Source organism: Nocardioides sp. Bht2, from assembly GCF_047308515.1.
Classification (GTDB): domain Bacteria; phylum Actinomycetota; class Actinomycetes; order Propionibacteriales; family Nocardioidaceae; genus Nocardioides.
This window is the reverse complement of record NZ_JBLBWI010000001.1, coordinates 338,910-393,653: the sequence shown is the minus strand read 5'-3', so window position 1 is coordinate 393,653 and position 54,744 is coordinate 338,910. Positions and strand designations below refer to the sequence as shown.

Below are 54,744 nucleotides of genomic sequence, written 5' to 3'. Positions count from 1 at the left end.
CTGAACAACCTGGCGCTGACCTACAACCCGCAGTCGGCGACCCTGGACACCTCGGCGAACCTGGAGAACCTGGCCCACATGGTGGTCAGCAACCCGTCGCTGATCCTCTGCTCGATCGTCGGCACCGCCGACCCGACCGGGGTCACCTGTGGCCTGATCGAGACCCTGCTCGGGGGCCTCAAGCGAGCCGGTACGCCGGAGCGCCTGGCTGACCCCTCACTCGACTCTCTGCTGGGGGTGGCCCGATGAGCACGGTGCGACGTTTCACCCCGACCGTCAGCGGTCTGCGGATGGCTCTGCTGGCCGGTCTGGTGCTGACCCTGACCTCCTGTGGTTTCAGCGTCTACAAGATGCCGCTGCCCGGTGGGGCCGACGTCGGCAGCGACCCGATCAAGGTCACCGTCACCTTCCCCGACGTGCTCGACCTGGTGCCGCAGTCGACCGTCAAGGTCAACGACATCACGGTCGGCAAGGTCAGCGACGTCAAGTTGGTGGGCTACCAGGCAGAGGTCGAGCTGACCCTGCGCAAGGACGTCGACCTGCCCGACAACGCCGAGGCGGAGATCCGCCAGACCTCGCTGCTGGGCGAGAAGTTCGTCTCGCTCAACGCGCCTGCCGACCCGACGTCGGACCGGCTCGGCAACGGCGACCGGATCGGCGTGAAGCGGACCAACCGCAACCCCGAGGTGGAGGAGGTGCTGAGCGCGCTCAGCCTGGTCCTCAACGGTGGTGGCGTCGCCCAACTCAAGGTGATCAGCAGCGAGCTCAACAAGGCACTCGAAGGCCGGGAAGGCAGCGCTCGTTCGGTGCTGACCCAGCTGGAGACCTTCATGGGCGAGCTAAACAAGAACAAGCACAACATCGTCACCGCGATCGAACGGCTCAACGATCTTTCGGTCAGCGCCAACAAGCAACGCGACACGATCAACGCCGCTCTCGACGAGCTGCCGGCCGCGGTCGAGTCGTTGGACGCGCAGCGTGGTGACCTGGTCAAGATGCTCCAGGCGTTGAGCAAGCTCGGCAACACCGGTACCCGGGTGATCAAGGTGTCGAAGGCCGGCACCATCGATGCCCTGACCCAGCTCCAGCCTGTGCTCAGCCAGTTGGCGGCCAGCGGCGACAGCTTCGCCGAGGCGTTCCACGTCTTCCTGACCTATCCCTTCGTGGACGAGGCCGTCGGCCGCGACCCGGAGATGGCGAAGAGCCTGCACATGGGCGACTTCGTGAACCTCTCGATCAAGCTGGACGTCCGGCTGCTCGACACCACGGGCAACGGCATCCTGCCCACCCTGTTGCCGACCGAGATCGACCCCGGGCACGTGGTCAACGACGTGCTCAGCTGCCTGAGCGCGGGCAACCTGAGCGCCCCGGCCTGTAAGCGGGTGCTCGCGGTGCCGACCAATCTGCTGCAGCTGCTCTCGCTCTGTGCCCAGGAGAAGAACCAGGACAAGGCGGTCTGTGGGCTACTCGCTCCGATCCTCCGTCCCGGTCAGGCCGGTGGCCTGCTGCCGATGCCGAAGCAGGCACCTGGCCAGGGTTCGGGCGACGCCGGCTCCGAGGACGCCGTCAAGAGCCTGCTCGGCTCGCTCGGTCTGGGCCGTGCCGGCCGGCCCGAGCTCGAGGTGAAGGTCGGTGACCTCGGGGCTGAGTACGACCCGACGCTGGCCGGACTGATGCTGCGAGGAGTGGCCCAATGATCACCCGACGCACCCGCATCCAGCTGACCATCTTCGCGTTGATCACGGTGATCGGCGTCGCCTTCGTCGGCGCGCGCTATGCACGTCTCGACAGGCTCTTCCTGGACACCTCGTACACCGTGGTGGCGCACTTCCCGGACTCGGGCGGCATCTTCGAAGGTGCTGGCGTCACCTACCGGGGCACCACGATCGGTCGGGTGGGTGAGATGGAGCTGACCGACGACGGCGTCGATGTCCACCTGGAGATCGACAACAAGTGGGACAAGATCCCCGCCGACACCATCGCCGAGGTGGCGAACCGGTCCGCGGTCGGCGAGCAGTACGTCGACCTGCAGCCGAACGTCAGCAAGGGCCCCTACCTGCGCAACAACGCGGAGATCGACGAGCCGAACACTCGGATCCCGATCCCGGCCGCGAAGCTGATCGCGGATGTGGCGACGACGGCGGGCTCGGTCGACCGCGACGCGCTACGGACCGTTGTCGAGGAGCTCGGCCTCGCCTTCGACGGCACCGGGGAGGACCTCGGCCAGATCATCGACACCTCGAACGCGTTCATCGAGACGGCGGACGCCAACTTCGACCTGACCACGTCGCTGATCCGTGACTCCAACAAGGTGTTGGGCACCCAGCTGGACCTGGCGCAGTCGATCAAGAGCTTCGCCACCAACCTGGATCTGTTCACCACAACCTTGGCCGGCTCCGACAAGGACCTGCGGACGATCATCGACACGGGTTCGGAGACCGCGAACACGCTGCGGCGGTTCATCGAGGAGAACGACATCGATCTGACCTCGCTGCTCAACAACCTGCGCACCACCAGCGAGGTGGTGGTCAAGCGGTTGGACGGCGTCGAGCACCTGTTGGCGATCTACCCGTACGTGGTCGAGGCCGGGATGACGGTGGTCTCCAAGGACCCGGAGACCGGTCTGCGCGACGCCCACTTCGGCCTGATCCTGACCCCGCACCAGCTCTGCCACAAGGGCTACGAGGGCACCGATCAACGTAACCCGGCCAACGGCGAATGGCGCGATCTCAACACCGACGCTCGATGCAGCGACCCGAACGCCACCCCGCGTGGCGCGGCCGCAGCTCCGAAGCGGGCACCGGCGAACTACCGGGCTCCCGTCGTGGCGACGCTCGACGACGACCAACTGGTCTGGGCCCCCGGCGTGGACGGCAAGCGTGCGGCGAACTCTGCCGGTAGCGTGAGCACCTCGCGGGGCGCAGCGACGTGGGAGTGGTTGCTGCTCCGGACCAGCGGAGGGGCGAAGGCGGAGAGTGTTGGTTGATGAGGGTTCGGGGACCGGTCTGCGGTCACCGTTGCTGACGCGTGTCCTGGCCGGAGTACTCGGCCTGCTGCTGGTCGCCTCGGTGGTCTGGCTGGTGGTCGCCGCACGCGACGCCTCCGACGACTCCGAGTCGCCGCAGCAGGGCCGCGACGCGGTGATGGTTGCGGCTCGTGCCTACACCCTCGCCGCCTCCAACTACTCGCCCGACGACCTCGACGACAGCAAGCAGCTGACCGGCTACCGTGACCGGGTCGCCCCGCTGATCACCGCGAGCTACAAGCCGGCGCTCGACGCCTGGTTGGCGCGGTACACCGATCTCGTCGTGCAGGGGCTCCGGGTGGAGACCGTGGTCGACCGGGTCGGCGTCGAGGAGATGGACTCCGACTCGGCCAGCGTCCTGGTCGGTGGCTCCTCGGTGAGCAGCCTGGAGAAGCAGGTCCTGGAGGACAGCGGCTTCACCAAGCGGCTCCGCCTGGTCAAGGTGGGTGGTCGCTGGCTCGTCAACGACGACCCGGAGGACCTCGCCGTGGCTGCCGGCCAGCCGGGGACCCCGCAGGGGACGCCGAGCGCTGAGCCCACCGAGACCCCGAACTCGAAGGGGACGCAGGAGTGAGCGCCAGCTGGTACGACGTCCTGGGTGTCTCCCGCGACGCCTCCACCGAACAGATCCGCGACGCCTGGCGTGACGCGATCGCCGACTTCGACCCCACCGATCGCCGGTTCGGGCTCTACAACGACGCTGCCAAGGTCCTCCTGGACGCCGAGGCCCGCGCCGCCTATGACCTGACCCTCCCGGAGCCAGAGCCAGAGCCAGAGCCAGAGCCGGAGCCGGAGCCAGAGCCGGAGCCGGAGTCGGAGTCGGTGGCAGCGTCGGATTCCGCGGTAGTAGCGGACGACGCGCCGGACGACGACGAACTGGCCGATGACGACCTCGACGACGTCGAGGAGGACGACGACGACTTCGACGACGAGCTCGAGGAGATCGACCCGAACGCACCGGACCGACGGGAGCGGGCGAGCGGGGTGCCGCCGGTCGTCGATCCTGCGGGGGCGACGCGGCAGCGTCCGGTGCCGGCCTGGCTGCTGATCGCGTTGGCGTTGGCCACGCTGGTCTGCGCCGGGGTCGCCGGTTACTTCCAGTTCGCCAGCAACGACTCCGACGACGTCGAGGAGTCGATCGCGGAGGCTCGGACCGCCGCGTCCGAGCACTTCGGCGACGTGCTCACCTACCGCTGGGACGACCTGGAGGGGGCCCGCAAGCGGGCCGCCGCGATCCTCACCCCGAGCTACTACGAGAGCAGCTTCGCCAAGACCTGGAGCCTGGTCCAAGCCAGTGCCAAGGAGGTCAAGGCGGTGGTGACCACCACCGTACTGGCGACCGGAGTGGTCCGAGCCTCAGACGACGGGCAGCGGGTCGAACTGGTCGCTGTGTTACGCAATGAAGCCAGCAACGCATCGGGGGACAAGGGCACCGGGTTCATCATGGTCGGGCTGACCATGGTGGAGAAGAGCGGCAGTTGGCTCGTCGACGACATCACCGGCATCGAGAGCAACGACTCCGGCTCCGAAGGCCAGGACGGCGCCTCTGAGCAGGGTGGCGCGACGCCGCCTGCCACGCCGGGCGCGGACCCGCAGAGCTCGCCCGCCGAATGAGCTGATCGCACCGCCCAGCACGGGAAAGTTCTCCCGTGCTGGGGGTGGCGGCTTGACCTCGATGGGCTTCACGGTTCATCATCATCGGGCAGCAGCGCATCGATCTTTCTGTGATCCATGCGCGAGGGGTTGTGGACGTTGCAAGGACCCTGTACGATAGATCCTTGCGCCTGCCCTCAAATGCTTTCCCGCCTGCCCGGTGGCTGGTTAGTGGTGGACCGGCGTCACATAAAGAGCGAATTCCTTGAAGGACACACTCTTGGCCGCGCGCGCTGAAGCAGCAAGCAACAACCCACGTCGCATCTCCTTTGCAAAGATCACCGAGCCGCTTGAGGTCCCGCAGTTGCTGGCCCTCCAGACCGACAGCTTCGACTGGCTGATCGGTAACGAGCGGTGGCAGCAGTCGGTCGCAGACCGCCAGGCTGCCGGTGAAGACGTATCCACCAAGTCGGGTCTGACTGAGATCTTCGAAGAGATCTCGCCGATCGAAGACTTCTCCGAGACGATGTCTCTCTCGTTCGAGAACCCCGTCTTCTACGACCCCAAGTACACCGTCGAGGAGTGCAAGGAGAAGGACTTCACCTACTCCGCACCCCTCTACGTCTCGGCTGAGTTCACCAACAACGACACTGGTGAGATCAAGGGCCAGACGGTCTTCATGGGTGAGTTCCCGCTGATGTCCGACAAGGGCACCTTCGTCATCAACGGCACCGAGCGTGTCGTCGTCTCGCAGCTGGTCCGTTCGCCCGGTGTCTACTTCGAGCGTGCCGCTGACAAGACCTCCGACAAGGACATCTTCACCGCCAAGGTGATCCCGTCGCGTGGTGCGTGGCTCGAGTTCGAGATCGACAAGCGCGACCTGGTCGGCGTCCGTCTCGACCGCAAGCGCAAGCAGAACGTCACGGTCCTGCTCAAGGCGTTCGTCGCCGTCGCCGAGGAGACCGGCGAAGAGTACGACTACGAGGCAGTCATGGCTGACCTCAGCCAGTACGAGTCGATCCAGCTGACCTTGGAGAAGGACAACACCTCCGGTCCGGACGACGCGCTGCTCGACATCTACCGCAAGCTGCGCCCGGGCGAGCCGCCGACGCGTGAAGCCGCGCTCACCCTGTTGAAGAACTACTACTTCAACCCGAAGCGCTACGACCTGGCCAAGGTCGGTCGTTACAAGATCAACAAGAAGCTCGGTCAGGTCGAGGCGTTCGACCAGCAGACCCTGACCATCGCCGACGTCGTCGCCGCGATCCGCTACATCGTCCGCCTGCACAACGGCGACGAGGTTGCCGTGGACGGCCAGGGCACCGTGCTCGTCGACGCCGACGGCAAGGACATCGAGGTCCGCGCCGACGACATCGACCACTTCGGTAACCGTCGTATGCGTACCGTCGGTGAGCTCATCCAGAACCAGCTCCGTACCGGTCTGGCTCGGATGGAGCGCGTAGTCCGCGAGCGGATGACGACTCAGGACGTCGAGGCGATCACGCCCCAGTCCCTGATCAACATCCGCCCCGTGGTCGCTGCGCTCAAGGAGTTCTTCGGAACCTCGCAGCTCTCGCAGTTCATGGACCAGACCAACCCGATCGCCGGTCTGACCCACAAGCGCCGCCTCTCCGCGCTCGGCCCGGGTGGTCTCTCCCGTGACCGCGCCGGCATGGAGGTCCGCGACGTCCACACCTCGCACTACGGCCGGATGTGCCCGATCGAGACCCCTGAAGGTCCCAACATCGGTCTGATCGGTTCGCTCGCGTCGTTCGGTCGGATCAACCCGTTCGGTTTCGTCGAGACGCCCTACCGTCGCGTCGAGAACGGTGCGCTCACCGACCAGATCGACTACCTGACCGCCGACGACGAGGACAAGTTCGTCATCGCCCAGGCCAACGCGGCGCTCGACGAGAACAACCGGTTCGCCGACGAGCGGGTGCTCGTGCGCCAGCGTCTCGGTGAGGTCTCCGAGGTCCTCGCGGCCGAGGTCGACTACATGGACGTCTCCCCGCGCCAGATGGTGTCGGTGGCGACCGCCCTGATCCCGTTCCTCGAGCACGACGACGCCAACCGTGCACTCATGGGTGCCAACATGCAGCGTCAGGCGGTGCCGCTGATCCGTAGCGACGCCCCGTTCGTGGGTACCGGCATGGAGTACCGCGCCGCGGTCGACGCCGGTGACGTCGTCACCGCGACGAAGGCCGGTGTGGTCCAGTCGGTCTCCGCCGACCTGATCGAGACGATGAACGACGACGGCACGTACTCCTCGTACCGCCTCGCCAAGTTCAAGCGCTCGAACCAGGGCACCTGCATCAACCAGCGCCCGCTGGTCGCCGAGGGTGAGCGGCTCGAGATCGGTTCGCCGATCGCCGACGGTCCGTGCACCGACGACGCCGAAATGGCGCTGGGACGCAACCTGCTGGTCGCGTTCATGCCCTGGCAGGGTCACAACTACGAGGACGCGATCATCCTGTCGCAGCGCCTCGTCCAGGAAGACATGCTCACCTCGATCCACATCGAGGAGCACGAGGTCGACGCTCGCGACACCAAGCTGGGCCCTGAGGAGATCACCCGGGACATCCCGAACGTCTCCGACGAGAACCTGGCCGACCTCGACGAGCGCGGCATCATCCGGATCGGCGCGGAGGTCACCACCGGTGACATCCTCGTCGGCAAGGTGACCCCGAAGGGCGAGACCGAGCTGACCCCCGAAGAGCGCCTGCTGCGCGCCATCTTCGGCGAGAAGGCTCGCGAGGTCCGCGACACCTCGATGAAGGTCCCGCACGGTGAGTCCGGAACCGTCATCGGCGTCCGGGTCTTCGACCGTGAGGACGGCGACGAGCTGCCGCCCGGCGTCAACCAGCTGGTCCGTGTCTACGTGGCGCAGAAGCGCAAGATCTCGGTGGGTGACAAGCTCGCCGGTCGTCACGGGAACAAGGGCGTTATCGCCAAGATCCTGCCGATCGAGGACATGCCGTTCATGGAGGACGGCACCCCGGTCGACGTGATCCTGAACCCGCTCGGTGTTCCGCGTCGTATGAACATCGGTCAGATCCTCGAGCTGCACCTCGGTTGGCTCGCCAAGCAGGGTTGGGACCTTGACCTCTCCGAGGACAAGTCCGACGCCGCCTGGAAGCAGCGTCTGATCAGCATCGGTGCGGACAAGGCTGCGCCGGGTACCAAGGTCGCCACTCCGGTGTTCGACGGTGCCCGCGAGGACGAGATCATCGGCCTCCTCGACGCCACCCTGCCGAACCGTGACGGCGACCGCCTGATCGACCACACCGGTAAGGCGCGGTTGTTCGACGGTCGTACCGGTGAGCCGTTCCCGGACCCGGTCGCGGTCGGCTACAAGTACATCCTGAAGCTGCACCACCTCGTGGACGACAAGATCCACGCCCGCAGCACCGGTCCGTACTCGATGATCACCCAGCAGCCGCTCGGCGGTAAGGCCCAGTTCGGTGGCCAGCGCTTCGGTGAGATGGAGGTCTGGGCGATGGAGGCGTACGGCGCCGCCTACGCCCTGCAGGAGCTCCTCACCATCAAGTCCGATGACGTGCCCGGTCGTGTCAAGGTCTACGAGGCGATCGTCAAGGGCGAGAACATCCCCGACTCCGGTATCCCCGAGTCGTTCAAGGTTCTCGTCAAGGAAATGCAGTCGCTGTGCCTCAACGTCGAGGTGCTGAGCCAGGACGGTTCGCGCATCGAGATGCGCGACGCGGAGGAAGACGTCTTCCGCGCCGCCGAGGAACTGGGCATTGACCTGTCCCGGCGCGAGCCCAGCTCGGTCGAAGAAGTCTGATGATCTCGACAGGCTCGATCGCCGGCCTTCTGGCTTCGGTTGTCGAGCTTGTCGAGACACAGTCCACAGTCTTGAACCACCATTTCTAACGAAGGACAACAGCCATCGTGCTTGATGTGAACTTCTTCGACCAGCTTCAGATCGGCCTGGCCACCCCGGACGACATCCGTACCTGGAGCCACGGCGAGGTCAAGAAGCCGGAAACCATCAACTACCGCACGCTCAAGCCCGAGCGTGACGGCCTCTTCTGCGAGAAGATCTTCGGTCCCACCCGGGACTGGGAGTGCTACTGCGGTAAGTACAAGCGGGTCCGCTTCAAGGGCATCATCTGCGAGCGCTGCGGCGTCGAGGTGACCCGTTCCAAGGTGCGTCGTGAGCGCATGGGCCACATCGAGCTGGCCGCGCCGGTCACCCACATCTGGTACTTCAAGGGCGTTCCGTCGCGCTTGGGTTACCTGCTGGACCTGGCGCCGAAGGACCTCGAGAAGGTCATCTACTTCGCTGCCTACATGATCACCGCCGTCGACGAGGACGCGCGTCACCGCGACCTCGCCGCGCTGGAAGGCAAGATCGACCTCGAGCGCACCCGCCTGGAGAACCGTCGCGACTCCGCGATCGACGACCGGGCCAAGAAGCTCGAGGAGGACCTCGCCACCCTGGAGGCCGAGGGCGCCAAGTCCGACGCCAAGCGGAAGGTCAAGGACGGCGCGGAGCGCGAGATGGCGCAGCTGCGCAAGCGCTCCGACAACGAGATCGCCCGCCTCGACGAGGTGTGGAGCACGTTCAAGAGCCTCAAGGTCCAGGACCTGATGGGCGACGAGCTGCTCTACCGCGAGATGAAGTCGTGGTTCGGCAAGTACTTCGAGGGCCACATGGGCGCAACCGCGATCCAGAAGCGCCTGCAGACGTTCGACATCGAGGCTGAGGTCGAGAGCCTGCGCGACACCATTGCCAACGGCAAGGGTCAGCGCAAGGTCCGCGCGCTCAAGCGCCTCAAGGTCGTCGACGCGTTCCGCAAGACCGGGAACAGCCCGCTGGGCATGGTCCTCGACGCCGTCCCGGTGATCCCGCCGGACCTGCGCCCGATGGTGCAGCTCGACGGTGGCCGGTTCGCGACCTCGGACCTCAACGACCTCTACCGTCGCGTGATCAACCGGAACAACCGACTCAAGCGCCTGCTTGACCTCGGTGCTCCCGAGATCATCGTGAACAACGAGAAGCGGATGCTCCAGGAGGCCGTTGACTCGCTGTTCGACAACGGTCGTCGTGGTCGCCCGGTGACCGGTCCGGGCAACCGCCCGCTCAAGTCGCTCTCCGACATGCTCAAGGGTAAGCAGGGTCGTTTCCGTCAGAACCTGCTCGGCAAGCGCGTCGACTACTCGGGTCGTTCGGTGATCGTCTCGGGTCCGACCCTGAAGCTGCACCAGTGTGGTCTGCCCAAGCAGATGGCCCTGGAGCTCTTCAAGCCCTTCGTGATGAAGCGCCTGGTCGACCTGTCGCACGCTCAGAACATCAAGTCCGCCAAGCGGATGGTCGAGCGCGCGGTGCGGGCCGAGGTCTGGGACGTCCTGGAAGAGGTCATCAGCGAGCACCCGGTGCTGCTGAACCGTGCACCTACCCTGCACCGTCTGGGCATCCAGGCCTTCGAGCCGCAGCTCATCGAAGGTAAGGCCATCCAGCTTCACCCGCTCGTGTGTGGCGCGTTCAACGCCGACTTCGACGGTGACCAGATGGCTGTCCACCTGCCGCTGTCGGCAGAGGCGCAGGCCGAGGCTCGCATCCTGATGCTCTCGACCAACAACATCCTCAAGCCGTCGGACGGCCGTCCGGTGACGATGCCGTCGCAGGACATGATCATCGGTCTGTTCTTCCTCACCACCCTGCGTGAGGGCCAGCCGGGCGAGGGCCGTGCCTTCTCCTCGCAGGCCGAGGCGATCATGGCGTTCGACCGTCGCGAGATCAGCCTGCAGAGCCTGATCAAGCTGAAGATCGACGACGAGATCGTTGAGACGACCCTTGGCCGTACCTACTTCAACGACACGCTGCCGGACGACTACCGGTTCGTGAACGAAGAGGTCGGTAAGAAGCAGTTGGGCGCGATCGTCAACGACCTCGCCGAGCGCTACACCAAGGTCGAGGTCGCCGCCGCGCTGGACGCGCTCAAGGACACCGGCTTCCACTGGGCCACCCGGTCCGGCGTCACCGTCTCCATCGACGACGTCACGACCCCGGCCAACAAGCCGGAGATCCTGGCCGGCTACGAGGCGCAGGCCGCCAAGGTGCAGAAGCAGTTCGAGCGTGGTCTGGTCACCGACGAGGAGCGCCGCCAGGAGCTCATCGAGATCTGGACCCAGGCCGCTGCCGAGATCGGTAAGGCCATGGAGGCCAACTTCGACAAGGCCAACCCGATCTACATGATGGTCGACTCCGGTGCATCTGGAAACATGAACCAGATCCGCCAGGTCGCCGCCATGCGTGGTCTGGTGGCCAACCCGAAGGGTGAGATCATCCCGCGGCCGATCAAGTCGAACTTCCGCGAGGGTCTGACCGTTCTCGAGTACTTCATCGCTACCCACGGTGCCCGTAAGGGTCTTGCCGACACCGCGCTGCGTACCGCCGACTCGGGTTACCTGACCCGTCGTCTGGTGGACGTCTCGCAGGACGTCATCATCCGTGAGGACGACTGTGGCACCGAGCGTGGTCTGCCCAAGGTGATCGGCGTCGCCGGTCCCGACGGTGTGGTCCGCAAGGACGAGAACGCCGAGACCGCCGCCTACGCCCGCACCGCGGCCGTCGACACCGCTCACCCGACCTCGGGTGAGGTGCTCGTCTCCGCCGGTGAGGACCTGGGTGACGTCAAGATCGCCGAGCTCATCGAGGCCGGCGTGACCGAGGTCAAGGTCCGTTCCGTCCTCACCTGTGAGGCCGCGACCGGTACCTGCGCCAAGTGCTACGGCCGTTCGTTGGCCACCGGCAAGCTGGTCGACATCGGTGAGGCCGTCGGCATCATCGCCGCCCAGTCCATCGGTGAGCCCGGTACCCAGCTGACCATGCGTACCTTCCACACCGGTGGTGTGGCGTCGGCCGACGACATCACGCAGGGTCTGCCCCGAGTCGTGGAGCTCTTCGAGGCCCGGACCCCCAAGGGTCTGGCCCCGATCTCCGAGGCCGCTGGTCGGGTCCAGATCGAGGATGGCGACAAGACCCGCAAGGTCGTCGTCACCCCCGACGACGGCTCCGAGCCGATCGAGTACCCGGTCAGCCGGCGTTCGCGCCTGCTGGTCCAGGACGGCGACCACGTCGAGGTCGGCGACCGGTTCACCCAGGGAACGGAGGACCCGAAGGAGGTCCTGCGGATCCTCGGTGTGCGCCGTGCGCAGCAGCACCTCGTCGACGAGGTCCAGTCGGTGTACCGCAGCCAGGGTGTGGCGATCCACGACAAGCACATCGAGATCATCGTGCGGCAGATGCTGCGCCGGATCACGGTGATCGAGTCCGGTGACACCAACCTGCTGCCGTCCGACCTGGTCGACCGGGCCCGCTTCGAGTCCGAGAACCGCCGCGTTCTCGCCGAGGGTGGCAAGCCGGCGTCGGGTCGTCCGGAGCTGATGGGTATCACCAAGGCGTCGCTGGCCACCGAGTCGTGGCTCTCGGCCGCCTCGTTCCAGGAGACCACCCGGGTGCTCACGGACGCCGCGATCAACGGTCGCAGCGACTCGCTCCTCGGTCTCAAGGAGAACGTCATCATCGGTAAGCTCATCCCGGCCGGTACCGGCCTCGAGCGCTACCGCAACATCCGGGTCGAGCCGACGGAAGAGGCGCGTTCCGCGGCCTACTCGGTGTCGGGCTACGACAACTACGACTATGGCTTCGCCGGCAACAGCGGCGGCCAGGCCGTGGCTCTGGACGACTTCGACTTCGGGTCGTACCAGAACTGATGTAGCAATCACCGCACCCCGTCAGCACTGCTGGCGGGGTGCGGTGCATTTCGGGCCGCTCCAGCATGAGAAGGTGCCTCATCATGACGGTGCTCAGTGCGTTGACGCGGCGCGGCGTCCACCTCGCCGGCAGCGGACTGCTCCGTGCCCTCGGGCACCGGGTCGAGGTCTGGGAACCTGAGCACCTTCCCAAGGCCGGGCCGGCGTTGATCGCGGCGACCCACGTTTCGTACCCCGACTTCATCATGGTCCAGGCGGCCGCCGGCGCCCGCCAGGTTCGGTTCCTGGCTCGGCACGACGCCTGGGAGCACCGGATCGCCGGACCGATCCTGAAGAGCCTTGGGCACATCCCGGTCGACCGGGCCGCCCCGGCCGGTGCCTATCTGGAGGCCCGGCGCGCGCTGGCCAGTGGCGACGTGGTCGGGCTCTTCCCCGAGGCGGGTATCTCCTACTCGTTCACCGTGCGGGCGCTGATGCAGGGCGCCGTGGCGTTGGCCCGTGACACCGGCGTTCCGGTCATCCCGACGGCGTTGTGGGGGTCGCAGCGGATCTACACGGTCGGCCGACCCGTCGACGGCGTCGAACCGCCGCCGGACTGGGCCCGTGGCCGCCGGATCGACGTCTGGTTCGGGGCGCCGATCACGGTCGCTCCCCACGCCGACCCGCGCGCTGAGACGGTCCGGCTCGGAGAGCGGCTGACCGCGATGCTGGAAGGGCTCCAAGGGTTGCCGCACCACCGGCCGCAGCCGGGCGAGGCGGCGCCCTGGTACCCGGCGCATCTGGGCGGCAGCGCGCCCGACCTCGGTGAGGCGGCGACCCTGGATGTGGTGCCGCGCTCCGCCGTCAGGCCGACGTGGGGGCCGAGCGCTCAGCCGCACGACGGGCTGAGCGGCGGCGCTGTTCGCTGATCGGGTCGATCAGCCAGGCCAGCCGTGAGGCGACCGGGGGAGCGGCAAGCACGATCGCGACGCCGACCGCGCAGAGCACGGCCATGCCGGTGAGCCAGTTTCCCTGACCGTGCGCCCATGTCGCCAGGTCGGTCATGCCGACGGCGCGGATCACGAAACCGTGGAAGAGGTAGACCACCAGCGAAGCGGTGCCCAGTGCGGAGAACCAGTGGCGCCCGCGCGGGACCAGGCAGATCACCGCGAACGAGGCGACCAGACCCAGCGCGATCAGGCGAAGCCGGATCCAGGCCCCTTCCAGATCGGTGACCGGCATCCCCGCCGCCGTGAGATCGGGATAGGGGATCGCGTACCAGAGCCAACGCGTCGCCATCCAGTCGTCGAAACCGCCCGCAAGCCACCAGACGACGGCGAGCGCGGCTACCCCGAACCAGGCGGTCCGCGGGGCGCGGAGTCGGTCCAGGTCGACTGGACGGAGCCAGAGGCCGACCACGAAGAACGGCAGGAAGCCGACCGTGCGGGAGAGGTCGAACCAGTCGGTCCAGGGCGCGTCGATGGTGCCGAACCACAGGCTGGCCAGGACGCTCAACGGCACCGCGACCCAGTGCAGTTGCAGGATCGGGGTGACCAGCCGCCACAGCAACGTCGCCACCAGGTACCACATCGGCCAGCCCGGGTTGATCAGCATCGGACCGGGCGGTGAGTAGTCGGCGGTGTGGGTGATCACCACCCGCATCACCGAGTCGAAGACCAGGTAGGGCAGGAGCAGGCCGGTGGCGAGCGACGTCAGGTGTCGCCGGGACCAGGTGAAGCTGCGCGACAGGTAGCCGGTGACCAGGACGAAGGCTGGGATGTGCCAGACATAGATGAAGTCGTAGAGCTGAGCCCCGAAGTCGGTGCCGGTGGGAACCAGCGGCAGCGTGTGCCCGACCACCACCACGGTGACGAGAACGAACTTGATGTTGTCGAGCCAGGGATCACGCACGAGGTCTCAGTTTAGGTGATCGCCGGTGGCGGCCGACGTCAGGCTGCGACGCCTTCGGCACGCCGACGGCGCCAGCTGCCGACCGGGTCGACGGCCCAGGTGAGTCGCTTGGCTACCGGGGGCGAGGTCAGCAGCACGGTCAACGCCAGCGCCCCCAAGGCGGCGACGGCGAGGGCGCGGCCCGGATCCTGGGGCGCCCAGTCGAACCACTCGGCGGTCTGCGCGTACCTCACGACGAAGCCGTGGAAGAGGTAGGCGACCAACGAAGCGCTGCCCAGTTGGGTGAACCAGGTGGCCCGGCGCGGAATCAGGGAGAGAGCGGCCAACGCTCCGGCCATGCTCGTCGCAAGCAGTCGCAGTCTGATCTCGAAGGAGGCGCTCTCGCTGAAACCGAGCACGTCGTAGGAACGGTCCCACCACAGGAAGGCGACCCGGGCCCATTGGGAGAGGGCCTCCGGCTGTGCGCTGAACCAGATCCAGATCAACACGCCGACGGCGATCGGGCGCACCCACCAGGAGGTGAGCGCGGTCAGCCACGAGCGCTTCGCGTGCAGGCCGACCACGAAGAACGGCAGCATCGCGAACGCCTTGGGAATGTCGAAGAGGGTGAGGTCGAGAGTGCCGGCCCACAGGCTGATCGGGATCGAGAGTGGGATGACCACCCAGTGCAGCTTGAGGATCGGGGTGGCGAGGCGCCAGATCGCCAACACGATCAGGTACCACATGCTCCAGTGCGGCTCCAGCCACAGCGCCCCGGTCTGGGCCTGGCCCAGGTAGTCGCGCCAGGCGTACATGGCGGCGTCGAAGATCAGATAGGGGAGCAGCAGAGTGGTGGCCAACGAGACCAGGTGAGCGCGATCCCAGACGAAGCTACGGGACAGATGTCCGGAGATCATTACGAAGGCCGGCATGTGCCAGAAATAGACGAACGTGTAGACGGCGACGTTGCGTTCGTCGACCAGGGCGAGTCCGATGGTGTGCCCGAAGACAACGAACGCGATCAGGGCGAACTTGACGTTGTCGAACCAGGGATCGCGTGCCATTCGCCCCAGATTAACGGGTTCACCGAGCGGGTGCCCGCCGCTGCGCGGTGGTGAGGCGCGGTGAGCGCGGCGCAGCGACGTCGGAAGCCGAGCCACTAGGATCGCTAGACATGGCACGAGTACCGAAGCGACAGCGAGTGGCGGCGTATGCCGTCATCGTGCGTGACGAGGAGATCCTGCTTTCTCGCCTCGCGCCACGGATCTCGCGGAGCCCGCTGTGGACCTTGCCGGGTGGCGGACTCGGCCATGGCGAGGATCCACGTGCCGCGGTGGTCCGTGAGGTGATGGAGGAGACCGGGCTCGAGGCTCAGGTCTCTGACGAGGCGCGCGTGTTCTCGATGCACAACCCCAAGGCGACGCCACTCAATCCGGGGCAGAGCGGGCGCCAGGACTACCACGCGTTGCGGATCGTCTACGAAGGTTGGGTCTCGCGGGACGCGCCGGCGCCACGGGTGATCGAGGTCGACGGGTCCACCGTCGAGGCGGCCTGGCATCCGTTGAGCGACGTTCTCGACGGGCGGCTCGCGGTGACCTCGCTGGTCAGCGAGGCGTTGGAGAACTACCGCGGCCACCAACTCCAGCGGATCGCCGCCTACGCGGTGATCCGACGCGACGACACCATCCTGCTGACCCGGATCTCCCGCCTCGGCCATCACTCCGGGTGGTGGACGTTGCCCGGCGGCGGGATCGACCACGGCGAACGGCCGGCCAATGCCGTCGCCCGCGAGGTCCGTGAGGAGTGCGGCGTCGACTGCACCGTGGGGGAGTTGCTCGACGTCCACGACGTCCACTTCCATGGAACCGCGCCGAGCGGGCGTCACGAGGACTTCCACGGCGTCCACCTGCTCTTCGCCGCACAGCTCGACAGCGCCGCCAAGCCCCGGGTCGCCGAGGTCGGCGGCACCACCGACGACGTGGCCTGGGTGCCGATCTCCGAGATCGACGCAGGCGTGGTCAAGGTGCTTGACGTCGTCAGGCATGCTCTGGGCAAGATCTGACCCATGCAGGAGCAGATCTTCACCTACGGCGCGCCCGCTCTGAAGTTCGGCTTCGGAGCCTCGATGGAGATCGCGCATGATCTGGCGCAGTTCGAGGCGCGGCGGGTGCTGCTGATCACCGATCCGGGGGTGGCCGCGACCGGGCATCCGGCGCGGATCGCGGACGCAGTACAGGGCGCTGGGATCGAGGTCGAGATCTTCGACCGCGCGCAGGTCGAGCCGACCGACGTCTCCTTGGCGGAGGCGGTGGAGTTCGGGCGCAGTACCGGGCCCTACGACGCCTACCTGGCGGTCGGCGGCGGGTCGGCGATCGACACCGCGAAGGCGGTCAACCTGCTGGGCACCAACGAGGGCGAACTGCTCGACTACATCAACGCCCCGATCGGCCAGGCCCGGGCTCCGCAGCGTCCGCTGAAGCCGCTGATCGCCATCCCGACCACCACCGGCACCGGCTCGGAGTCGACGACGATCTGTGTCCTAGACGTGCTGGCGCTCAAGGTGAAGACGGGGATCAGCCATGCCCGGCTGCGCCCGACGATGGCCGTCGTCGACCCCGAACTCACCCTCACCCAGCCGGCGATGGTCACCGCCGCCAGCGGGATGGACATCCTGTGCCATGCGGTGGAGAGCTACACCGCTCGCTGGTTCGCGGAGTTCCCGGCCAAGCAGGCTGCCGATCGTGTTCCCTACTGCGGGGCCAATCCGATCGCCGACATGTGGGCCGAGCGCGCGATGACGTTGCTCGCCTCCTCGTTCCGGGTGGCGGTGCGCGACGGCGACTCCCGCGAAGCCCGCCATGAGATGGCCCTGGCAGCGACCTTCGCCGGAATGGGGTTCGGCAACGCCGGTGTCCACATCCCCCACGCCTGCGCCTACCCGATCGCGGGGCGGGTCCGTGACTACCGTCCGCCGCAGTACCCGGACGCAGAGCCGATCGTGCCGCATGGCATCGCCGTCTCCCTGACGGCGCCCGAGGCGTTCCGCTACACCTTCGACGCCGCTCCCGAACGTCACCTGCGAGCGGCCCGGCTGCTCGCGCCCGCCTTCGACGGCGCCGACGGGCCGGATCTGCTGCCCACGGTGCTGCGCGAGTTGATGCGCGACATCGGGCTGCCCAACGGCCTGGCCGAGGTCGGCTACCGGGCTGACGACGTCGACGACCTGGTCGCCGGCGCCCTGCAGCAGCAGCGCCTGCTCGCCACCGCGCCCCGCGACGTCGACGCCGAAGCGCTGGTCACCGTCTTCGAGGGATCGTTGGAGCACTGGTGAGGGCTGCCTTCTGGGCCAGCTGCGCGGCGTTGCTCGTGGTCGGTGTGGTGGGTTGGCTGACGCTGCCCGACCGGGTCCCGTTGCACTTCGGTGGCACCGGTGCCCCGGACCGCTGGGGCAGCCGTAACGAAGCCGTGCTGACCACCGCGCTCCTCGGCGGTGGCCTGGTGCTGCTCTTCTGGGCGTTGGCCCGCTGGCTGCCACGCGCTCCCGCCAGCCTGATCAACCTCCCCGAAGCCGATAAGCGCTGGTGGCTGGCGACCGAGGAGCGGACCACCGAGCTGCGTCGCAGGCTCACCGACGACCTCTATCTGATCGGTGCCGCCACCGTGCTGCTGATCGTCGCTGTCGAGGTGATGACGTTGACGATCAGCAACGATCCGGAGCCGCGGACGCCGTTCTGGTTCTGGGTGATCGTCGGCGGCTATCTGGTCGGCGTGATCGGGTGGACGGTCTGGGCGATCGCACGCCGCTACCGCACGCCGCGCGACCTCTGACGAGGCCCGACTGTGACCGGGGCAACTCGAGCTCTGTTGAATCGGGCTGCGAGGTACTCCGCCGGTAGGCTGAGGCCATGAATCCGCGGTACCGACGACTGATCATCCCGTCATTCCTGGTGGTCCTGTTGGTGATCGTCATCGTGGCGGCGATGCGCTGATGGCTGCCGAACCGGCACTCCGCGTCCTCTCCCGGATGCGCAGCCTGATCCTCGACGACGCCGTCCTGGTGCGCGCCGTCGCCTCAGGACGGATCCGCGGCCAGGAGACCACCTTCAAGCGGGTCGAGCTCCGCTACGTCGACCTCAAGGCCGGCCGCCACCTGCAGGTCGTCTCCTACGACGACACCCAGGCCCACACCAGCAACTACGCCGCCGGTGCCGCGGCCCGCGACGCCGTCGACGATCTGCTCGACGCGGCCTTCGCGAACTGGAACGTGGAGACCGTCACCGAGCAGCACCAGGTCAAGATCTCGCGCAAGCAGGAGGCCCTGGTCCACACCACGCCGCGCGAGGAGAGCGCAGAGCCGGAGCGGGGCCACGACAAGCCCAAGGAGCGGCTGCTCCCCGAGAACGACCCGGTGCTGGTGGCGCTCGGGATCTCGGACGCGAGCGGGAAGGTGAAGCCGACCCGGCAGGCCAAGTACCGTCAGGTCGAAGAGTTCGTCCGGCTGCTCGACGCCGCGATCACCGAGGCGGTGACCAAGGGCAACCTGCGCAAGCCGACGGCGGCCGACCCACTGCGGATCGTCGACCTGGGCTGTGGCAACGCCTACCTGACCTTCGCCGCGCAGCGCTACCTGAGCAGTGTCCGTGGTCTGCCGGTGCGGTTGATCGGCGTCGACGTCAAGGAACAGTCGGCCCAGCACAACACGGAGGTCGCCGCGAAGCTCGAGATCTCCGAGCAGACCGAGTTCCGGGTCGGCACCATCGGTGCCGCTCAGCTCGACGAGGCCCCGGAGGTGGTGCTCGCGCTGCACGCCTGCGATACGGCGACCGACGAGGCGCTGGCCCGGGCGGTCGAATGGAACGCCTCCTTGGTGCTGGCCGCGCCCTGCTGCCACCACGACATCTCGGCACAGCTGCGTCGTCACCCGACGCCGTCGCCCTACTCGATGCTGACCCGGCACGGCATCCTTCGGGAACGGTTCGCCGACACCTTGACCGATGCACTGCGCGCCTCGTTGATGCGCCTGCAGGGCTACAAGGTCGAGGTGATGGAGTTCGTGGAGAGCCAGCACACGCCCCGTAACACGCTGCTGCGGGCGGTACGGACCGGCGGCAAGGTGAGTGGCGGCAGCGTCCGCAAGGAGTACGACGCCCTGGTGGAGATGTGGCAGATCCGACCGAAGCTGGCCGAACTGCTTGAGGATTGAGGTGGTCGCCGCAGCGTTGCTCGCCGTGCCGTTCGTGCTCGGCGCGCTGGCTGCGCCCGCCCCGGTGGACGCCGAGGTGGCGTTCACCTTCCAAGATCCGGAGATCCTGGAGTCCTCCGGCCTGGTGATCGGCGAACGCTTCGCGGTCACCGTCAACGACTCGGGTGACGAGGCACGGATCTTCACCGTCGACCTCGCCGACGGTGAGACGGTCGGCGTCACCCGTTGGCAGGGTGAGGCACGCGATGTCGAGGCGCTGGCACCAGCTGGTGCGAACGAGGTCTGGGTCGGCGACATCGGCGACAACCTCGAAGCCCGTTCCTCGATCCGGGTGACCCGGGTGCCGTTCGGGGCCGGCGAACGGACCGTGGCGGGGGAGAGCTATGAGCTCACCTTCCCCGGCGGTGCCCGCGACGCCGAAGCGCTGCTGACACAACCGGACACCGGTCAGCTCTTCGTGGTGAGCAAGCACGTCCTGGGCGGGACGATCTATGCGGCGCCCCGCCGTCTCGATCCGACGAAGCCGAACCGGCTACGGGCTGTCGCCGAGGCCCCGGGTCTGGTCACCGACGCGGCGTTCTACCCGGACGGCCGGCACGCGGTGCTCCGCAACTACGGTCAGGGGGTGCTCTTCGCCGTCGACGCCGACGGGTGGCGTGAGCTGGGCACCTTCCCGCTCCCGCCGCAGCAGCAGGGCGAGGGGATCGCGGTCGGACCGGACCGGCGGATCTACCTCTCCTCGGAGGGGGCCGAGTCCGAGGTGCTGCGGGTCGACCTGCCGGCGGAGCTTGCGGCGCAGGTGAGCAGCGGCGCTCCGGTGGAGTTCACGACCGACCGAGATGCCGAGACCGGCACCGACAAGCGCGACGTCCTCGCCGAGTACGATCCGCCGCTCTGGCCGTGGGCCCTCGGTGGTGGCTTCGCGCTGGTCGCGTTGGTGGTGCTGATCCGTTCGCTACGCCCGCGCTGACCCGGCGCCTACTCCAGGCACTCCACCTGACCGCTGTCGTACCGTTCCCTGGCCTCGGCCACCTGGGGCGCGAGCCGGATGATCACTTCGGCAAGATCGCCGAGTGCCCGGCTGACCTCGTCGCCGAGGGGAGTGAGGACGTACTCGTGTCGGCTGGAGCCGCTGATCGGCTGCTGGGTGACCAGCCCGTTGCGGCCGAACCGGTGCAGGGTCTGCGACAGCATTCGGTCGTTGATGTCGGGCAGGCAGGCCTTGAACTGGCTGTATCGCTTGGGGCCGGAGCGTAGCGCGATCAGGATGGAGATCGCCCAGCTACTGGCGACGGTGTCGAGGGCATCGCGGATGCAGCCCTCCGCGTCGTAGAGGTCCTCGATCGAGATCATGGTTCCAGGGTAGCGAAAGACTCTTGGAACAAGAGTGAACCCGGTGGTGTTGTGCCGGTACTACGCCGTCCTCATTCGACAAGGAGAAACAGATGACTGCCACCTCGCACGGTCCCGCCACCACTGGTCGGGTGGTCCCGCTCGGCGGTCCTTGGCCGGGTGTCGGGCCGTTCCTCTTCACCGCCTACCACCTCGACGCCTACCCGGCGGGCAACGCCGACCTCGGCCCGGCCGAAGGCGTGGCGGGTCACGCGATCGGTCAGGACTTCGGGCACCCCTCGGGCTGGAACATGTACCACGGTGACACCGTGCCCGGCTTCCCCGCGCACCCGCACCGAGGCTTCGAGACGATCACCATCGTCCGCCAGGGGATCGTCGACCACGCCGACTCCACCGGCGCCGCGGCGCGCTACGGCCAGGGCGACGTGCAGTGGGTGACCGCGGGCTCCGGCGTCGTGCACTCGGAGATGTTCCCGCTGCTCAACAGCGAGAGCGACAACCCCTTCGAGCTCTACCAGATCTGGATCAACCTGCCGGCCGTCTCCAAGATGGCCGACCCGGAGTTCACCATGATGTGGAACGAGCAGTTGCCGGTGGTGGAGTCCGACGGCGTTCAGGTGCGGGTCATCGCCGGCAGCTTCGGGGACGCCGAGGCGCTCGGTGCGCCGGTCGCCTCCTGGGCCTCGCGGCCGGAGGCCGACGTCACCATCCTGCTGATCGACCTGGAGCCCAACGCCAGCATCACCCTGCCCGCTACCGGGTCGGACCGGACGGAGCGGATGCTCTACGTCCACGGCGCCGGTGGCGTCGACGCGGGCGGCAACGTGGTCGCGTCGGGGGAGGGGTTCGCTCCGGACGGCACCGGCGAGGTGACGATCACCGCGGGTGAAGCGCCGAGCGTGGTGCTCCTGCTGCAGGGGGTGGCGATCGGTGAGCCGGTGGCTCAGGCCGGACCCTTCGTGATGAACAACCGGGCCGAGCTCGTGCAGGCCTACGAGGACTACCAGCGCACCCAGTTCGGTGGTTGGCCCTGGCCGAGCACGGCTCCCGTCCACCCGGCCGACGCCGACCGGTTCGCGGTCTTCGGTGACGGTCGCCGCGAGGAGCCGGCCGCACGCTGATCCGCTCCCCGCTCCCCGCGCGGACGTCATACGAACCGTGGACCCGCTTCCGCGCAACGTATGACGTCCCGCGAGGGGACTAGGCTCGGAGTGTGGACGAAGATCGGCTTCGGCGGAACTGGGACGACCTGCTCCAGGAGTTGCGGGTCAGCCAGGCCGGCGTGCAGATCCTCACCGGGTTCCTGCTGACCGTCCCTTTCTCCAGCCGGTTCGGTGACCTCAGCAACCTTCAGCAGGCGATCTACGCGGTGGCCGTGATCGGCTCGGTGGTCACCACAGCGTTGGTCGTGGCTCCGGTCGCCTTCCACCGGGTGCTGTTCCGGGAGCATGCTCGCCCCTGGCTGGTGGCGGCGGGGAACCGCTGCGCGCTCGCCGGGCTCTTCACTCTCGCTCTGACCGTGTGCGCGGTGCTCGTCCTGGTCTTCGACGTCGTCTTCGGCGATCTGGCCGCAGTGGTGGTCGGGGCCGGCTGCCTGCTGCTCTTCGCGGTGCTCTGGCTGGGCATCCCGCTGTTGATGGGCCGCCGGCACCCGGCCAACGAGAAGTCGGGCACCGCGTAGCCGTACGACGTCGAGGGGCGGGCGCCCCCGCGGAAGCACAACGCCCCGCGATGCCTGACGGCGTCGCGGGGCGTTGGGTGATGCGTAAGACTGCGATCAGGAGATCGCGGCCACCACGTGGTCGATGCAGGCGGTGAGCGCCTCGACGTCGGCGGGGTCGATCGCCGGGTACATCGCGATCCGGAGCTGGTTGCGGCCCAGCTTGCGGTACGGCTCGGTGTCGACGATGCCGTTGGCGCGCAGGATCTTGGCGATCTGGGCGGCGTCGATCGACTCGTCGAAGTCGATCGTGCCGATCACCAGCGAGCGGTCCGCGGCGTTCGGGACGTACGGCGTGGTGTACGAGGTCTTCTCCGCCCAACCGTAGAGGGCGTCCGAGGAAGCGGTGGTGCGGGCGACCATGCCGGCCAGGCCGCCGTTGGCGTTCATCCAGTCCAACTGCTCGGCCATCAGGAAGAGAGTCGCGACCGACGGGGTGTTGTAGGTCTGGTTCTTCTTCGAGTTGTCGATCGCCGTGGGCAGGCTGAAGAAGGGCGGGATGTAGCGGTCGGTCGCCGCGATCTCCTCGGCGCGGGCCAGCGCCTTGGGGCTCATCGCTGCGATCCACAGGCCGCCGTCGGAGGCGAACGACTTCTGCGGAGCGAAGTAGTAGGCGTCGACCTGGTTCAGGTCGACCGGCAGGCCGCCGGCACCGGAGGTGGCGTCGATCAGCACCAGCGCGTCGTCGTCGATGCCCGCCGGGCGGACGACGGGAGCCATCACCGCGGTCGAGGTCTCGTTGTGCGCCCAGCCGTAGACGTCGACGCCCTCTTCAGCGACCGCCTCGGGACGCGAGCCCGGGTCGGCGTTGATCACGGTGGGTTCGGCGAGCCACGGAGCCTTCTTCACCGAGGAGGCGAACTTCGAGGAGAACTCGCCGAAGGTCAGGTGCTGGCTCTTGTTGCGGATCAGGCCGAAGGCGGCGATGTCCCAGAACGCGGTCGCGCCGCCGTTGCCGAGCACGATCTCGTAGCCCTCGGGCAGGTTGAAGAGCGTGGCCAGCCCGTCGCGCACGCGACCGACGGTGTTCTTCACCGGAGCCTGACGGTGAGAGGTGCCCATCAACTTGTCGCCGGTCGCGGCGAGGGCGTCGAGGTGGGAGACCTGAATCTTCGAAGGTCCGGCGCCGAAGCGGCCGTCGGCGGGCTTGAGGCTCTCAGGGATCTGCACGTCAGTCACGACGATGACCTTTCGGTTCTCAGAAATCGGTTTCCTGACCACAGGGCCAGCACCCCTCTATTGTGGCATTCGCCGTCTGAACTCATCGAGGGAGTCCACGCAGATGGAGAAGGAACACCCGGGCCTTGCCAACCAGCGCCAGTTGGCGACGCCTGCGGCGCCAGCCTGGCTTAGGCGCCTGGCGCGGAGCGCAGAACCGGGCTGTGCCGTTCCCCCCGAAACGACCAGCCCGGATCTGTGAGTCCACTGCTCCGCTGGCACCGGTTGTCGGCCTGTGGCCACCCGGATGCCGTGGCGCAGCACCTGATCGTCATCATGGGGTACCGGACTCTGGTCCGGTACCAACGAAACCGCAGAGTTTGAAGCGGCCGAGGCTGAATGGGTGGTTGAGGTGAGCGAGCCACGCCGGTGGTCGCCAGCGCGGATGCTCGATCCCTCCGCGCTCGGCAGCGTCCGCGCCGGCCTCTGCTGGAACATCGGCCTGCTCGTCGCGGCGCTTCGGGTCGGCACCGTGATCCAGATGCTGCCCTCGTTCCTGGTCGCGGTCCGCAACTCTCCGCATGCGGTGCTGACCGTGGTCAGTTGGCTGCTCGCGTTGGCGATCGCCGTCGTGCTCTGCGTCGGCGTGGTGCGGACCCGGCGCCCACCCGGTGACCGGTTGGCAGTGGCCGAGTTGGTGGGGATGCTGGCGCTCTTCGGCCTGGGGCTCCTGACAGTGGCACCCGACGACCGGGTAGGCACGTGGATCGGTTTCCAGCCCGCCTATGCGCTCTCGGTGCTGATCGCGATCTCGGTGCTCACCAGCCGTTGGGTCTGGCTGGTCGGCGTGATCACGATCCCGGTGGTCGACCTGGTCTTCTGCCTGCCCGCTGCTTCGGCGGGCTGGCCCACCATGATCGGCAACGCCTTGACCCTGGTGCTGCTCCCGACGATCACCCGACTGGGCTTCGGCTACACGGTGCGGATCGCCGAGTTGGCCGACGACTCCGCAGCCCGGGTGGCCGAGTTCGCCCGCCGTGAAGAGGAACGTCGGGCCCAAGCCGCGATGCACAACGGCGCTGCCGTGATGGCGCTGCTGGCCCGTGACGACCTCGACGACCTGGAGGCGCCGGTCCGCAAGGCGCTGCGTGAGCAGGCCCGCGAGGAGACCGAACGGATGCGGCGCTACCTCGCCGGAGAGGACGCGGCGCTGGGGGATCGGCGGGCGCTGGCGGTGATCGTGGCGGACGTCGCAGCGGGCTTCCCGGATCTGCGCATCGACCAGTTGACGGAGCTCGGAGCCCACGTCGTGTTGACCCCGGAAGGAGCCGAGGCCGTCTCCGCTGCGCTCACCTCGGCCTTGCTCAATGTCCGGATCCACGCGCAGGCTCAACGGGTGGTGCTGCATCTCGATGAGAACGACGGAATCTGGGTACTGACCGTCCATGACGACGGTGTCGGCTTCGAGGTGGGGACGGTGACGGAAGGGGTCGGCTTGCGGGAGATCGTGCGTGCGGAGCTGGCGAGGCACGCCATCGACGTCAGGATCGACTCGATGGTCGGCGCCGGCACCACGGTGATGATGACCGGCGACTGGGCCGAAGCATGATCACCGCCGCGTTGGTCGACGACGCCACCGTGATCCGCAGCGCGCTGGCCGGCATGCTGCAGCAGATCGAGGTGGTGGCCGCGGTCTCCAGCGTGGAGGAGTTGATCGCCTCGGGTGTCTCCGCCGACGTTGTGGTCCTGGATCTGCACCTGGTCAACGGCAGGCAGCCCGAGGCCAGGCAGGGCGTCGCCGCCGTCCAGGCGTTGGTCGAGGCGGGTCATCAGGTCTGCGTCTACTCGCAGGAGGAGCGTCGCTGGGTGTTGGCGGCCTGCATCGCAGCCGGCGCACGGGGCGTGGTCTCCAAGGCGGAGCCGATGGCTGCGGCCGAGGCCGCGTTCCTGGAGGTGGCAGGCGGGGAGAGCGTGATCCCGCCGCCGGTCGTCGGCCTGATCGAGGTTCTGGTCCGCAGACGCAGCCTGACGCTGGTCGGCGAGCGGCAGCGGCAGGTGCTCTCCGGCCGGGCGCGCGGCCTCACCTATGCGGAGATGGCGCAGCAGATGCACCTCTCCGAGTCGACCCTGCGTGGTTACTGGCACGAGTTGATCGCCTCGGTCTCCGAACACCTGAAGCAGACCGCTCCGGCCGACATCGAACGGGCTCTCGGCCTGGCGCCGGGCGACCTGTTGGACGCCTGGCCCGGTGGCTGAGGCGGCCCGCCCGGTGCGTTCCGCGCTGTTCTAGAGTGCGTTCGTGAGTGCACAACAGCCGGTCGAAGCCTGGGAGATCCGACGGGTCCCGTTCACCGACGTCGCTGCCCAGCAGCTGATCGCCGACGTCCAGGCCGAGTACACCGAGCGCTACGGGAGCCCCGACGAGTCGCCGGTCGATCCGGGTGACTTCGAACTGCCGGCCGGGTCGTTCTACGTGGGTCGACTGGACGGCGTCCCGGTGGCGACCGGCGCCTGGCGGCGGAGCTCGGTCTCCGCGCTCGGTGCCGGCAACAGCGTGGAGATCAAACGGATGTACGTCGCGCCGGCGGCGCGACGCCGAGGGTTGTCGCGGTTGATGTTGGCGCACCTGGAGGAGTCCGCGGGGGCGGCCGGTGCGGAGGTGATGGTCCTGGAGACCGGAATCCGCCAGCCCGAGGCGATCGCCCTGTACCTCGCCAGCGGCTACACCGAGGTCCCCGGGTTCGGGCACTACTCCGACTCGCCGCTCTCGCGGTGCTTCGCCAAACTCCTGTCGCGAACGTGAAGAGCGGCCGTCCGCTGTCACCAGGACAGCGAACGGCCGCTCTCGGCTCGGGTCAGTTACCCCAGGTCGGGTTCCAGCCCTCGACCTCGTCGGCACCGCGCGAGGCGGGACCCGCGTAGATGGCCGACGGGCGGATCAGGCGCCCGGTCTTCTTCTGCTCCAGGATGTGCGCCGACCAGCCGCCGGTGCGGGCGCAGGTGAACATCGAGGTGAACATGTTGGCCGGTACCTCGGCGAAGTCGAGCACGATCGCGGCCCAGAACTCGACGTTGGTCTCCAGAACGCGGTCCGGACGACGCTCCCGCAGCTCGGCAAGAGCAGCCTTCTCCAACGCCTCGGCCACCTCGTAGCGAGGCGCGTCGAGTTCGCGGGCGGTCCGGCGCAGCACCCGGGCGCGCGGGTCCTCGGCGCGGTAGACCCGGTGGCCGAAGCCCATCAGGCGCTCGCCGGAGTCGAGCAACTCCTTCACGTAGGAGACGGCGTCGCCGCGGTCCTCGACGTCCTTGATCATGCCGAGCACCCGGGACGGCGCACCGCCGTGCAGCGGGCCGCTCATCGCGCCGATCGCGCCGGAGAAGGCAGCGGCGACGTCGGCGCCGGTGGAGGTGATCACCCGGGCGGTGAAGGTGGAGGCGTTCATGCCGTGCTCGGCAGCGGAGCTCCAGTAGGCGTCGATCGCCTTGACGTGCTTGGGGTCCGCCTCACCCTTCCAACGGATCAGGAACTTCTCGGCGAGGGTCTGGCCCTCGTCGACGACGGCTTGCGAGACCACCGGCTTGTGCAGCCCGCGGGCCGACTGAGCGGCGTAGGAGAGCACCATCACGGCGACCCGGGCGAGATCCTCGCGGGCCTGCTCGTCGGTGATGTCGTAGGTCTGGCCGAAGCCGAAGGCGGGGGCCAGCATCGCCACCGCGGCCTGGACGTCGACGCGGACGTCGCCGGTGTGCACGGGGAGGTTGAACGGTTCAGCAGGCGGCAGGCCGGGGGTGTAGGCGCCGTCGATGAGCAGGCCCCAGACGTTCTCGAACGGGACGCGCCCGACGATGTCCTCGATGTCGACACCGCGGTAACGCAGTGCGGAGCCTTCCTTGTCCGGTTCGGCGATCTCGGTCCGGAACGCGACGACGCCTTCCAAGCCTTCGTGAACCTCGGTCATCTGGTGGCTCCTTTGTGCTGGGTGAGAACGGTCAGGGCCAACGGCCCCGCACCCTCGCATTCTGCCCCCAACCGTTCGCGGGACCTAGCGCACCCGCCACTAAAGTCCTTCTCATGAGTGGTGCGAATCCTTGGGCGGAGCGTCGCCGGGAGTACTCGGAGGCCGGTCTCGGTGAGGCCGAGATGGCTGCGGACCCGGTGGCGATGTTCCGGCGTTGGTACGACGACGCCGCTGACCTGCCGGAGCCCAACGCGATGGTGGTGGCCACGGTGTCGGCCGACGGCCACCCGTCGGTGCGCACCGTGCTGCTCAAGGGGCTCGACGACCGCGGGGCGGTCTTCTTCACCAACGTCGCTTCGCGCAAAGGCACCGATCTGGCGGCGAATCCCCACTGTGCGTTGCTCTTTCCGTGGCATCCGCTGGAACGGCAGGTGCGGATCGAGGGGGTCGCCGAACGGCTCGACGAGGGCGAGGTGGCTGCCTACTTCGCTTCGCGCCCACGCGGAGCCCGGCTCGGTGCGCATGCTTCGGCGCAGTCCCGGCCGACCACGCCCGAAGCGTTGGCAGCGGCGTTCGCCGACGCCGAGCAGCGGTTCGGGGACGAGATCCCGGTGCCGGGCGAATGGGGCGGCTACCGGGTCCACCCCCAGCGCTGGGAGTTCTGGCAGGGCCGGAGCAACCGGATGCACGATCGGCTCTGTTACCTACCTGCCGCGGCAGGCTGGCGGATCGAACGTCTGGCCCCGTGAGAGCAGGTCTATGCCACCGGCGAAATTGCGGCCTCCGAGCCGACCGCTCGGTTAGAGTGCCAAGGTGGTGATGGAGGGGAGGAGCGGCCCGCCTGCGGATGCCGCCGCGTTGCTGGACGCCGTCGTGGCGATCGGGTCCGACCTGGACCTGCACAGTGTGCTGCGCCGGATCACCGAGACCTCCTGCGCGCTGACCGGCGCCCGGTACGGCTTCCTCGCGATCCTCAACGACGACGGGGAGGTGCTCGACTTCGTCACCCACGGGATGAGCGACCACGTGGCGATGGCGATCGCCCGGCTGCCGGAGGCGGTCGGCCTGTTGGGCCTGATCACCCGTAGCCCGCGCGCGGTCCGGCTCCGCGACCTGTCGCAACACCCCACCTCAGCAGGCTTCCCGAGCAACCACCCGCAGATGACCACCTTCCTCGGCATGCAGGTCCGGGTCCGGGGCAAGGTCTTCGGCAACCTCTACCTGACCGAGAAGCAGGGCGGTGAGGAGTTCACCGAGTCCGACGAGGCGTTCGTCGAAGCGCTCGCCGGAGCAGCCGGTTACGTGGTCGACAACGCCCGCGCCTACGCGCTCAGCGAGGTGCGGCGCAAGTGGTTGTTGGCCTCCAACGCCGTCACCGAGCGACTGCAGACCACCGACGACATCGGCGACGTCCTCGACCTGGTGGTCCGCGGTGCGCGCGAGGCGAGCGGCGGGGCGTTGGCCGCGCTGGTCCTGCCGACCGGTGGTGGCCCGCCGGTCGTGGTCGCCACGGACTGTGACGAGCCCGGCGGTCTCGCCGATCGCCTTGCGCCGTTGACCGCAGACATCGACGGGCTGTTGCCGCACGACCCGATGGTGGTTCGTCGTCACCAGACCCACGGCACCGTCGTCCTGACGCCGATGCGGGTCAAGCTCGCCGAGCGTGCGGTCCTGGTGATCTGGTTGGCGTCGGGGCGCGGCAGTCTGGAGCCGGGCACCGACGAGATGCTCGCGGTCTACAGCGACCAGGCCTCGTTGGCGTTCGACCGTGCGGAGGCCGTCGCCGACCGCGAGACCCTGGTACTGACCACCGACCGTGAACGGATCGCGCGTGATCTGCACGACGTGGTGATCCAACGGATCTTCGCCACCGGGCTCCAGCTCCAGGGCCTGCGACCGAGGATCTCCGACGACGAGGCCCGCGAGCGGATAGATACCGCCGTGGCGGATCTCGACACCACGATCCGCGACATCCGCTCCACCATCTTCGAGTTGCAGCACCGCAGCAGCGCCAGTCTGCGTGGCGACCTGATCGCGCTGATCAAGGAGTACACCCCGATCCTGGGGTTCCGTGCGGTACTACGCACCTCCGGTCCGGTCGACACCCTGGTGGTCGACGACTACGCGCACCACCTGACCTCGGTGTTGCGCGAACTGCTCTCCAACGTGGCCCGGCATGCCGCCGCAACGGCGTGCGAGGTGCGGGTGGACGCCGACGTCGAGGGTGTGGTGCTGACCGTCACCGACGACGGGGTCGGGGTACCCGCGGAGCGGGTCGAGAGTGGGTTGAGCAACGCCCGGATAAGAGCACAGAAGTTCGGTGGCTCGTTGAGTGTCGAACCGAATCTGCCGCGCGGCACCCGGCTCCGCTGGCACGTCCGCTTTCAGGAGTAGGGATCGTTCGGAGTGCTGAGGTCGGGCTCGGGTGCTCCGTTCCCGGTGGCCATCGCCGGGGTGACCAGCGTCGGCTCGAGCGGCGCCGGCGCGGTCGTCGCGCTCTGCTTGGCAGCAGGCTCCGGGAGGAACTGGAGGAAGAGGCCGAGCGCGAGCCAACAGCCCACCACCGCGACCAGGTAGCGGGTCAGGGCGACGTCGAGCGGTAGTTCGCCGAGCACCAACCCGTGCCACAGCGCGGGCGAGACGATCAGCGCGGCAGCAACCAGGACCGGGCCGGACGCGGGGTTCAGGGTCTCTCTCATGCTCCGACCGCCAAGGCGTGTTCACCGGTGACGACGCCGGCGGAGCGGACGTTCACGGTGGGCGGAAGCTCGTGGTAGGCCAGCACCGCGAGCCGCGGCGCCACACCCATCAGCATCCGCCGCAGACCGCTGCGGATCTGCGGGGAGCAGACCAGGACCGGGTGGACGCCGAGGTTCTCGGCCGCCGCCACGGTGCGACCGGTGGCGGTGAGTACCTGCTGACCGAGGACCGGGTCGAGGGCGATCACCGGGCCCTGGTCGGTCGCTCGCAGAGCTTCCAGCATCCGCTGCTCCAGCAGCGGGTCGAGGCTGATCACGTGGACCGAGCCGTCGTGGAGGTAGGGCGCCACGATCGCCGGCCCGAGCGCGGTCCGGGCCGCCTCGACCAGGGCGTCGGGGTCCTTGGTCGCCTGAGCCCGGAGCGAGAGCGCTTCGAAGATCCGGACCAGGTCGCGGACCGAGACCTGCTCGTCGAGCAGGGCCTGCAGGACGCGCTGCACCTCGCCGAGGCTGAGCTGCGTGGGCGTGAGTTCCTCGATCACCACCGGGTGGGTCCGCTTGAGCACGTCGGTCAGCATCCGCACGTCCTCGCGGCCGAGCAGTCTGGCGGCATGCTGGTTGACCACCTCGGCCAGGTGCGTGGTGATCACCGACGCCCGGTCGACGACGGTGGCGCCGCCGATCTCGGCCTGGTGGCGCAGGTGCGCCGGGATCCACTTGGCCTCGAGCCCGAAGACCGGTTCCTGGGTGGGCTGGCCGGGCAACGAACCGAGGGTGTCGCCGATCGCCAACACGGTGCCCGGAGGTGCTTCGCCGCGGGCGACCTCGACACCGAACAAGGAGATCGCGTAGGTCCGCGGCGGGAGTTCCAGGTTGTCGCGGGTGCGGACCGGCGGCACCACGATGCCGATCTCGGTCGCTACCTTGCGGCGCAACGCCTTCACCCGGTCGAGGAGGTCGCCGCCGACGCTCGGGTCGACGAGGTCGATCATGTCGGCCGCGAGTTCGAGACCGAGCGGGTCGACCTGGATCTCGCTGGCCAGCATCTCCGGCGAGTCCGCGGGGGCGAGTTCTGGAGTGCTGGCAACGGTCTCGGACTCGTCGTCGTCCTTGGGCACCTTGGTCGAGGCCAACAGCATCAGGCCGCCAGCGAGGAGGAACGGGATCTTCGGCAGACCCGGGATCAGGCAGAGGGAGAAGGCGGCCACGCCGGCGACCCGCAGCGGCGTCTGGTTGCGCCCGATCTGCCGGATGATGTCGGAGCCCATGTCCTCGTTGCCGGTGTTGCGGGTGACGATCAGACCGGTGGCCACGGAGAGCAGCAGAGCAGGGATCTGTGAGACCAGGCCGTCGCCGACGGTGAGCAGGCTGTAGGTCTGCACCGCCTCGCCCATCGGCATCCCCAGCTGGGCGACGCCGATCGCGAAGCCACCGATCAGGTTGATCAGGGTGATCACGATCGCGGCGATGGCGTCGCCCTTCACGAACTTCGAGGCGCCGTCCATCGCGCCGTAGAAGTCGGCCTCGGCGTGGACCTCGGCACGCCGACGGCGGGCCTCCTCCTCGTCGATCAGCCCGGAGTTGAGGTCGGCGTCGATCGCCATCTGCTTACCGGGCATGGCATCGAGGGTGAAGCGGGCGCCGACCTCGGCGACCCGGCCGGCACCGTTGGTGATCACCACGAACTGGATCACCAACAGGATCACGAAGATGACGAGCCCCACGATCAACGAGCCACCCACCACGAAATGGCCGAAGGTGTCGATCACCTTGCCGGCGTAGCCGTCCAGCAGGACCAGGCGGGTGGCGCTCACGTTGAGTGCCAGCCGGAAGAGCGTCATCACCAGGATCACCGCGGGGAAGGCCGCGAAGTCCAGCGGGCGGTGGATGAAGATGGCGGTCAACAGCACCAGCAGCGCGGCGGTGATGTTGAAGGCGATCAGCATGTCCAGCACGACGGCCGGAAGAGGCACGACGAGCATCACCACGATGAAAACGATGCCGACGGGAACAGCCAGCTGAGTAAGGCGCTTCATGGGCATGACGAGGACTCTCCGCAGGGGTGTTGCTGCAGGGCGCCGTCCATGGCGTCGGGGCAACGCCGTCCTGGCGTCGCTTGGATCATCGGCCGTCGGCGGCCGTAACTGAGGGCTTTCTGCGACGACCCGCGACCGGCACCGCCGGAAGCTCGCTGTCCTTGCGCGGGCTGCGGTGTTCGCCGCCCAGTTGGCCGCGCGTGCGCCGGTTGATCACGAAGGCCAGCACCTGGGCGACGGCGGCGAAGAGCTCGGGGGGAATCTCCTGCCCTACCTGGGTGGAGCGGTGCAGTGCGCGGGCCAGCGGGATGTCGCGGACCAGCGGGATCCGAGCCTCTTCGGCGCGTTCCCTGATCCTGGTGGCGATCACCCCGGCGCCGCGGGCGACGACCTTCGGGGCGCCGCGGTCCGGGTCGTAGCGCAGCGCGACGGCGACGTGGGTCGGGTTCACCATCACCACGTCGGCGGTGGTGACGTCGGCCAGCATCCGGTTGCGGGAGACGGCGAGTTGGCGCGACCGGATCGCACCCTTGAGCAGCGGGTCTCCTTCCTGCTGCTTGTGCTCCTGCTTGACCTCCTCCTTCGACATCCGGGTCTGCTTGCCGATTCGGCGTCGGGCCATCAGGTAGTCGGCCCCTGCCATCACCAGACCGGCGATCGCCACGTTGCGGATCAGCGAAAGGGACTTGTCGCCGACGATGTGCAGCATCGCGGAGATCGGCACCAGCCCACCGATCAACGGCATCAACTGTTTCACCGACAGCCAGACCAGGAAGGCGACGATCGAGCTCTTGATCATCATCTTGGCGCCCTCCCAGAGGGCTTGGGGACCGAAGACCCGCTTGGCTCCCTTGATCGGGTTGAGTTTGGAGAAGCTCGGCTTCACCGCCTTGGTCGCCCAGTAGAAGCCGCCCTGGGCCAAGGCGCTGGCCACGCCGATCACCATCACGCCCGAGCCGAGGACGACGAGCACGATCAGCACGTGCATCAGGCCCTCGCCCAACAGTTGCAAGGCGCTTGCTGCGCTGGGATGTGCCACCGAACGGGTGGTCTGGGTGAAGAGTCCGATCAGGGCGTCGAACTCCCGCTCGATCAGCATCGGCAGCAGCAGCACGACCAGCATCAAGGAGCCCCAGCCGCCCAGCTCCTGGGTCCGCGGTACCTGCCCCTCCTTGCGCGACTCCTTGCGTTTGCGCTCGGTAGGTTTCTCGGTCTTCTCACCGCCCTCCGCCACTAGCTTGCTCCCACCATCGTGGACATCGCCTCATTGGCGAGGTCGACCAACCGGACCATCGCCTCGGGGAGCACCGGAAGGCTGAGTCCGAGCAACAGCAGGGTCAGCCCGATCTTCACCGGGAACATCACGTTGATCGCGTTGAGCTGCGGGGCGACCTTGGTGAGCAGGGCCAGTCCGAGGTCGGTGACGAAGAGGACCGCGATCAGCGGCAGGGCGATCTGGACGGCGATCGTGAAGAACATCCCGAACGCGGTGATCACAACGCCCTCGAAACCGTTGATCTTCGGCATCTCGCCGACCGGAAGGAAGGTGAACGTCTTCACCAGGCCACCGAGGACCAGCAGATGGCCGCCGGTGACGAAGAGCAGCACGGTGGCCAGCATCTGGTGGAACTTGCCGAAGACCGTGTTCATGTTCATCGACAGCGGGTCGAAGCCCTGGGCCAGAGCGAAGCCGCCGAACACATCGATCATCGCGCCGGCCGCGGCGATCGCGCTGAAGAGCAGGTAGGTGACGAAGCCCATCGCCAACCCGATGATCACCTGGGTCAACGTAGTCAGGATCAGCTGCGGAGCACCGGTGGCCATCCCGGTCGGGGCCACACTGGGACCGACTGCGAAGGCCAGCGCCAGCGCCACCATCACCTTCGCGGTGGCGGGGATCGACCTGCTGGCGAAGGGCGGCACGATCGCCAGCCACGCGACGATCCGGACCGAGGCCATCAGGTACCCGATCAGTGCGTCGCCTGCGAGAGTGATCGTCATCGTCAGACCAGTAGGGAAGGTAGCTTCTCGAACAGCTGCTGGGTGAAGTTGATCAGGGTGTGCAGCATCCAGTTGCCGCAGAGCAGCAGCGCCAGACCGACGCCGATCAGCTTGGGCACGAAGGCGAGCGTGAACTCCTGGATCTGGGTCATCGACTGGAAGAGCGAGATCACGAAGCCGATCACCAAGGAGGTGGCCAGGATCGGGGCGCTCAACTTCAGCGCCACCAGCATGGTCTGCAGGGCGATCTCGATGACTTGGGTATCGGTCATGGCGCTATCCGTAACTCGCCACTATGGACTCGATGATCAGCGCCCAACCGTTGACGAGGACGAAGAGCAGGAGCTTGAAGGGCAACGACACCATCACCGGCGGCATCATCATCATGCCGAGCGCCATCAACGCCCCGCTGACCACGATGTCGATCACCAGGAAGGGTATGAAGATGATGAAGCCGATGATGAAGGCCTGCTTGAGTTCGCTCAGTACGAACGCCGGGACCAGGGTGGACATCCCGACATCGGCCCGGGTCTCGGGCGTCTCCCGGCCGGCCACGTTGAGCAGGAGCTCGATCTCCTCGTCGCCGGTGTGCTTGAGCATGAACTCCTGCAACGGTGCGATGCCGTCGTCCCAGGCCTCGGCGCTGGTCTTCTGGCCGTCCAGGTAGGGCTGGATGCCTTGGTCGTTCATCGAAGCCAGGACCGGGCTCATGATGAAGAGACTGAGGAAGAGCGCGAGGCCGGTCAGGACCTGGTTCGGCGGCGTCTGCTGGAGACCGAGCGCGTTGCGGGTCAGGCTCAGGACCACCAGGATCTTGGTGAAACTGGTGCAGGTCAACAGGATCGCCGGGGCCAGCGAGAGCAGGGTGAGGGTGAGAAGCACCGTCACCGAGGTGGTCGGCTTGTCGGTCAACCCCTCCAGATCCACGGTGATCGAGGAGTTGTTGCTGGGACCCTCCGGCCCGCCCGGGCCGACCGGGTCCAGGGCCAGGGTGCTGGACGCCGCCTGGGCGACGTCGGCCTGGGCGGTACCGGCGCCCAGCAGCACCACGAAGAGACCGGCCAGCACCGCCACGGCGAGTGCGACGGCCCGACTGCGAAACCTCACGAGGCCCGCCGACTCGCGGCGGCGAAGGCTTGGCGCCAGGTCTGCGGCGAAAGGATGGAACCGGCCAACGGGCCCTGCTTGGCCTCGCCGATCGGACCGCGTCGGGGGAACCGCGGCGCGCGTCGCTGCCCACCGACCTGGCGGATCGCTCTGCTGGTCAGCAGATCGGCAGCAGGGCTGCTGCCGATCTCGGTCTCGGCGGAGGCGGACGCTGCGGGCTCGACCGAGCTCGGGGTCGCCGCTGCGGCCAAGGAGGCCGCGAAGTCGCCGGCCTCCTCCGAGGGCGCCGGGGCGGTCGTCGAGGAGTCCGCGAGCGGACGGAGCGGCGTCACCGCGGCGTCGCGGAGTTCCAGGTCCAACTCGTCCGGGTCGAGCTCAGCCAGCACGTTGATCTGCTGATCGGTGCTGCCCAGGACCAGTACCCGAGGGCCGACCGCGACCACCGAGACGGCTGAGCTGCGCGACAGCGCTTGGCGGTGGAGCACCTGGATGGTGGCACCGTGGCGGCTCTGGAACTGGCGGCCGAAGAACTTCGCCGTCAGCAGCAGCAGGCCGACCACGACCGCCAGCGAGGCGATCAACCGGATGGTGAGCTCGAGCATCGCAGTTACCCGGCCGTCGCCTCGGCCAGTACCTCGGTGATCCGCAGGCCGAAGTCCTCGTCGACGACGACTACCTCGCCACGGGCGATCAGGCGTCCGTTGACCAGCAGGTCGGCAGGGCTGCCGGCAGCGCGGTCGAGCTCCAGCACAGCACCCGGGGAGAGGGCGAGCAGGTCGCGCACCGTCATCCGGGTACGACCGAGTTCGACCGTCACCTCCATGTCGACGCCGTGCAGCATCTCGATGCCGCGTGCCGGCGCGGTCGCCGTCGCCACAGCACCGGGGGCCGGTGCACCGGCGACGGCTCCGCCGAAGGCGGTCGGAGCAGCGGCAGCCGGTGCCGACGGGAGGCCGGTTGCGGCGTTGCTCTGGGCAGCGGTCGGGTCGGCGACGAACGGCGCGGACGGCAGCGGTGCGGACTCCGCGAGCAGCGCGTCGGGAAGGAGGACAGCGGCATCGATCCCGGTCCCGATCAACGGCACGGTGAGGAAGTTGCCGCCGAGGTCGGCGACGACGAGTGCGGGCTCGGCCTGCATCGCGCGGCCGGCGGAGAGACCGAGCGACGCCGCGGCGGCGTCCAGCGCCGGCTGGGTCGCGGCAGCCAGGTCGAGGCCGCCCAGGGGGCTGGCGGCCAACGCGTTGACCAGGTCGGCCCCGACCAGCAGCGCGATAGCTCCGGTCCGGCTGCCGCTGACCTCGGCGATCACCGCTCCCGCGAACGCGGAGGCGACGTGCTCGGTGCCGGGCTGCGGCGGTGCCACCGTCAAGGGGGCGGCAGCGGGCAGGATTCCGGCGACAGCCGTCGCGGCGGCGGTGGCAAGGTCGGTGGGGTTCATGCATTCTCCTCAGGAGTGGCCACGATCAGGGCTGCCAGGCGGGGCCCGCGGGCACCAGCGGTGGCATGGGCGAAGACGGTGTCGGCGACCGAGACATCCAACGGCGCGGCGGCCGGGTGGCTGAGTCGGACGACGTCCCCGGGGCGCAGTTCGGAGAGCGCGGCCGGGTCGACGGTGGTGGTCCGGAGCCGGACCGTGACGGGGAGCGGGACCTTGTCGAACTGGGCCCGCAGAAGCTGGGCCGCCTGGGCCCGCTGGGCGCGTTCCCGTTCGGAGACCGGCGTCGGTGCGGCCGCCGTCGCGAGGTGCGGCAGCATGCCGCCGAACGGAAGACAGAGCGTCATCCGGTGCGGGCGGTCGTTGATGGTCAAGGTGAAGGTGGCGACCACCATCACGTCCGACCCGGCGGCGATCTGTGCGAACTGGGGGCTGTACTCCTGGCCGATCACCACCGGCTCCAGGGCCACGATTCCGGCCAGCGCGTAACGGAGTTCGCCGAGCAGGCGCTCCAACAGTCCGTTGATGATGCCGGACTCGATCTCGGTCAACGGCCGCTCGGGCTGCTCATCGCCGCCGGGACCGCCGAGCATGTGGTCGACGCACGACATCGCCGCCTGCACCGGGAACTCGATGACGCCGGTACCGGGGATCGGGTCGGCGGCGAACTTCGTCATGTACGTGGTCGCCCCGAGCGACTCGACGTACTCGGAGTAGGCGTGCTGGTCGATGCCCTGAAGGGTGACCTGACAGACCTTGCGCAACGACGAGGTGAAGAGGGTGGTCGCCTGGCGCGCGAAACCGTCCAGCCCCATCTGCAGGATGCGCGAGTGCTCGCGCGAGAGCTGGATGGGTCGCCGGAAGTCATAGGGCACCACCGTGGCGGCCCGGTTGCGCCGCCGAGCTCGGCCTGCGCTCACCGGCGCGGTTGGGGCGGTCATCGCGCGATTCACGATCGGTGCATCGGCTGGGCATGCGGACATCTGAGCGAAACCGCTGAGTTCCGCCCGTACGGGTGATCGAGGTCCTGGACCAGGTCCCTCGCTGATGGCCTAGCTGCGTGTCGGCGATGGCCCGAACGGGCTACCGCCGTGGCGGCTCATTGGGCGACGAAATCGATGTAGTACACCTCGAGAACCTCGTCGTGGTAGGCCTTGCGCACCATGGTGGAGAGCTTCTCCTTGAGCTGACGGCGCTTCGGCGGACTGGTGATGTCGGCGAACTTCTGGCCGCTGTACAGGTCGATCGCCTGGTCCAGAGCGATGCTCCCGTCCACCTCCTCAGCTTTCTCCGAGAGCTGCAGGGCGAGGCCGAGGCGCAGGTAGTGGCCGTCGGCCAGGTTGATCTGGATCGGCTCGAGTTGGAGCACCTCGCCCGGCTTCGGCTCCTGCGGGCCGCTGGGCCGCAGCATGAACCACCAACCGCCGGCCGCCACGGCGACGAGGGCGACGATCAGCGCGATCACCAACGTGCGCCGCGACTTCGGCGGGGGAGCCGCCTCGGCCTCTCCGCGCCCGGTCGGCATCGCTGTCATCGTCATCAGGACTCCTTCGTGGGGATGCCCGTTGCGTCGAAGCCGTACTTGGCGAGCAGTTCACGGGACTCTGGCGGGAGCGACGACAGCACCACGATGTCGACGCGCTTGTTGATGCGCTGGGAACCCGCACGCTTCGGCGGGAGCAGCGGACGCTCCATGCCGTAGGCGGTTGCGGAGAGCCGGCTGTTCGGGATCTTGCCGGCCTCGTTGAGGTGGCGCAGCACGGTGATGGCGCGAGCTGCGGAGAGGTCCCAATCGGTCTGGTAGTACTTCGGCCGGACCGGCACCTGGTTGGTGTGGCCGTCGATCTGGAGTGCGTCGGGAAGGTCGCGCAGCACCGGACTCAGGGTGTTGAGCACCCGGCGTCCACGGTCGGTGAGAGTGGCCAGGTTGGCGTGGAAGACGACGTGCTGCGAGACCAGGCTGACCACCAGGCCGCGGTCGTCGATGCTGGCGCGGACGTCGTCGGCGAGGCCACGGGCGCGGAGAGCCTTGGTGAGCCGCTTGAGCACCTCCTCCAGCCGGTTGACCTCGCGAGCCACCTGGGCGGCGGCCTGTTGCTGCTCCAGTTGCTTGCTGCGTTGGAGAGCACGGTCGACGAGCTGGATCTCCTCGGGGGTCATCGCCTCCAACTCGTCCTGGGGGACGACGTCGTTGAGGGTGACGCTGCCCGAGGCGTCGAGCACCGACGACTTCTCGTGCATCATCGCGCCGCTCTGGCCGAAGCCGGTACGCAGCGAGTCGCGCAACTCCTGGTACTTCGTGTCGTCCACCTGGCTCATCGCGAAGAGCACGATGAAGAGCGCCATCAGAACGGTGATCATGTCCGCATAGGAGATCAACCACCGTTCGTGGTTCTCGTGCTCCTCCTCGATCTCGCGCTTGGGTCGACGCATCTCAGGCCGCCTCGGCGTCCTGCTCGTCGCTGGGGAGCAACGACTTGAGCTTCTGGGCGACCACCCGCGGGTTGGAACCGGCCTGGATCGCGGCGACGCCCTCGATCACCATCTCCATCCGGGCGGTCTCCAGCTCGCTGAGTCGCTTGAGCCGGGCCGCGATCGGCAGCCAGATGGCGTTCGCCGACAGGACGCCCCACAGCGTGGCGAGGAAGGCGGCAGCGATCATGTGGCCGAGTTCGTCGGGCTTGGAGAGGTTGCCGAGCACGTGGACCAGGCTCATCACCGTGCCGACGATGCCGATGGTGGGGCCGTAGCCGCCGGCGTCGGTGTAGAACTTGGCGGTCTGCTTGGCCTGCAGCTTCTTCGCGTGCACCTCGGCTTCGAGGATGTCGCGGAGCTCTTCGGGATCGGTGCCGTCCACGGCCATGGTGACGCCCTTGACCAGGAACGGGTCGTCGATGGCGCGGAGGCGATCCTCGAGAGCGAGCAGGCCCTCCTTGCGGGCGACGTCGGCGAGGTCGACGATGGTGGGCACGATGTCGGCACCCGACTCGGCCTTGCCGGTGAACGCCTTCTTCAGTGCCTTGATGGCGTTCTTGGTATCGGCGATGGTGCCACCGGCCATGGTGACACCGAGGGTGCCGCCGAAGACCAGGAGCATCGGCGGCAGCAGCAACAGATGGCTGGGGCTTCCGCCTTCGAGGAAGTTCGCGAGCAGGATGACAGCGAAGGCAAAGCCGAGCCCGATCAAGGTTGCCGGATCCATCACGCCTCCTGGTTGTGCTCAACGGGAAGCGATGACACCGGGGCCAGGTGCGGCTCCTCTGCAGGCGCTTCCTCCTGCAGCATGTTGCTCATGGCGACCACCCAGCCGCGGTGCTCGCGGACCAGGTTGACGATCGTGGAGGGACGCTCCGCGACCACGTACTTCTTGCCGTCCACCAACGTGATCACCGTGTCCGGTGTCGCGTCGACGCGCTCGATCAGGTCGGAGTTCAGTACGAACTGCGATCCGGAGAGTCGGGTAAGCGTGATCATGGTTTGCGCACCGTCCTTGTGCTGGTTCGTCGGCCATCCGTGGCCCACGGGTCACCTATCGGCAAGGCGACCGCGGACCTGAGGGTGAAGTCGCGCGCTCTTGCCATCACGACCACGCTGCCGAACGATCGGCCCCTGAAATCGGGGATTTCAGGGGCCGAACGTCAGGGACTATCGGGAGGTCAGCGCTTGATGTTGACCAGTTCTTCGAGGACCTGGTCGGAGGTGGTGATCACCCGGGAGCTGGCCTGGAAACCACGCTGGGCGAGGATCAGGTTGGTGAACTCGGCGGCGAGGTCGACGTTGGACATCTCCAGGGCGCCGGCCATCAGGTCGCCGCGGGTGCCTTCGCCGGCGACGCCCAGCTCGGCGGTGCCGGAGTTGGCGGAGGCGCGGAACGCGGTGTTGCCGACCTTCTCCAGACCGAGCGGGTTGTTGAAGTCGGCGATCGCCAACTGAGCCATGTTGCGCTGGATGTCGTCGGAGAAGACGCCGCGCAGGATGCCGTCGGCACCGATGCTGTACGAGGTCAGCTCGACGCCGGGCGGAACGGCGGGCAGCACACCGGCGGTGTCCATGGTGACGTTGATCAGGCCGCCGGTCCGGTTGCCGGCCGCGTCCAGGGCGTATCCCTGCACCCGGTTGCCGGACGGCGTCACCAGGGTGCCGGTCTCGTCGAAGTTGAACGCACCGGCGCGGGTGTAGAGCGTCTCGGCGCCGTCGCGGATCACGAAGAAGCCGTCGCCCTGGATCATCAGGTCGGTGGGGCTTCCGGTCGGCTGCGCCGAGCCCTGCAGGAAGTTGGTCCGGGTGGCGGCGAGCTGCACGCCGAGGCCGACCTGGATCGGGTTGGTGCCACCGTTGTTGGCGTTCGCCGCCGACGCACCGGTGAGCATCTGGCTCAGGGTGTCGGAGAAGACGGTGCCGCTGGACTTGAAGCCGATCGTGTTCGCGTTGGCGATGTTGTTGCCGGTCACGTCGAGCATGGTCTGGTTGGTACGCAGACCGCTGATCCCGGCGAAGAGTGAACGAAGCATGGTGCTACCTCCTGGTGTGCGGCGCTCAGGCCTGGGCGTCGGTTGCTGCGGATTCGTGGATGGTGGAGATCCGGGCCAGCGGCACCGAAGCGCCGTCGACCTCGAGGATGGGGCCTTCGGAGCTGAAGGTGACTCCGCTGACCCGGCCGGACTTCGTGCTGCCGTCCTCGGTCAGGTAGGAGACCTCGCGGCCGACCATCCCGGCGGCCCCGAAAGCGAGTTGGGAGGCGACCATGGTCGCGGTCTGCTGGGCCACCTTGGTCATCTGCTCCAGCGCGTTGAACTGGGCCGTCTGGGCCAGGAACTCACCGGAGTCGGCCGGGTTGAGCGGATCCTGATAGCGGAGCTGGGCCACCATCAGTTCCATGAACATCTGCTGGTCCTTGTTGGCGTTGGCAGCGGTGGCCAACGGGGTCAGCATGCCGCTGTTGACAGCCTCGGTTGCTGAGATCGACATTGCTCCTCCTCACATCTGAAGATCCAGCCCGGAGCTCCGGGTTGGGGTTGAAGTCGGGGTGTTCTGGGGTTCGGGAGACGGGGCTGCACCCGGTGCCGGTCCCGTCAGGTCGGCGTGCTGTCCGCGGCCCTCCGGCTCCGCGAATCCGGAGTTCGCCTCGGTGCCACGCTGGTCCAGGTGGCTCTGGCCGGAGTTGCTGTCGTTGACCAGGACCCGGGTGTCGGTGGCGCCGATCGACTCGAGCATCCGGCGCAGTTCGGGTGCATCCATCGCCAGTGCCTGAGCGGCGGCGTCCACAGCGCTGAGCCGCACCTGGACGACGCCGTCGCGCACGCTCAGGTGGACCCGCACCTCGCCGAGTGCCTCGGGCTGCAGGGTGAGGGTCATCCGGCTGGTGCCCTGGCCGGTGGCCAGGTGCTGCACTGCGGCGGCGACCACCGGCTGGGCGACCTGGGTACCGGGACTGCTCAGTGGGGTCGGCACCGAGACGCCAAGCGGGCTTGACGATCCGGGCACGGTGATCGACGCGACCGGTGCTGTCGGAGCAGCCGTGTTCGGCGTCTGAACGACGTTGTCGGCCGCTGCCGCCGGGTCGCCGGCTGCTAAGGTCGCGCCGCTCGAAGCGGCTGGGGCGGACAGCGGAGCAGCCTCGGGCTCCGGGGTGCGCGCCGATTCGGCCGGGTTCGGTTCGGCGAGTGGGGCGGGGGCGGGCTGCCCGGTCGCCTGCTCGGCGTCGGTTGTGGGCGGCGTCGTCACCGTGCTGGTGTCGTCGGCCAGCAACAGCGCCGCATCGCCGGGAACGGTGGCGCCGTCGCCGGGAGCGGCATCGTTCAGGGTGGCAGGCAGGTTCTCGGCCACAGCGGTGATCGCCAGCCCGGCAGCGGGAGCCGCAGCCGGGATCGCAAGTGAGCCCAGGGCCGACGCCTGCAAGGCCGCAGCCAGGACCGCTGCACCCTCGTCGTCGGCCTCCGCCTCCGCCTCCGCTGCCGTTCCGTCGCCGGTCGCTTCGCCAGGCAGGACGGGAACCGCCGGAACCTGAGCAGCCTCCGGGGTGACCAGTGCGGCGAGCAGCGCCCCGAACCCGCCAGCTGCTGCCGGGTCGGTGCCGTCGCCCGTCGACTCGCCGGTGGCGAGCGGGCCGAAGCCGCCGGCCCTGATTTGCTGCACTGTCATCGTTCACCTCGTAGGTCGGCCATGATCGCGGCCACGTAGCGCTGCGTCTCTCGGTAGGGCGGGATGCCGTCGTGACGCAGGACGGCGCCCGGTCCGGCGTTGTAGGCGGCGAGCGCGAGGTCGGTCCGACCGAAGCGATCCAGCAGATCCGACATCAGCCGTGCCGCGCCGTCGACGGCCTGGTTGGCGTTGAAGGAGTCGGTGACCCCGAGGCCGCGGGCGGTGGCCGGCATCAACTGCATCAGTCCTTGGGCGCCGGCCGGGCTCACCGCTCGTGGGTCGTAACCGGACTCCTGACGGGCGATCGCGGAGAGCAGTTCGGGGCTGACTCCGTACTTGGCGCCCGCAGTGTTGAAGAGGTGGGCGTACGGGGTGCCGAAGGGGACCTGGTCGGTGCCGGCGGTCCGGGCCACCGAGCCGACTCCCGTGGCGCCCTGGTCGGGCAGGATCCGGCGGATCACGTCCGGGGTGCTGGGGACGTCGACGATCCGCACATCGAGGCCGGTCCGCGGCGCCTCGATCATCTTGCCGTCGCCGATGTAGATCGCAATGTGGTCGACACCCTTGTTGCGGCTGGAGTTGTCCCACGCGATCAGGTCGCCGGGCTGGGCCTCGGCCATGCTGGCGACGGGTCGCCCGGCGGTGGCCTGCTGGTTGGAGACCCGAGGCAGGTCGTAACCCAGGTTCTTGTAGACCAACTGCACCAGACCCGAGCAGTCGAGCCCCTTGGTCGGGTCGGTGCCACCCCAGACGTAGGGCAGGCCCAGGTACTTCTTCGCCTCGGCGACCACATCGGCCCCGCTGGGGCTGCCGTCGGACCTGCTCAGGGCGGTGCTCGCCGTCTCCAGTTCGGTGCTGAACCGGCTGGCGGAGGTTGGATTGAACCTGGCGTCCAGCGCGCTCAATTGCTTGAACTGCAACTGGATGTGGCTGATCCGGTCGGTGACCTCGGTGACGCTCATCGGGTCTCTCCCGTCTGCCGGAACTGCCAGAGCTGTGCGGCGACGTCGTCGAGTTCGCGGGCCTCGCGGTGGGCGAGCTCTGCTTGGTGTTCGGTGTCCCGGCGCTCGATCAGCGACTCCACCGCGGCCAGCCGGGTGTGGTCGCTACGCCAGTGCGCACGGGCCGTCTCCGCCACCACCCGGGCGGACTCGGTGGCCTGGTTGCGCTCGCTCAGGGTGTGGCACCAGGCGGAGAGGACGGCGCGTTGATAGACGAAGTCGAGCGCCGAGGTGACCTCGGGCGCCGCACTGTTCGCCAGGACCTCTTGGGCCTGGGCGGCGGCATCCTGGCAGGCACGGTGCTCGGCGAGCGCGGTGCCCATGCCGAGGCGACTGTCCCGCTCCCGGACCTCGCGGACCCGCGCGACTGCCTGCATCGCCTTGCGACTCATGCCGCCTCATCCCCGACCAGGAGGGCCAACTGACCCCAGGCCTGATCCAACGCGGCGGCCTGCTCGATCGGCTGGCAGAGGAACGCCTCGATCTGGGGGAGCCGTGCCAGAGCGCGGTCGGCGTCGCGGTCCGCACCGCTGACGTAGGCACCGATCTCGACCAGTTCGCGGACGTCGCGGTGGGCCGCGAGCATCCGGCGCAGCGCGACTGCGTCGGCCCGCTGAGCAGGCGTGGTGACGGCGGAGGTGACTCGGGAGATCGACTCGAGGACGTCGATCGCGGGGAAGTGGCCCGAGGTCGCCAGCCGGCGGCTCAGCACGACGTGTCCGTCCAGGATGGAACGGGCGGTATCGCCAACGGGGTCTTGGAGATCGTCACCCTCGACCAGCACGGTGTAGAGCCCGGTGATGCTTCCCTGCGGGCTGGTTCCGGCCCGCTCCAGAAGCTGGGGGAGGAGTGCGAAGGCGCTCGGCGGGTAGCCGCGGGTGGCCGGGGGTTCGCCGGCGGAGAGGCCGATCTCGCGCTGGGCCATCGCGACTCGGGTCAGGCTGTCCATCATCAACACCACATGGCGTCCGGCGTCGCGGAACCACTCGGCGATCCGGGTCGCCACGAAGGCTGCGCGCAGCCGCTCCACGGGTGGTGCATCAGAGGTCGCAACGACGACCACCGACCGGGCCAGACCCTCGGCGCCGAGGTCACCCTCGATGAACTCGTTGACCTCGCGGCCACGCTCGCCGACGAGACAGATCACCGAGACCTCCGCCTCGCTCCCGCGAGCGATCTGGGAGAGCAGGCTGGATTTGCCGACACCCGAGCCGGCCATGATTCCGAGGCGCTGTCCGCGTCCGGCCGGAACCAGCGTGTCCAGGGCCCGTACGCCGAGGCCGAGCTGCTGGGTGATCCGCGGGCGTTGCAGCGCCGGCGGCGGGGTGTTGGCGACCGGGACGCGCGGCAGCCGGGTCAGGTCGGGGCCGCCGTCGACGGGCCGCCCGACGCCGTCTAGAACCCGGCCGAGAAGCTCGGCTCCGACCGGGATCTGCAACGGGCCGCCGGTGTGCCGGACCCCGACGCCGACCACGAGCCCATCGGTGGTGCCCAGGGGCAGGCAGACCACGTGGTCCGAGTGGGTGGCGACGACCTCGGCCAGCACCAGCTCGCTGCCCTGGATCTCAAGCAGGTCACCGACGGCGGCGCTCAATCCGGTGACGGCGAGGCGGAGGCCGACGACCTCGGTGACCCTGCCGAGGAACCGGGGCTCCGCCGCGGCCTGTGCGCGCTCGATCATCTCGGCGGTGAGGCGGCTCATCGCAGGATCGCCTCGATCCGAGCCATCGCTGCCGAGATCCGCAGGTCGAGGACCTGGGTGTCGGTCTCCACCAACGCGTCTCCGGGCTGAAGGTTCGCATCGGCAACGATCCGCACCCCACGGGCGGCAAGATCGGCGACGACCGGCTCGGCGACCAGCGTGGGGGAGAGGCGTACCTCGGCGGTCGGGTCCTCGGGCATCACGGCCAGCGCCCGGCGGACGGCGTCGACGGCCGGCGCGGCCTGGAGTTCACGGTCCAGCAGGGTCCGGGTCAGCGCCACAGCCAGCTCGGTGGCCTGGGTCTCGATCTGCTCACAGCTGCGTGCGATCTGAGCACGCAGCTCGTCGGCGGCCTGGGCCAGGGTGGCCAGGGCGGCCGCATGCTGGGCGCCGCGTCGGGCCTCGGCGGCACGGTTGCGCTCGGCCGTCACGGCGCTCTCCGCAGCGGCCTCCTCGGCAGCGCGTCGGCGACCGTCGGCCCAACCGACGCTGTAGCCCTGGGCCTGGGCCGCGGCCTGGGCGGCGTTGGTCAACGCGGCCAGGGTGTGCTCGGTGACCTCGTCACCGAGTGCTGCGCTGGCGCCGTAACGGGTCCAGCTTCCGGCTCGCAGATCCGGGGTCGGCACTGTCTCGACGGTTGCCGAGGAGTCCGCCCGCAGCACGACCGCCTCAGTCGACGAACTCATCGTCGTTCCCTCGCCGGACCAGGATCTGGCCCTGCTCCTCCAACTGGCGGATGGTGCGGATGATCGACTGCTGGGCCTCTTCCACCTGGGTCAGGCGGACCGCGCCGAGCAGGTCGACCTCTTCGAGCAGGTTCTCGGCGGCACGCTCGGAAAGGTTCTTGGTGATCTTGGTGCGGACCAGATCGCCGACACCCTTGAGCGCCAGGGCGAGCTCCGCGGTCTCCACCTGGCGCAGCACCTGCTGCACCGAGCGGTCGTCGAGCATGACGATGTCCTCGAACATGAACATCCGGCTCTTGACCTCGTCGGCCAGGGCTGAGTCGAAGGCCTCCAGACCCTCGACGATCTGGCGTTCGGTGGAGCGGTCGGAGCGGTTGATGATGTTGACCAGCGGATCGACGCCGCCGACCCGGGAGAGCTCGGCAGGCTGGAGCATCGAGGAGAACTTGCGCTCCAGGGTGCTCTCCACCATCCGGACGATCTCGGGAGAGGTGCGGTCCATCACCGCGATCCTGTGCGCGACCCGCGCCTGCAGGTCGGAGGGCAGGCCGGAGAGCAGCAGCGACGCCTTGTCCGGCGTCATGTGCGCCAGCACGAGGGCGATCACCTGCGGGTGCTCGCCGACGATGAAGGAGCGCAGCTGGGCCGGGTCGGCGCGGTGCAGGAACTGGAACGGCAGTTGGACGGCGGCCGCGTTCAGCCGCTCCATGATCTCGGCGGCGCGCTCGGGGCCGAGCGACTGCTCCAGCAACTGCTGGGCGAAGGTCAGCCCGCCTTGGGCGATGTGTGCCCGGGCGGTCGCCATCGCGTGGAACTCGTTGAGCACCGACTCGCTCTCGGAGGCGCTGATCGACTCCAGGCGGGCGACCTCGGCCGAGACGCGTTCGACGTCGGCCTCGTTCATGTGGGACATCACCTGGGCGGCGTGGTCCTTGCCCAGCTGGATCAGCAGGATGGCGGCCTTGCGGACACCGCTGGTGGTGGTCAGGGTGCTCACTTGGGGGCCACCAGCCATCCGCGGAGAAGGGCGGCGACCTCTTCGGGTTGCCGTTCGACGAGGTCGACGAGCTCGGTGTGCAGACGCTCAGCTTCGTTCTGCTCGGTGCCTTCGAGGGCGAGCAGGGCGGTGTTCGCCTCGACGGCCGGCACGTTGGCACGGGCCGCGGCGTCCTCGCGGAGCTGTTCGACCAGGTACGAGGTGGCCTCGGCGCGGGCCCGGGCCCGACGGCGCTGCTGCCACCAGGCGAAGAGGACCAGCAGGGCGACGAAGACGACCAGGCCCACGTCACGGATCAGCTCGTTGCGCTTGTCGGCCGCGGCGGCGTCCTCGGCGGCCTTCAGCTCGGCGTTCATCGCGTCCTCGGCGCTGCGGTCGAACGGCATCGTGGAGACCCGGAGCCGGTCGCCGCGGTCGCGGTTGAGGCCGGCCATGGCGGAGATGTTGCGGGCGAGTTCATTGGTGTCGAGCGCACCTGCGGCGCGGGCGTCGAGCATCACACCGACGTTCACCGACTTCACCCCGCCGGGGGCGGTGACCCGCTTCTCCACGGTGCTGTTGACCGGGTTGTCGCGGGTGGTGGACTCCTTGCTGTAGGCCGAGTCGGCACCGGGCGCGGCGCCGAAGTCGTCCATCTGGCCGTCGGGGCCGACGACACCCGTGGTGCCGTTACGGTCACCGGGGCCGGTGTAGGTCTCGGTGCTGTTGGTCTCCGACAGCGGCGGCGTGTTCTCGGCCGGGGTGAAGGTGCGGGTCTCGGACTGGGCCTCGTCGAAGTCGAGCTCGGCGGTGACCTCGACGGTGGCGTTGTTCGGTCCCAGGACACGGTCCAGGGTGGCCTGGATCTTGTTCCGCATCTTCGCGGTGAAGAGTTCGCGCTGCTCGGCCCGCGAGTTCGCCGCGCCCGAGGCGTCATCGTTGGTGGTCAGCAGCTTGCCGGAGGCGTCGGAGATGGTGACGTTCTCGGGCTTGAGGTTGTCGATGCTGGAGGCGACCAGGTGGACGATCGCCTGGACCTGGTCGGAGCTGAGGGTCTCCCCGGGACCGGTGCGCAGCAGCACGGAGGCGGTCGGCGGGGCCTGCTCGTCGGCGAAGACCTCCTTCTCCGGCAGTGCGAGGTGGACCACCGCGTCGGAGACAGGATCCATCGCGGCGATGGTCTTGGCGAGCTCGCCCTCCATCGCCCGCTTGAACGCGGTCTGCTCGCCGAACTTGGAGGTGGTCAGATCCTGACCGTCCAAGATGTTGTAGCCGGTGTCGCCGCCGGTCGGGATGCCCTGGCCACTCAAGGAGATCCGGGTCGCGTAGACCTGGTCCTTGGGCACCATCACCGTGCCGCCGTTGTCGGCGAGCTGGTACTTGACGCCCTGCTTGTCCAACTCCTCGACCACGGACGAGGCGTCAGTGGCGTTGAGGTTGCTGTACAGCGGGGAGTAGTCCGGCGTGGAGGCCCACCGGAAGACCATGAAGCCGGCCAGCAGCAGGCCGAGGGTGCCCAGCACCGCGACGACCTTCTGCCCGAGGGTGAACTCGGTGAAGGTGTCCCGCATCCGGGCCCCGAAGCTGGTCAGTCCCTGGCGCATCAGATCGGCATCCGCATGATCTCGGTGAACGCCTCGACCGCCTTGTTGCGCAGGGCGACGGTGAGTTGCGTGGTGACGGCTGCCTCACTGGCGGCGATCGTGTAGTCGTGGATGTTCTCCAGGTCGCCGCTGGCAGCCTGGATGGCGAGCCCATCGGCCTTGTTCTGCACGGCTTCGAGCCGGTCCAGGCCGTCGATGACCAGGTCGGCGAAGCCACTCGAACCCTGGACCGCGTCGGTCGGCGTCGGGCTGGCGACCGGGGGAACGTACGGCGTGAACCCGAGCGCCTCGATCCCGGAGACGCTCATCAGCCGCGACCGATCTGCAGGGCGCTGGCGTAGTTCTCCTGCGCGTTCTTGGTGACCTGGACCGAAGCCTGGTAGCCGCGCTGCGCCATGATCAGCTGGCTCATCTGGCTGGACATGTCGATCTCCGGCATCCGGACGTAGCCGTTCTCATCGGCCAACGGGTGGGACGGGTTGTGCACCATCCGCCCTTCGGGGTCGCTCTTGGCCAGGCCGGTCACCTCGACGCCGCCGCCGGCCGACGAACTGGTGATCAGCATCTGGGCCTGGAAGGCGTCCTGGTCGGTGGGGCGAGCGGTGTTCACGTTGGCGATGTTGTGCGCCAAGGTGTCGAGCCAGGTCTGGTGGACGCCGAGGCTGGAGCCGGCGATCCGCAAGGTGTCGAAGGCGCCCATCACATGCCGCCCGCAGCGAGCTTGATCAGGTTGTGGTGGTCGGTCACCGCACGGGTGACCACCTGGTACTGGTACTGGGACTGCACCGCGGCCAGGACCTCCTTGCGGAGGTCGACGTTGTTGCCGTTGGCGCCGACCGGCGTGTTGGTCGCGGTGGACGAGATGTCGAGCCCCTCGAAGCTGCCGTCGGCGAGCGCACTGCGCAGCGACGACTCGAAGTCGACGCTGGTGGCGATGTAGTTCGGGGTGTCGACGTTGGCGATGTTGTCAGCGATGACGTTCTGCCGAACCGAGATACCGGTGGCGGCGGCATGCAGCAAGCTGCCTACCGCGTCTGACACTGAGAGCGACATGACGGCGCGACCTTTCGCGGGGCTGCCAATCCGTCGGCGGTGTCGAGCCATCCATTGCTCGGTGTTCTCATTCGGCAGTGCGGTGAGGCACTTGAGGATTTCGGAGAATCCCCTTGTGCAGAGCCAGATTTGCGCCTGGCCCCGCACAGAGATGGACTAGACCAGCACGATCGAGATCTGTCCCGAGCCGTATCCGGCGATCTCCAGGCGGGCGTCCTCGCGCTGGCCCAGGGTCAGCGTCCGGGCCTGGATGTTCACGTCCAGATGGCCGCCGGCCGGGTACACCTCGTAGAGCCGGAGGTGGGTGGCGCCGGGAGCGTTGAAGAGCGAGGCCGCGACGTTGAGCACCTCGTAGAGGTTCTCGCTCAGCGTCTCGGTCAGCCGACCGTCGTTGACCGCATCGCTGGCGGCGCCGGGCGGAACCAGGCCCAGCGCAGCCCCGGCGTAGCAGGAGAGCGGCAGGTCGCAGGCGATCAGGGCGCTGATCTCCAGAGCGTCGTCGACGTAGACGGCGACGGTGGCCGGGGTGGCCGGCCCGGGGGCCAGCGGGGGAGCGGCGGAGAACTCGACGTCCTTGCCCAGCAGGTCGCCGAAGAGGTCCTTGATCTCCTTGGGGGCGGGCAGGTGCTTCACGAGGCCAACCCGACGGCGGTGAAGGCGGCGACGAAGGTGTCTGCGTTGAACGGCTTCGCGATCAGGAACGACGCCCCGGCCGCGGCGGCGCGCTGACGCATCTCCTCGGAGCCTTCGGAGGTGACGAACCCGAACGGGATCTGGGAGCCGGAGCCGCGCAGGTTGATCAGCAGGTCGATGCCGTTCATCTCCGGCATGTTCCAGTCCGACAGGATGAGGTCGGGGTTCTCCTTGGCCGCGAGCTCGAAGGCGACCTGGCCGTTCTCCGCCTCCACGATCTCGTGGCCACCGAACCCGGCCTGGCGCAGGGTGCGGACCACGATCTGGCGCATCACTCTGCTGTCGTCGGCGATCAGGATCTTCATGCTGGGTGCTGCTCCTCGGGGAGATCGGTGAGTTGGACGTGCGCGGTGATGGTCTCGCCCTGCCAGCTCAGATCGAGCCGGCAGCTGAGTTCGGGCCCGTGGTCGGCGGGCAGTGCGGGCTGCCGTACGACGACGGGCAAGGAGAGCTGGCTGGGCTCGGGCATCAGGCTCTTCAGATTGCCGCCCAGGATGTTGGCGAGCTCGCCGATCGCGTCGAGGAGGTCCTCCTCGGTCGGCGGCTCCGGTGCTGTCTCGATCGCACCGGGCCGGGCGTTGGCCAGCATCGCGTTGGCGATCGCGCGGGCGCCGACATCGCTGAGATACAGGGCGATCGTGCCGCGCCAGGCGCCGTCGACCGAGACCGAGGTGGACCAGGCGGGGGCGTTGGCCGGTGCTGCCGGGAGCAGCGGCTGGGTGTCGACGAACGACTCCCAGACCTGGTCCAGGAGGGCGTGCAGGTCCTCGGCCGAAGGCAGGGTAGCGGCGACGTCGATGCTCATGCGGGTACTCCGTCCCGGACCAGGCCGAGCAGTTCGAGCTTCTCGATGATCGCGTCGGCGGTGAACGGCTTGATCACGTACTCGTGGGCACCGGCAGCCAACGCCTTGACGATGTTGGAGTGTGAGCTCTCGGTGGTGACCATCATCAGGGTGATGTTGCGCCACTCGGAGACGGCGCGGACCCTGGTGACGAAGGTGTAGCCGTCCATCACCGGCATGTTCCAGTCGATCAGGCAGATCGCGGGTAGGGGGCCCTGCTCGAGAATCTCCAATGCCTGCTGGCCGTCGCCGGCCTCGACCACCTCGAAGCCGACCTCGGCGAGGATCCGTTTCAGGATGCTCCGCATCGTGCGGGAATCGTCAATTACCAGCGCACGCATGGTCATGCTCCTGTCAGTGCGGTAGCGGGGATCGGAGGAGCTGTGCTCCGGGAGGTGGACTGGGGTCGCAGCAGTTGGACCCGGCCGGCGGTCTCGCGCTGCCAGTACTGCTCGATCTCGAGGCTGGTCTCGGCGGAGCCGAGCATCAGGTAGCCGTCGGGGGCGGTCACGCCGTGGACCCGGCGCAGGATGTCGCGCTTGGTCTCGACATCGAAGTAGATGAGGACGTTGCGGACCAGGACCAGGTCGAAGCGTGGCAACGGCGGGAACGGTGCCGCCAGGTTCATCTGCCGCGGGTGCACCATCTCCCTGAGCTTGCTGGAGATCTCCCACTCGGCACCGACCCGGGTGAAGTGCTTCACCAACTGGGTGGCCGGTAGTCCGCGGTTCATCTCGACCTGGCTGTACCGGCCGTTGCGAACCCGTTCGACCATCTGCGTGGAGACGTCGGTGGCAGTGATCCGAGCGGTCCAGCCGCTGGGCAGGTGTTGGTCCAGCAGCATCGCCAAGCTGTACGCCTCCTGGCCCGAGGAGCAGGCAGCGGACCAGATGCTGATCTGGCGGGTCGCCGTCCGCGCTTCCAGCAGTGCGGGCAGGACGACGTCGGTGAAGGCCTGGTAGGGCGAGTTGTCCCGGAACCAGGAGGTCTCGTTGATGGTCAGCGCGTCGAGGGCACGCTGGCGTTCGACGGCGTCGCTGAAGATCCGCGGCAGGTAGGCGTCGACGTCGGCGCAACCGGCGGCACGGGCCAGCGGCAGCAGGCGCGCCTCCACGAGATACTCCTTGCCGGGCTCGTACACCATCGCGGTCTCGCGGCGCGCGAGTTCAGCGACGCGGCGGAAGCTGTCAGCGGAGAGGGGCACGTAGCCACCATCGGACGCCGGTGCCCGGACCTGAGGGAACCCGCTGTCTTCCTTCTCACCTGCAGGTTCTCCTCAGTGCGGGGCTGGATCTGCCGATGGGTTCCGGGTGATCAGGGTTCTCATCGTTGACGATTCCGCGCTCGTCCGGCGGTTGGTGACGACCGCCCTGGAGGCCGACCCGGCGATCACCGTGGTGGGTGCGGCGGTCAATGGCCGCGACGGCGTCGAGCAGGTCCTCGCGCTGGACCCCGATCTCGTGGTGCTCGACATCGAGATGCCGGAGATGGATGGCCTGACGGCGTTGGAGAAGATCCGCGCCGAGCGGCCCCGGCTGCCGGTGATCATGTTCAGCACGTTGACCGAGCGTGGTGCCCGGCAGACCCTGGACGCACTGGCCCGCGGCGCCTCGGACTACCTGGCGAAGCCGTCGGGTGCCGGCAGCCTCTCCGCCTCGATCGCGGCGGTGCGCGACGAGTTGGCGCCGAAGATCGTCGCCCTGGTCGGCGCGCGCCGAGTGGCGAGTGCGCAGCCCGCTCCGGTGGTCCGGCGCCGGATCGCCAAGCACGCACCCGATGCGCTGCTGATCGGCTGCTCGACGGGTGGCCCGGACGCCCTTGCGCATCTGCTCGCGCCGTTGCCGGCCGACTTCCCGCTGCCGATCGCGGTGGTCCAGCACATGCCGCCGGTCTTCACCGGAATGCTGGCCGCTCGCCTCGACGGGCTCAGCGGCCTCACCGTGCGGGAGGCTGCGACGGGCGATGTGATGCGCCCGGGCCAGGTGCTGCTCGCACCCGGCGACCAGCACCTGGCATTGGAGCGTTCGGGCACCTCGGTGCAGGCCCGTCTGAACTCGGAGCCGCCGGAGAACTTCTGTCGCCCGGCCGTGGACGTGCTCTTCCGCTCCGCGGTGGAGGTCTACGGTGGCAACGTGATCGCGGTGATCCTGACCGGGATGGGCCAGGACGGCCTGGTCGGCGTCCAGGCGCTCTCCGCGCGGGGAGCGACGGTAGTGGCGCAGGATCAGGCCAGCTCGGTGGTCTGGGGGATGCCGGGCGCCGTCGTCGGTGCTGGTCTCGCCCACGAGGTCGTGGCACTTGATGCGTTGCCGGCGCGGCTGCGTGGTCTGGCTGAGGGCTGAGCGAGCGCTCAGCGGGACGTCAGCTCTCAGGCCTGCACGTCGAGGTAGACCGGGCGTTGCGGGCCGCCGTCGAGCAAGCGGACCACCGCCTGCTGCCCGCGGGCGCTGCGCATCCGGTTGGCGATCGCGGTCTGGGTGGCGTGCTGCCGCTCCGCGATCTGTTGGGCTCGGGGCTGCAACTCCTCGGGCATCGGGCCCCGGACCACGGGGACCATCCATCCGGCGTTGCTCTCCGCGGGGAGACTCTCGATCTCGCCGTCGAGGACAGCCTCAACAGCGACCAGGTCCCGCTCGAACTGGTCCAGGACGGCGGCCCACTCGGCCAACAGGTCGGAGTCGGTGACGGGCTGCGCGCTCATCCCACGGCCGCCTGAACAGCGCTGGCCGCAGCCTCGCGCCAGGTCGTGGCCAGATCGCGGGCCAGCGCCAGACAGTGCTGGGTCGCCTCCAGGTCGCGATGGATGTTTGCCTGCACCAACTGGGTGTGCAGGTGGTTGTAGAGCGCCTGCAGCGCCGCCGCGCCGGCCCACAGGTCGACCCGCAGGCTGGAGTTCAGTTCCGCGACGACGTCCTGGGCGTGGACCAGGTGCTGGTGCGCCGTGGTGAAGTCGGCCGCCTCCTGCATCGCCAGGGCGCGTTCGATGTCGAGCACCATCCGGTCGCAGAGCATCACCAGCAGGCGTTCGGGGCTTGCCGTCCCGATCGATGAGGAGAGGTAGGTGTTACGCGCATCGTTGAACATCGTCGAATCCCTTCAACCCTCACTTCGAGGAGGATGAGCTGAGCGAGTTGAGCTGGCCG

Annotated in this window: 59 protein-coding genes (2 of these 59 running past the window's edge); 21 read left to right on the top strand and 38 right to left on the bottom strand. The window is 68.3% G+C overall.

Translation table 11 applies throughout. From position 1 onward, the window contains the following. From ACLM5J_RS01900 to ACLM5J_RS01865, 8 genes are all read left to right on the top strand, one after another. Nucleotides 1-249 carry the 3' portion of an MCE family protein gene (locus ACLM5J_RS01900; RefSeq protein ID WP_413654312.1) on the top strand. The gene continues 858 nt to the left of window position 1, outside the view, so only the last 249 of its 1,107 coding nucleotides appear in the window; the start codon falls outside the window, past its left edge; it ends in the stop codon at nucleotides 247-249. Continuing rightward, complete coding sequence (locus ACLM5J_RS01895) at nucleotides 246-1,697, top strand: MCE family protein (RefSeq protein ID WP_413654311.1); 1,452 nt, start codon at nucleotides 246-248, stop codon at nucleotides 1,695-1,697. The genes ACLM5J_RS01900 and ACLM5J_RS01895 overlap by 4 nt, the downstream gene beginning before the upstream one ends. Next, on the top strand, nucleotides 1,694-2,986 hold the full coding sequence (locus ACLM5J_RS01890) for an MCE family protein (protein ID WP_413654310.1): 1,293 nt from the start codon (nucleotides 1,694-1,696) through the stop codon (nucleotides 2,984-2,986). The genes ACLM5J_RS01895 and ACLM5J_RS01890 overlap by 4 nt, the downstream gene beginning before the upstream one ends. Then, complete coding sequence (locus tag ACLM5J_RS01885; protein WP_413654309.1) at nucleotides 2,976-3,599, top strand: hypothetical protein; 624 nt, start codon at nucleotides 2,976-2,978, stop codon at nucleotides 3,597-3,599. The genes ACLM5J_RS01890 and ACLM5J_RS01885 overlap by 11 nt, the downstream gene beginning before the upstream one ends. Continuing rightward, nucleotides 3,596-4,639: a J domain-containing protein gene (locus ACLM5J_RS01880; protein WP_413654308.1), complete on the top strand. Its 1,044-nt coding sequence runs from the start codon at nucleotides 3,596-3,598 to the stop codon at nucleotides 4,637-4,639. Before ACLM5J_RS01885 ends, ACLM5J_RS01880 begins: the two co-directional genes overlap by 4 nt. Before the next feature lie 244 nt (nucleotides 4,640-4,883). Then, nucleotides 4,884-8,423, top strand: a complete 3,540-nt coding sequence (rpoB, locus tag ACLM5J_RS01875) for a DNA-directed RNA polymerase subunit beta (protein WP_413654307.1) — start codon at nucleotides 4,884-4,886, stop codon at nucleotides 8,421-8,423. Between the two features lie 107 nt (nucleotides 8,424-8,530). After that, nucleotides 8,531-12,361, top strand: coding sequence for a DNA-directed RNA polymerase subunit beta' (locus tag ACLM5J_RS01870; protein ID WP_413654306.1), 3,831 nt, complete (start codon nucleotides 8,531-8,533; stop codon nucleotides 12,359-12,361). Nucleotides 12,362-12,444: 83 nt separating this feature from the next. Next, nucleotides 12,445-13,269, top strand: coding sequence for a lysophospholipid acyltransferase family protein (locus tag ACLM5J_RS01865; RefSeq protein ID WP_413654305.1), 825 nt, complete (start codon nucleotides 12,445-12,447; stop codon nucleotides 13,267-13,269). On the opposite strand, the gene ACLM5J_RS01860 is transcribed toward ACLM5J_RS01865, so the two are convergent. Further along, entirely contained in the window at nucleotides 13,205-14,251 is a 1,047-nt protein-coding gene (locus tag ACLM5J_RS01860; protein WP_413654304.1) for an acyltransferase family protein, read from the bottom strand. The genes ACLM5J_RS01865 and ACLM5J_RS01860 overlap by 65 nt on opposite strands. A gap of 38 nt (nucleotides 14,252-14,289) precedes the next feature. After that, on the bottom strand, nucleotides 14,290-15,294 hold the full coding sequence (locus tag ACLM5J_RS01855) for an acyltransferase family protein (RefSeq protein WP_413654303.1): 1,005 nt from the start codon (nucleotides 15,292-15,294) through the stop codon (nucleotides 14,290-14,292). A 110-nt stretch (nucleotides 15,295-15,404) separates the two neighbouring features. Here ACLM5J_RS01855 and ACLM5J_RS01850 point away from each other — a divergent pair, with 110 nt between their 5' ends. From ACLM5J_RS01850 to ACLM5J_RS01830, 5 genes are all read left to right on the top strand, one after another. Next, a complete protein-coding gene (locus ACLM5J_RS01850; protein ID WP_413654302.1) occupies nucleotides 15,405-16,292 on the top strand; it encodes an NUDIX hydrolase in 888 nt (295 codons plus the stop codon). Nucleotides 16,293-16,295: 3 nt separating this feature from the next. Then, nucleotides 16,296-17,561 carry a hydroxyacid-oxoacid transhydrogenase gene (locus tag ACLM5J_RS01845; protein ID WP_413654301.1) on the top strand — a complete coding sequence of 422 codons (1,266 nt, stop codon included), beginning with the start codon at nucleotides 16,296-16,298 and terminating at the stop codon, nucleotides 17,559-17,561. Next, on the top strand, nucleotides 17,558-18,058 hold the full coding sequence (locus tag ACLM5J_RS01840; protein WP_413654300.1) for a DUF1648 domain-containing protein: 501 nt from the start codon (nucleotides 17,558-17,560) through the stop codon (nucleotides 18,056-18,058). Before ACLM5J_RS01845 ends, ACLM5J_RS01840 begins: the two co-directional genes overlap by 4 nt. A 160-nt stretch (nucleotides 18,059-18,218) precedes the next feature. Beyond that, nucleotides 18,219-19,433 carry a class I SAM-dependent methyltransferase gene (locus tag ACLM5J_RS01835; protein ID WP_413654299.1) on the top strand — a complete coding sequence of 405 codons (1,215 nt, stop codon included), beginning with the start codon at nucleotides 18,219-18,221 and terminating at the stop codon, nucleotides 19,431-19,433. Nucleotide 19,434: 1 nt separating this feature from the next. Further along, on the top strand, nucleotides 19,435-20,403 hold the full coding sequence (locus ACLM5J_RS01830; RefSeq protein ID WP_413654298.1) for a hypothetical protein: 969 nt from the start codon (nucleotides 19,435-19,437) through the stop codon (nucleotides 20,401-20,403). A gap of 8 nt (nucleotides 20,404-20,411) precedes the next feature. Here ACLM5J_RS01830 and ACLM5J_RS01825 read toward each other — a convergent pair whose 3' ends face one another. Next, on the bottom strand, nucleotides 20,412-20,786 hold the full coding sequence (locus tag ACLM5J_RS01825; RefSeq protein WP_413654297.1) for a winged helix-turn-helix transcriptional regulator: 375 nt from the start codon (nucleotides 20,784-20,786) through the stop codon (nucleotides 20,412-20,414). A 92-nt stretch (nucleotides 20,787-20,878) separates the two neighbouring features. On the opposite strand from ACLM5J_RS01825, the gene ACLM5J_RS01820 reads away from it, so the two are divergent. Beyond that, entirely contained in the window at nucleotides 20,879-21,907 is a 1,029-nt protein-coding gene (locus tag ACLM5J_RS01820; protein ID WP_413654296.1) for a pirin family protein, read from the top strand. Between the two features lie 92 nt (nucleotides 21,908-21,999). Then, nucleotides 22,000-22,467, top strand: coding sequence for a DUF6328 family protein (locus ACLM5J_RS01815; RefSeq protein ID WP_413654295.1), 468 nt, complete (start codon nucleotides 22,000-22,002; stop codon nucleotides 22,465-22,467). 96 nt (nucleotides 22,468-22,563) lie between these two features. On the opposite strand, the gene serC is transcribed toward ACLM5J_RS01815, so the two are convergent. Beyond that, on the bottom strand, nucleotides 22,564-23,685 hold the full coding sequence (gene serC, locus ACLM5J_RS01810; protein ID WP_413654294.1) for a phosphoserine transaminase: 1,122 nt from the start codon (nucleotides 23,683-23,685) through the stop codon (nucleotides 22,564-22,566). Between the two features lie 391 nt (nucleotides 23,686-24,076). Here serC and ACLM5J_RS01805 point away from each other — a divergent pair, with 391 nt between their 5' ends. The 3 genes from ACLM5J_RS01805 to ACLM5J_RS01795 are packed head-to-tail and all read left to right on the top strand — an operon-like array spanning nucleotide 24,077 to nucleotide 26,467. Continuing rightward, nucleotides 24,077-25,273, top strand: coding sequence for a hypothetical protein (locus tag ACLM5J_RS01805; RefSeq protein ID WP_413654293.1), 1,197 nt, complete (start codon nucleotides 24,077-24,079; stop codon nucleotides 25,271-25,273). Next, nucleotides 25,270-25,920, top strand: coding sequence for a hypothetical protein (locus ACLM5J_RS01800; RefSeq protein ID WP_413654292.1), 651 nt, complete (start codon nucleotides 25,270-25,272; stop codon nucleotides 25,918-25,920). Before ACLM5J_RS01805 ends, ACLM5J_RS01800 begins: the two co-directional genes overlap by 4 nt. Nucleotides 25,921-25,963: 43 nt before the next feature. After that, the gene (locus ACLM5J_RS01795) at nucleotides 25,964-26,467 is read left to right on the top strand and encodes a GNAT family N-acetyltransferase (RefSeq protein ID WP_413654291.1); all 504 of its coding nucleotides are present in this window, start codon (nucleotides 25,964-25,966) and stop codon (nucleotides 26,465-26,467) included. Nucleotides 26,468-26,519: 52 nt separating this feature from the next. Here the strand turns inward: ACLM5J_RS01795 and ACLM5J_RS01790 are convergent, their stop codons facing one another. Continuing rightward, a complete protein-coding gene (locus ACLM5J_RS01790; protein ID WP_413654290.1) occupies nucleotides 26,520-27,623 on the bottom strand; it encodes a citrate synthase 2 in 1,104 nt (367 codons plus the stop codon). A gap of 113 nt (nucleotides 27,624-27,736) precedes the next feature. On the opposite strand from ACLM5J_RS01790, the gene pdxH reads away from it, so the two are divergent. Together pdxH and ACLM5J_RS01780 are read left to right on the top strand one after the other, a co-directional pair. After that, nucleotides 27,737-28,372, top strand: coding sequence for a pyridoxamine 5'-phosphate oxidase (pdxH, locus tag ACLM5J_RS01785; protein WP_413654289.1), 636 nt, complete (start codon nucleotides 27,737-27,739; stop codon nucleotides 28,370-28,372). A gap of 70 nt (nucleotides 28,373-28,442) precedes the next feature. Beyond that, on the top strand, nucleotides 28,443-30,017 hold the full coding sequence (locus ACLM5J_RS01780; RefSeq protein WP_413655000.1) for a GAF domain-containing sensor histidine kinase: 1,575 nt from the start codon (nucleotides 28,443-28,445) through the stop codon (nucleotides 30,015-30,017). Here ACLM5J_RS01780 and ACLM5J_RS01775 read toward each other — a convergent pair. The 30 genes from ACLM5J_RS01775 to ACLM5J_RS01630 all read right to left on the bottom strand — a co-directional run bounded on the left by ACLM5J_RS01775 (nucleotide 30,008) and on the right by ACLM5J_RS01630 (nucleotide 52,805). Beyond that, entirely contained in the window at nucleotides 30,008-30,322 is a 315-nt protein-coding gene (locus ACLM5J_RS01775) for a hypothetical protein (protein WP_413654288.1), read from the bottom strand. The genes ACLM5J_RS01780 and ACLM5J_RS01775 overlap by 10 nt on opposite strands. Beyond that, nucleotides 30,319-32,358 (bottom strand): flagellar biosynthesis protein FlhA, encoded by a 2,040-nt coding sequence (flhA, locus tag ACLM5J_RS01770; protein ID WP_413654287.1) that lies wholly within the window; start codon nucleotides 32,356-32,358, stop codon nucleotides 30,319-30,321. The genes ACLM5J_RS01775 and flhA overlap by 4 nt, the downstream gene beginning before the upstream one ends. 85 nt (nucleotides 32,359-32,443) lie before the next feature. Further along, on the bottom strand, nucleotides 32,444-33,592 hold the full coding sequence (locus tag ACLM5J_RS01765) for a flagellar biosynthesis protein FlhB (RefSeq protein WP_413654286.1): 1,149 nt from the start codon (nucleotides 33,590-33,592) through the stop codon (nucleotides 32,444-32,446). Then, complete coding sequence (locus tag ACLM5J_RS01760; RefSeq protein WP_413654285.1) at nucleotides 33,592-34,359, bottom strand: flagellar biosynthetic protein FliR; 768 nt, start codon at nucleotides 34,357-34,359, stop codon at nucleotides 33,592-33,594. The genes ACLM5J_RS01765 and ACLM5J_RS01760 overlap by 1 nt, the downstream gene beginning before the upstream one ends. A 2-nt stretch (nucleotides 34,360-34,361) precedes the next feature. Further along, complete coding sequence (gene fliQ, locus ACLM5J_RS01755) at nucleotides 34,362-34,631, bottom strand: flagellar biosynthesis protein FliQ (protein ID WP_413654284.1); 270 nt, start codon at nucleotides 34,629-34,631, stop codon at nucleotides 34,362-34,364. 4 nt (nucleotides 34,632-34,635) lie between these two features. Then, on the bottom strand, nucleotides 34,636-35,466 hold the full coding sequence (fliP, locus tag ACLM5J_RS01750; protein WP_413654283.1) for a flagellar type III secretion system pore protein FliP: 831 nt from the start codon (nucleotides 35,464-35,466) through the stop codon (nucleotides 34,636-34,638). Further along, nucleotides 35,463-36,068, bottom strand: a complete 606-nt coding sequence (locus ACLM5J_RS01745; protein ID WP_413654282.1) for a flagellar biosynthetic protein FliO — start codon at nucleotides 36,066-36,068, stop codon at nucleotides 35,463-35,465. Before ACLM5J_RS01745 ends, fliP begins: the two co-directional genes overlap by 4 nt. A gap of 5 nt (nucleotides 36,069-36,073) precedes the next feature. Next, nucleotides 36,074-36,904 (bottom strand): flagellar motor switch protein FliN, encoded by an 831-nt coding sequence (fliN, locus tag ACLM5J_RS01740; protein ID WP_413654281.1) that lies wholly within the window; start codon nucleotides 36,902-36,904, stop codon nucleotides 36,074-36,076. Then, nucleotides 36,901-37,842: a flagellar motor switch protein FliM gene (locus tag ACLM5J_RS01735; protein WP_413654280.1), complete on the bottom strand. Its 942-nt coding sequence runs from the start codon at nucleotides 37,840-37,842 to the stop codon at nucleotides 36,901-36,903. The genes fliN and ACLM5J_RS01735 overlap by 4 nt, the downstream gene beginning before the upstream one ends. Nucleotides 37,843-38,000: 158 nt before the next feature. Continuing rightward, complete coding sequence (gene fliL, locus ACLM5J_RS01730) at nucleotides 38,001-38,441, bottom strand: flagellar basal body-associated protein FliL (protein WP_413654279.1); 441 nt, start codon at nucleotides 38,439-38,441, stop codon at nucleotides 38,001-38,003. Further along, nucleotides 38,441-39,334 carry a flagellar motor protein MotB gene (locus ACLM5J_RS01725; protein WP_413654278.1) on the bottom strand — a complete coding sequence of 298 codons (894 nt, stop codon included), beginning with the start codon at nucleotides 39,332-39,334 and terminating at the stop codon, nucleotides 38,441-38,443. Before ACLM5J_RS01725 ends, fliL begins: the two co-directional genes overlap by 1 nt. Nucleotide 39,335: 1 nt before the next feature. Further along, nucleotides 39,336-40,103, bottom strand: coding sequence for a flagellar motor protein (locus ACLM5J_RS01720; protein WP_413654277.1), 768 nt, complete (start codon nucleotides 40,101-40,103; stop codon nucleotides 39,336-39,338). Continuing rightward, nucleotides 40,103-40,375: a flagellar FlbD family protein gene (locus tag ACLM5J_RS01715; protein WP_413654276.1), complete on the bottom strand. Its 273-nt coding sequence runs from the start codon at nucleotides 40,373-40,375 to the stop codon at nucleotides 40,103-40,105. The genes ACLM5J_RS01720 and ACLM5J_RS01715 overlap by 1 nt, the downstream gene beginning before the upstream one ends. A gap of 182 nt (nucleotides 40,376-40,557) precedes the next feature. After that, complete coding sequence (locus ACLM5J_RS01710) at nucleotides 40,558-41,412, bottom strand: flagellar hook-basal body complex protein (RefSeq protein WP_413654275.1); 855 nt, start codon at nucleotides 41,410-41,412, stop codon at nucleotides 40,558-40,560. A 25-nt stretch (nucleotides 41,413-41,437) separates the two neighbouring features. Beyond that, complete coding sequence (locus ACLM5J_RS01705) at nucleotides 41,438-41,869, bottom strand: flagellar hook capping FlgD N-terminal domain-containing protein (protein WP_413654274.1); 432 nt, start codon at nucleotides 41,867-41,869, stop codon at nucleotides 41,438-41,440. 9 nt (nucleotides 41,870-41,878) lie between these two features. Continuing rightward, on the bottom strand, nucleotides 41,879-43,042 hold the full coding sequence (locus tag ACLM5J_RS01700; protein WP_413654273.1) for a flagellar hook-length control protein FliK: 1,164 nt from the start codon (nucleotides 43,040-43,042) through the stop codon (nucleotides 41,879-41,881). After that, nucleotides 43,039-44,004 (bottom strand): transglycosylase SLT domain-containing protein, encoded by a 966-nt coding sequence (locus tag ACLM5J_RS01695; protein WP_413654272.1) that lies wholly within the window; start codon nucleotides 44,002-44,004, stop codon nucleotides 43,039-43,041. The genes ACLM5J_RS01700 and ACLM5J_RS01695 overlap by 4 nt, the downstream gene beginning before the upstream one ends. Beyond that, nucleotides 44,001-44,435: a flagellar FliJ family protein gene (locus ACLM5J_RS01690; RefSeq protein ID WP_413654271.1), complete on the bottom strand. Its 435-nt coding sequence runs from the start codon at nucleotides 44,433-44,435 to the stop codon at nucleotides 44,001-44,003. The genes ACLM5J_RS01695 and ACLM5J_RS01690 overlap by 4 nt, the downstream gene beginning before the upstream one ends. Next, a complete protein-coding gene (locus ACLM5J_RS01685; RefSeq protein ID WP_413654270.1) occupies nucleotides 44,432-45,745 on the bottom strand; it encodes a FliI/YscN family ATPase in 1,314 nt (437 codons plus the stop codon). The genes ACLM5J_RS01690 and ACLM5J_RS01685 overlap by 4 nt, the downstream gene beginning before the upstream one ends. Next, complete coding sequence (locus tag ACLM5J_RS01680; RefSeq protein ID WP_413654269.1) at nucleotides 45,742-46,431, bottom strand: FliH/SctL family protein; 690 nt, start codon at nucleotides 46,429-46,431, stop codon at nucleotides 45,742-45,744. The genes ACLM5J_RS01685 and ACLM5J_RS01680 overlap by 4 nt, the downstream gene beginning before the upstream one ends. Continuing rightward, nucleotides 46,415-47,428, bottom strand: a complete 1,014-nt coding sequence (gene fliG, locus ACLM5J_RS01675) for a flagellar motor switch protein FliG (RefSeq protein WP_413654268.1) — start codon at nucleotides 47,426-47,428, stop codon at nucleotides 46,415-46,417. The genes ACLM5J_RS01680 and fliG overlap by 17 nt, the downstream gene beginning before the upstream one ends. Continuing rightward, nucleotides 47,425-49,011 carry a flagellar basal-body MS-ring/collar protein FliF gene (gene fliF, locus ACLM5J_RS01670; RefSeq protein WP_413654267.1) on the bottom strand — a complete coding sequence of 529 codons (1,587 nt, stop codon included), beginning with the start codon at nucleotides 49,009-49,011 and terminating at the stop codon, nucleotides 47,425-47,427. The genes fliG and fliF overlap by 4 nt, the downstream gene beginning before the upstream one ends. After that, the gene (gene fliE / locus ACLM5J_RS01665; RefSeq protein ID WP_413654266.1) at nucleotides 49,011-49,319 is read right to left on the bottom strand and encodes a flagellar hook-basal body complex protein FliE; all 309 of its coding nucleotides are present in this window, start codon (nucleotides 49,317-49,319) and stop codon (nucleotides 49,011-49,013) included. Before fliE ends, fliF begins: the two co-directional genes overlap by 1 nt. Then, nucleotides 49,319-49,711 (bottom strand): flagellar basal body rod protein FlgC, encoded by a 393-nt coding sequence (locus ACLM5J_RS01660; protein ID WP_413654265.1) that lies wholly within the window; start codon nucleotides 49,709-49,711, stop codon nucleotides 49,319-49,321. The genes fliE and ACLM5J_RS01660 overlap by 1 nt, the downstream gene beginning before the upstream one ends. Continuing rightward, nucleotides 49,711-50,064 (bottom strand): flagellar basal body rod protein FlgB, encoded by a 354-nt coding sequence (locus ACLM5J_RS01655; protein WP_413654264.1) that lies wholly within the window; start codon nucleotides 50,062-50,064, stop codon nucleotides 49,711-49,713. The genes ACLM5J_RS01660 and ACLM5J_RS01655 overlap by 1 nt, the downstream gene beginning before the upstream one ends. A 156-nt stretch (nucleotides 50,065-50,220) precedes the next feature. Next, on the bottom strand, nucleotides 50,221-50,697 hold the full coding sequence (locus tag ACLM5J_RS01650) for a hypothetical protein (protein ID WP_413654263.1): 477 nt from the start codon (nucleotides 50,695-50,697) through the stop codon (nucleotides 50,221-50,223). After that, a complete protein-coding gene (locus tag ACLM5J_RS01645) occupies nucleotides 50,694-51,062 on the bottom strand; it encodes a response regulator (protein ID WP_413654262.1) in 369 nt (122 codons plus the stop codon). Before ACLM5J_RS01645 ends, ACLM5J_RS01650 begins: the two co-directional genes overlap by 4 nt. Then, nucleotides 51,059-51,562 (bottom strand): chemotaxis protein CheX, encoded by a 504-nt coding sequence (locus tag ACLM5J_RS01640; RefSeq protein ID WP_413654261.1) that lies wholly within the window; start codon nucleotides 51,560-51,562, stop codon nucleotides 51,059-51,061. Before ACLM5J_RS01640 ends, ACLM5J_RS01645 begins: the two co-directional genes overlap by 4 nt. Further along, nucleotides 51,559-51,942, bottom strand: coding sequence for a response regulator (locus ACLM5J_RS01635; protein WP_413654260.1), 384 nt, complete (start codon nucleotides 51,940-51,942; stop codon nucleotides 51,559-51,561). Before ACLM5J_RS01635 ends, ACLM5J_RS01640 begins: the two co-directional genes overlap by 4 nt. 2 nt (nucleotides 51,943-51,944) lie before the next feature. After that, nucleotides 51,945-52,805 (bottom strand): CheR family methyltransferase, encoded by an 861-nt coding sequence (locus ACLM5J_RS01630; RefSeq protein WP_413654259.1) that lies wholly within the window; start codon nucleotides 52,803-52,805, stop codon nucleotides 51,945-51,947. A 106-nt stretch (nucleotides 52,806-52,911) separates the two neighbouring features. Between ACLM5J_RS01630 and ACLM5J_RS01625 the strand changes: the two genes are divergently transcribed. Then, entirely contained in the window at nucleotides 52,912-53,943 is a 1,032-nt protein-coding gene (locus ACLM5J_RS01625; protein ID WP_413654258.1) for a protein-glutamate methylesterase/protein-glutamine glutaminase, read from the top strand. Nucleotides 53,944-53,969: 26 nt separating this feature from the next. On the opposite strand, the gene ACLM5J_RS01620 is transcribed toward ACLM5J_RS01625, so the two are convergent. The 3 genes in view from ACLM5J_RS01620 to fliD are tightly spaced (at most 19 nt apart) and all read right to left on the bottom strand, a layout consistent with a single transcriptional unit that may run on beyond the window. After that, on the bottom strand, nucleotides 53,970-54,302 hold the full coding sequence (locus ACLM5J_RS01620; RefSeq protein ID WP_413654257.1) for a hypothetical protein: 333 nt from the start codon (nucleotides 54,300-54,302) through the stop codon (nucleotides 53,970-53,972). After that, on the bottom strand, nucleotides 54,299-54,685 hold the full coding sequence (fliS, locus tag ACLM5J_RS01615; protein ID WP_413654256.1) for a flagellar export chaperone FliS: 387 nt from the start codon (nucleotides 54,683-54,685) through the stop codon (nucleotides 54,299-54,301). The genes ACLM5J_RS01620 and fliS overlap by 4 nt, the downstream gene beginning before the upstream one ends. A 19-nt stretch (nucleotides 54,686-54,704) precedes the next feature. Continuing rightward, nucleotides 54,705-54,744: the 3' end of a flagellar filament capping protein FliD gene (fliD, locus tag ACLM5J_RS01610; RefSeq protein WP_413654255.1), read on the bottom strand. Its footprint extends 1,283 nt past the window's final position; only the last 40 of its 1,323 coding nucleotides appear in the window; its start codon lies off the right edge, out of view — the gene reads right to left on this strand; the stop codon is at nucleotides 54,705-54,707.

Bases quoted from the DNA above. Each gene is read 5' to 3' on its own strand.
- ACLM5J_RS01895 (WP_413654311.1), top strand. From the start codon at position 246: ATGAGCACGGTGCGACGTTTCACCCCGACCGTCAGCGGTCTGCGGATG.
- ACLM5J_RS01890 (WP_413654310.1), top strand. From the start codon at position 1,694: ATGATCACCCGACGCACCCGCATCCAGCTGACCATCTTCGCGTTGATC.
- ACLM5J_RS01865 (WP_413654305.1), top strand. From the start codon at position 12,445: ATGACGGTGCTCAGTGCGTTGACGCGGCGCGGCGTCCACCTCGCCGGC.
- ACLM5J_RS01855 (WP_413654303.1), bottom strand. From the start codon at position 15,294: ATGGCACGCGATCCCTGGTTCGACAACGTCAAGTTCGCCCTGATCGCG.
- ACLM5J_RS01850 (WP_413654302.1), top strand. From the start codon at position 15,405: ATGGCACGAGTACCGAAGCGACAGCGAGTGGCGGCGTATGCCGTCATC.
- ACLM5J_RS01845 (WP_413654301.1), top strand. From the start codon at position 16,296: ATGCAGGAGCAGATCTTCACCTACGGCGCGCCCGCTCTGAAGTTCGGC.
- ACLM5J_RS01835 (WP_413654299.1), top strand. From the start codon at position 18,219: ATGGCTGCCGAACCGGCACTCCGCGTCCTCTCCCGGATGCGCAGCCTG.
- ACLM5J_RS01825 (WP_413654297.1), bottom strand. From the start codon at position 20,786: ATGATCTCGATCGAGGACCTCTACGACGCGGAGGGCTGCATCCGCGAT.
- ACLM5J_RS01820 (WP_413654296.1), top strand. From the start codon at position 20,879: ATGACTGCCACCTCGCACGGTCCCGCCACCACTGGTCGGGTGGTCCCG.
- ACLM5J_RS01800 (WP_413654292.1), top strand. From the start codon at position 25,270: ATGATCACCGCCGCGTTGGTCGACGACGCCACCGTGATCCGCAGCGCG.
- ACLM5J_RS01790 (WP_413654290.1), bottom strand. From the start codon at position 27,623: ATGACCGAGGTTCACGAAGGCTTGGAAGGCGTCGTCGCGTTCCGGACC.
- pdxH (WP_413654289.1), top strand. From the start codon at position 27,737: ATGAGTGGTGCGAATCCTTGGGCGGAGCGTCGCCGGGAGTACTCGGAG.
- ACLM5J_RS01780 (WP_413655000.1), top strand. From the start codon at position 28,443: ATGGAGGGGAGGAGCGGCCCGCCTGCGGATGCCGCCGCGTTGCTGGAC.
- ACLM5J_RS01775 (WP_413654288.1), bottom strand. From the start codon at position 30,322: ATGAGAGAGACCCTGAACCCCGCGTCCGGCCCGGTCCTGGTTGCTGCC.
- flhA (WP_413654287.1), bottom strand. From the start codon at position 32,358: ATGAAGCGCCTTACTCAGCTGGCTGTTCCCGTCGGCATCGTTTTCATC.
- ACLM5J_RS01760 (WP_413654285.1), bottom strand. From the start codon at position 34,359: ATGACGATCACTCTCGCAGGCGACGCACTGATCGGGTACCTGATGGCC.
- fliQ (WP_413654284.1), bottom strand. From the start codon at position 34,631: ATGACCGATACCCAAGTCATCGAGATCGCCCTGCAGACCATGCTGGTG.
- ACLM5J_RS01745 (WP_413654282.1), bottom strand. From the start codon at position 36,068: ATGCTCGAGCTCACCATCCGGTTGATCGCCTCGCTGGCGGTCGTGGTC.
- fliN (WP_413654281.1), bottom strand. From the start codon at position 36,904: ATGAACCCCACCGACCTTGCCACCGCCGCCGCGACGGCTGTCGCCGGA.
- ACLM5J_RS01735 (WP_413654280.1), bottom strand. From the start codon at position 37,842: ATGACCGCCCCAACCGCGCCGGTGAGCGCAGGCCGAGCTCGGCGGCGC.
- fliL (WP_413654279.1), bottom strand. From the start codon at position 38,441: ATGACGATGACAGCGATGCCGACCGGGCGCGGAGAGGCCGAGGCGGCT.
- ACLM5J_RS01725 (WP_413654278.1), bottom strand. From the start codon at position 39,334: ATGCGTCGACCCAAGCGCGAGATCGAGGAGGAGCACGAGAACCACGAA.
- ACLM5J_RS01720 (WP_413654277.1), bottom strand. From the start codon at position 40,103: ATGGATCCGGCAACCTTGATCGGGCTCGGCTTTGCCTTCGCTGTCATC.
- ACLM5J_RS01715 (WP_413654276.1), bottom strand. From the start codon at position 40,375: ATGATCACGCTTACCCGACTCTCCGGATCGCAGTTCGTACTGAACTCC.
- ACLM5J_RS01710 (WP_413654275.1), bottom strand. From the start codon at position 41,412: ATGCTTCGTTCACTCTTCGCCGGGATCAGCGGTCTGCGTACCAACCAG.
- ACLM5J_RS01705 (WP_413654274.1), bottom strand. From the start codon at position 41,869: ATGTCGATCTCAGCAACCGAGGCTGTCAACAGCGGCATGCTGACCCCG.
- ACLM5J_RS01700 (WP_413654273.1), bottom strand. From the start codon at position 43,042: ATGACAGTGCAGCAAATCAGGGCCGGCGGCTTCGGCCCGCTCGCCACC.
- ACLM5J_RS01695 (WP_413654272.1), bottom strand. From the start codon at position 44,004: ATGAGCGTCACCGAGGTCACCGACCGGATCAGCCACATCCAGTTGCAG.
- ACLM5J_RS01690 (WP_413654271.1), bottom strand. From the start codon at position 44,435: ATGAGTCGCAAGGCGATGCAGGCAGTCGCGCGGGTCCGCGAGGTCCGG.
- ACLM5J_RS01685 (WP_413654270.1), bottom strand. From the start codon at position 45,745: ATGAGCCGCCTCACCGCCGAGATGATCGAGCGCGCACAGGCCGCGGCG.
- ACLM5J_RS01680 (WP_413654269.1), bottom strand. From the start codon at position 46,431: ATGAGTTCGTCGACTGAGGCGGTCGTGCTGCGGGCGGACTCCTCGGCA.
- fliF (WP_413654267.1), bottom strand. From the start codon at position 49,011: ATGCGCCAGGGACTGACCAGCTTCGGGGCCCGGATGCGGGACACCTTC.
- fliE (WP_413654266.1), bottom strand. From the start codon at position 49,319: ATGAGCGTCTCCGGGATCGAGGCGCTCGGGTTCACGCCGTACGTTCCC.
- ACLM5J_RS01660 (WP_413654265.1), bottom strand. From the start codon at position 49,711: ATGGGCGCCTTCGACACCTTGCGGATCGCCGGCTCCAGCCTCGGCGTC.
- ACLM5J_RS01655 (WP_413654264.1), bottom strand. From the start codon at position 50,064: ATGTCGCTCTCAGTGTCAGACGCGGTAGGCAGCTTGCTGCATGCCGCC.
- ACLM5J_RS01645 (WP_413654262.1), bottom strand. From the start codon at position 51,062: ATGAAGATCCTGATCGCCGACGACAGCAGAGTGATGCGCCAGATCGTG.
- ACLM5J_RS01640 (WP_413654261.1), bottom strand. From the start codon at position 51,562: ATGAGCATCGACGTCGCCGCTACCCTGCCTTCGGCCGAGGACCTGCAC.
- ACLM5J_RS01635 (WP_413654260.1), bottom strand. From the start codon at position 51,942: ATGCGTGCGCTGGTAATTGACGATTCCCGCACGATGCGGAGCATCCTG.
- ACLM5J_RS01620 (WP_413654257.1), bottom strand. From the start codon at position 54,302: ATGAGCGCGCAGCCCGTCACCGACTCCGACCTGTTGGCCGAGTGGGCC.
- fliS (WP_413654256.1), bottom strand. From the start codon at position 54,685: ATGTTCAACGATGCGCGTAACACCTACCTCTCCTCATCGATCGGGACG.